At 60.4% G+C, this 56864-nt stretch carries 51 protein-coding genes (1 of these 51 running past the window's edge); 24 read left to right on the forward strand and 27 right to left on the reverse strand.

The window, feature by feature from the left end; genetic code table 11:
* Window positions 1-112: 112 nt before the first annotated feature.
* The 3 genes from WDZ78_RS10425 to purD form a co-directional block, all read right to left on the reverse strand.
* The gene (locus WDZ78_RS10425; protein ID WP_425672974.1) at window positions 113-1936 is read right to left on the reverse strand and encodes a methyl-accepting chemotaxis protein; all 1824 of its coding nucleotides are present in this window, start codon (window positions 1934-1936) and stop codon (window positions 113-115) included.
* Between the two features lie 326 nt (window positions 1937-2262).
* Window positions 2263-2772 (reverse strand): plant virulence effector HPE1-like domain-containing protein, encoded by a 510-nt coding sequence (locus WDZ78_RS10430; RefSeq protein WP_026363674.1) that lies wholly within the window; start codon window positions 2770-2772, stop codon window positions 2263-2265.
* Between the two features lie 157 nt (window positions 2773-2929).
* Window positions 2930-4201 carry a phosphoribosylamine--glycine ligase gene (gene purD / locus WDZ78_RS10435; protein WP_425672976.1) on the reverse strand — a complete coding sequence of 424 codons (1272 nt, stop codon included), beginning with the start codon at window positions 4199-4201 and terminating at the stop codon, window positions 2930-2932.
* Window positions 4202-4402: 201 nt separating this feature from the next.
* On the opposite strand from purD, the gene WDZ78_RS10440 reads away from it, so the two are divergent.
* The 4 genes from WDZ78_RS10440 (at window position 4403) to ubiA (ending at window position 10412) form a co-directional block, all read left to right on the forward strand.
* Window positions 4403-6727, forward strand: coding sequence for a Tex family protein (locus WDZ78_RS10440; protein ID WP_425672977.1), 2325 nt, complete (start codon window positions 4403-4405; stop codon window positions 6725-6727).
* Between the two features lie 168 nt (window positions 6728-6895).
* Window positions 6896-8152, forward strand: coding sequence for an SAM-dependent methyltransferase (locus WDZ78_RS10445; RefSeq protein ID WP_020010498.1), 1257 nt, complete (start codon window positions 6896-6898; stop codon window positions 8150-8152).
* A 284-nt stretch (window positions 8153-8436) separates the two neighbouring features.
* Entirely contained in the window at window positions 8437-9237 is an 801-nt protein-coding gene (locus WDZ78_RS10450; protein WP_026363675.1) for a MipA/OmpV family protein, read from the forward strand.
* 221 nt (window positions 9238-9458) lie between these two features.
* Entirely contained in the window at window positions 9459-10412 is a 954-nt protein-coding gene (ubiA, locus tag WDZ78_RS10455) for a 4-hydroxybenzoate octaprenyltransferase (RefSeq protein ID WP_425672978.1), read from the forward strand.
* Window positions 10413-10488: 76 nt separating this feature from the next.
* Here the strand turns inward: ubiA and WDZ78_RS10460 are convergent, their stop codons facing one another.
* Entirely contained in the window at window positions 10489-11055 is a 567-nt protein-coding gene (locus WDZ78_RS10460) for a DUF6101 family protein (protein ID WP_003503226.1), read from the reverse strand.
* 368 nt (window positions 11056-11423) lie between these two features.
* On the opposite strand from WDZ78_RS10460, the gene WDZ78_RS10465 reads away from it, so the two are divergent.
* Window positions 11424-13862, forward strand: a complete 2439-nt coding sequence (locus WDZ78_RS10465; RefSeq protein WP_425672979.1) for a DUF1217 domain-containing protein — start codon at window positions 11424-11426, stop codon at window positions 13860-13862.
* 53 nt (window positions 13863-13915) lie between these two features.
* Here WDZ78_RS10465 and WDZ78_RS10470 read toward each other — a convergent pair whose 3' ends face one another.
* Window positions 13916-14866 carry a LysR substrate-binding domain-containing protein gene (locus WDZ78_RS10470; RefSeq protein ID WP_020010502.1) on the reverse strand — a complete coding sequence of 317 codons (951 nt, stop codon included), beginning with the start codon at window positions 14864-14866 and terminating at the stop codon, window positions 13916-13918.
* 204 nt (window positions 14867-15070) lie between these two features.
* Here WDZ78_RS10470 and WDZ78_RS10475 point away from each other — a divergent pair, with 204 nt between their 5' ends.
* A complete protein-coding gene (locus WDZ78_RS10475) occupies window positions 15071-15364 on the forward strand; it encodes a DUF1127 domain-containing protein (protein WP_060726037.1) in 294 nt (97 codons plus the stop codon).
* Window positions 15365-15527: 163 nt separating this feature from the next.
* On the opposite strand, the gene WDZ78_RS10480 is transcribed toward WDZ78_RS10475, so the two are convergent.
* The 7 genes from WDZ78_RS10480 to WDZ78_RS10510 form a co-directional block, all read right to left on the reverse strand.
* Window positions 15528-16901 carry a glutamate--cysteine ligase gene (locus WDZ78_RS10480; protein ID WP_425672980.1) on the reverse strand — a complete coding sequence of 458 codons (1374 nt, stop codon included), beginning with the start codon at window positions 16899-16901 and terminating at the stop codon, window positions 15528-15530.
* 118 nt (window positions 16902-17019) lie between these two features.
* A complete protein-coding gene (locus tag WDZ78_RS10485) occupies window positions 17020-17757 on the reverse strand; it encodes a 16S rRNA (uracil(1498)-N(3))-methyltransferase (protein ID WP_425672981.1) in 738 nt (245 codons plus the stop codon).
* A gap of 14 nt (window positions 17758-17771) precedes the next feature.
* Window positions 17772-19280, reverse strand: coding sequence for an inorganic phosphate transporter (locus WDZ78_RS10490; RefSeq protein ID WP_425672982.1), 1509 nt, complete (start codon window positions 19278-19280; stop codon window positions 17772-17774).
* Between the two features lie 161 nt (window positions 19281-19441).
* Window positions 19442-19882: an NUDIX hydrolase gene (locus WDZ78_RS10495; RefSeq protein ID WP_035212549.1), complete on the reverse strand. Its 441-nt coding sequence runs from the start codon at window positions 19880-19882 to the stop codon at window positions 19442-19444.
* A gap of 299 nt (window positions 19883-20181) precedes the next feature.
* Complete coding sequence (locus WDZ78_RS10500; protein ID WP_425672983.1) at window positions 20182-20928, reverse strand: HAD family hydrolase; 747 nt, start codon at window positions 20926-20928, stop codon at window positions 20182-20184.
* Entirely contained in the window at window positions 20925-22271 is a 1347-nt protein-coding gene (locus WDZ78_RS10505) for a glycosyltransferase family 4 protein (protein WP_162266766.1), read from the reverse strand. Before WDZ78_RS10505 ends, WDZ78_RS10500 begins: the two co-directional genes overlap by 4 nt.
* Window positions 22272-22374: 103 nt before the next feature.
* Complete coding sequence (locus WDZ78_RS10510; protein ID WP_020010510.1) at window positions 22375-23148, reverse strand: FadR/GntR family transcriptional regulator; 774 nt, start codon at window positions 23146-23148, stop codon at window positions 22375-22377.
* Between the two features lie 290 nt (window positions 23149-23438).
* On the opposite strand from WDZ78_RS10510, the gene WDZ78_RS10515 reads away from it, so the two are divergent.
* Window positions 23439-24713: a DUF3422 family protein gene (locus tag WDZ78_RS10515; RefSeq protein ID WP_020010512.1), complete on the forward strand. Its 1275-nt coding sequence runs from the start codon at window positions 23439-23441 to the stop codon at window positions 24711-24713.
* A gap of 79 nt (window positions 24714-24792) precedes the next feature.
* Here WDZ78_RS10515 and WDZ78_RS10520 read toward each other — a convergent pair whose 3' ends face one another.
* Window positions 24793-25692: a LysR family transcriptional regulator gene (locus WDZ78_RS10520; protein ID WP_425672984.1), complete on the reverse strand. Its 900-nt coding sequence runs from the start codon at window positions 25690-25692 to the stop codon at window positions 24793-24795.
* A gap of 110 nt (window positions 25693-25802) precedes the next feature.
* Here WDZ78_RS10520 and WDZ78_RS10525 point away from each other — a divergent pair, with 110 nt between their 5' ends.
* From WDZ78_RS10525 to glcF, 3 genes are all read left to right on the forward strand, one after another.
* Window positions 25803-27236, forward strand: coding sequence for an FAD-linked oxidase C-terminal domain-containing protein (locus WDZ78_RS10525; protein WP_425672985.1), 1434 nt, complete (start codon window positions 25803-25805; stop codon window positions 27234-27236).
* A gap of 238 nt (window positions 27237-27474) precedes the next feature.
* On the forward strand, window positions 27475-28689 hold the full coding sequence (gene glcE / locus WDZ78_RS10530; RefSeq protein WP_425672986.1) for a glycolate oxidase subunit GlcE: 1215 nt from the start codon (window positions 27475-27477) through the stop codon (window positions 28687-28689).
* 3 nt (window positions 28690-28692) lie between these two features.
* The gene (gene glcF, locus WDZ78_RS10535; RefSeq protein WP_020010516.1) at window positions 28693-29994 is read left to right on the forward strand and encodes a glycolate oxidase subunit GlcF; all 1302 of its coding nucleotides are present in this window, start codon (window positions 28693-28695) and stop codon (window positions 29992-29994) included.
* Window positions 29995-30193: 199 nt separating this feature from the next.
* Here the strand turns inward: glcF and WDZ78_RS10540 are convergent, their stop codons facing one another.
* Window positions 30194-30853, reverse strand: a complete 660-nt coding sequence (locus tag WDZ78_RS10540; protein WP_020010517.1) for an outer membrane beta-barrel protein — start codon at window positions 30851-30853, stop codon at window positions 30194-30196.
* 263 nt (window positions 30854-31116) lie between these two features.
* The gene (locus tag WDZ78_RS10545) at window positions 31117-31896 is read right to left on the reverse strand and encodes a L,D-transpeptidase (protein WP_020010518.1); all 780 of its coding nucleotides are present in this window, start codon (window positions 31894-31896) and stop codon (window positions 31117-31119) included.
* A 237-nt stretch (window positions 31897-32133) separates the two neighbouring features.
* On the opposite strand from WDZ78_RS10545, the gene WDZ78_RS10550 reads away from it, so the two are divergent.
* The gene (locus WDZ78_RS10550) at window positions 32134-32763 is read left to right on the forward strand and encodes a DNA-3-methyladenine glycosylase I (RefSeq protein ID WP_425672987.1); all 630 of its coding nucleotides are present in this window, start codon (window positions 32134-32136) and stop codon (window positions 32761-32763) included.
* The gene (locus tag WDZ78_RS10555) at window positions 32760-33206 is read left to right on the forward strand and encodes a hypothetical protein (protein ID WP_425672988.1); all 447 of its coding nucleotides are present in this window, start codon (window positions 32760-32762) and stop codon (window positions 33204-33206) included. The genes WDZ78_RS10550 and WDZ78_RS10555 overlap by 4 nt, the downstream gene beginning before the upstream one ends.
* Window positions 33207-33221: 15 nt before the next feature.
* Here the strand turns inward: WDZ78_RS10555 and WDZ78_RS10560 are convergent, their stop codons facing one another.
* Window positions 33222-34265: a YeiH family protein gene (locus tag WDZ78_RS10560; RefSeq protein ID WP_020010521.1), complete on the reverse strand. Its 1044-nt coding sequence runs from the start codon at window positions 34263-34265 to the stop codon at window positions 33222-33224.
* 81 nt (window positions 34266-34346) lie between these two features.
* Between WDZ78_RS10560 and WDZ78_RS10565 the strand changes: the two genes are divergently transcribed.
* Window positions 34347-35264, forward strand: coding sequence for a LysR substrate-binding domain-containing protein (locus WDZ78_RS10565; protein WP_026363679.1), 918 nt, complete (start codon window positions 34347-34349; stop codon window positions 35262-35264).
* Window positions 35265-35473: 209 nt separating this feature from the next.
* Here the strand turns inward: WDZ78_RS10565 and copM are convergent, their stop codons facing one another.
* Genes copM through relB form a run of 5 tightly spaced genes read right to left on the reverse strand, consistent with a single transcriptional unit; the run spans window position 35474 to window position 37600 of the window.
* On the reverse strand, window positions 35474-35851 hold the full coding sequence (copM, locus tag WDZ78_RS10570; RefSeq protein WP_425672989.1) for a CopM family metallochaperone: 378 nt from the start codon (window positions 35849-35851) through the stop codon (window positions 35474-35476).
* A gap of 57 nt (window positions 35852-35908) precedes the next feature.
* On the reverse strand, window positions 35909-36301 hold the full coding sequence (locus WDZ78_RS10575) for a hypothetical protein (protein WP_425672990.1): 393 nt from the start codon (window positions 36299-36301) through the stop codon (window positions 35909-35911).
* A 41-nt stretch (window positions 36302-36342) separates the two neighbouring features.
* Complete coding sequence (locus tag WDZ78_RS10580; RefSeq protein WP_020010525.1) at window positions 36343-37107, reverse strand: hypothetical protein; 765 nt, start codon at window positions 37105-37107, stop codon at window positions 36343-36345.
* 6 nt (window positions 37108-37113) lie between these two features.
* Window positions 37114-37383, reverse strand: coding sequence for a type II toxin-antitoxin system RelE family toxin (locus WDZ78_RS10585; protein WP_003503189.1), 270 nt, complete (start codon window positions 37381-37383; stop codon window positions 37114-37116).
* Window positions 37367-37600 carry a type II toxin-antitoxin system RelB family antitoxin gene (relB, locus tag WDZ78_RS10590; protein WP_003503188.1) on the reverse strand — a complete coding sequence of 78 codons (234 nt, stop codon included), beginning with the start codon at window positions 37598-37600 and terminating at the stop codon, window positions 37367-37369. The genes WDZ78_RS10585 and relB overlap by 17 nt, the downstream gene beginning before the upstream one ends.
* Before the next feature lie 157 nt (window positions 37601-37757).
* On the opposite strand from relB, the gene hisS reads away from it, so the two are divergent.
* The 4 genes from hisS to hisG are packed head-to-tail and all read left to right on the forward strand — an operon-like array spanning window position 37758 to window position 41484.
* Window positions 37758-39281, forward strand: coding sequence for a histidine--tRNA ligase (gene hisS / locus WDZ78_RS10595; protein ID WP_026363680.1), 1524 nt, complete (start codon window positions 37758-37760; stop codon window positions 39279-39281).
* A gap of 4 nt (window positions 39282-39285) precedes the next feature.
* Window positions 39286-39654 (forward strand): VOC family protein, encoded by a 369-nt coding sequence (locus WDZ78_RS10600; protein ID WP_020010527.1) that lies wholly within the window; start codon window positions 39286-39288, stop codon window positions 39652-39654.
* A gap of 16 nt (window positions 39655-39670) precedes the next feature.
* Window positions 39671-40795, forward strand: a complete 1125-nt coding sequence (locus WDZ78_RS10605; RefSeq protein WP_425672992.1) for an ATP phosphoribosyltransferase regulatory subunit — start codon at window positions 39671-39673, stop codon at window positions 40793-40795.
* On the forward strand, window positions 40792-41484 hold the full coding sequence (gene hisG, locus WDZ78_RS10610) for an ATP phosphoribosyltransferase (protein WP_020010529.1): 693 nt from the start codon (window positions 40792-40794) through the stop codon (window positions 41482-41484). The genes WDZ78_RS10605 and hisG overlap by 4 nt, the downstream gene beginning before the upstream one ends.
* A gap of 65 nt (window positions 41485-41549) precedes the next feature.
* Here hisG and WDZ78_RS10615 read toward each other — a convergent pair whose 3' ends face one another.
* The 4 genes from WDZ78_RS10615 to groES all read right to left on the reverse strand — a co-directional run bounded on the left by WDZ78_RS10615 (window position 41550) and on the right by groES (window position 45441).
* Window positions 41550-41996: a DoxX family protein gene (locus WDZ78_RS10615; RefSeq protein WP_111792425.1), complete on the reverse strand. Its 447-nt coding sequence runs from the start codon at window positions 41994-41996 to the stop codon at window positions 41550-41552.
* Between the two features lie 156 nt (window positions 41997-42152).
* Window positions 42153-42587, reverse strand: coding sequence for a hypothetical protein (locus WDZ78_RS10620; RefSeq protein ID WP_020010531.1), 435 nt, complete (start codon window positions 42585-42587; stop codon window positions 42153-42155).
* A gap of 848 nt (window positions 42588-43435) precedes the next feature.
* Window positions 43436-45070, reverse strand: coding sequence for a chaperonin GroEL (gene groL, locus WDZ78_RS10625; RefSeq protein WP_020010532.1), 1635 nt, complete (start codon window positions 45068-45070; stop codon window positions 43436-43438).
* A gap of 74 nt (window positions 45071-45144) precedes the next feature.
* Complete coding sequence (groES, locus tag WDZ78_RS10630) at window positions 45145-45441, reverse strand: co-chaperone GroES (protein WP_003494080.1); 297 nt, start codon at window positions 45439-45441, stop codon at window positions 45145-45147.
* Window positions 45442-45810: 369 nt separating this feature from the next.
* Between groES and WDZ78_RS10635 the strand changes: the two genes are divergently transcribed.
* From WDZ78_RS10635 to WDZ78_RS10650, 4 genes are all read left to right on the forward strand, one after another.
* Window positions 45811-46659, forward strand: a complete 849-nt coding sequence (locus WDZ78_RS10635; protein WP_425672993.1) for a TIGR01459 family HAD-type hydrolase — start codon at window positions 45811-45813, stop codon at window positions 46657-46659.
* A 47-nt stretch (window positions 46660-46706) separates the two neighbouring features.
* Window positions 46707-47687, forward strand: a complete 981-nt coding sequence (locus tag WDZ78_RS10640; RefSeq protein WP_425672994.1) for a bifunctional riboflavin kinase/FAD synthetase — start codon at window positions 46707-46709, stop codon at window positions 47685-47687.
* Window positions 47688-47968: 281 nt separating this feature from the next.
* Window positions 47969-50872, forward strand: a complete 2904-nt coding sequence (ileS, locus tag WDZ78_RS10645; RefSeq protein ID WP_425672995.1) for an isoleucine--tRNA ligase — start codon at window positions 47969-47971, stop codon at window positions 50870-50872.
* 142 nt (window positions 50873-51014) lie between these two features.
* Window positions 51015-51656 carry a hypothetical protein gene (locus WDZ78_RS10650; protein WP_425672996.1) on the forward strand — a complete coding sequence of 214 codons (642 nt, stop codon included), beginning with the start codon at window positions 51015-51017 and terminating at the stop codon, window positions 51654-51656.
* 50 nt (window positions 51657-51706) lie between these two features.
* Here WDZ78_RS10650 and WDZ78_RS10655 read toward each other — a convergent pair whose 3' ends face one another.
* Window positions 51707-52165: a nucleoside deaminase gene (locus WDZ78_RS10655; protein WP_425672997.1), complete on the reverse strand. Its 459-nt coding sequence runs from the start codon at window positions 52163-52165 to the stop codon at window positions 51707-51709.
* Window positions 52166-52236: 71 nt separating this feature from the next.
* Here WDZ78_RS10655 and WDZ78_RS10660 point away from each other — a divergent pair, with 71 nt between their 5' ends.
* The 3 genes from WDZ78_RS10660 to WDZ78_RS10670 all read left to right on the forward strand — a co-directional run bounded on the left by WDZ78_RS10660 (window position 52237) and on the right by WDZ78_RS10670 (window position 55847).
* Window positions 52237-54195, forward strand: coding sequence for a pseudouridine synthase (locus tag WDZ78_RS10660; RefSeq protein ID WP_425672998.1), 1959 nt, complete (start codon window positions 52237-52239; stop codon window positions 54193-54195).
* The gene (gene rsmD, locus WDZ78_RS10665) at window positions 54176-54733 is read left to right on the forward strand and encodes a 16S rRNA (guanine(966)-N(2))-methyltransferase RsmD (RefSeq protein ID WP_003503166.1); all 558 of its coding nucleotides are present in this window, start codon (window positions 54176-54178) and stop codon (window positions 54731-54733) included. The genes WDZ78_RS10660 and rsmD overlap by 20 nt, the downstream gene beginning before the upstream one ends.
* Window positions 54734-54920: 187 nt before the next feature.
* Window positions 54921-55847, forward strand: coding sequence for a patatin-like phospholipase family protein (locus WDZ78_RS10670; protein WP_020010539.1), 927 nt, complete (start codon window positions 54921-54923; stop codon window positions 55845-55847).
* Between the two features lie 202 nt (window positions 55848-56049).
* On the opposite strand, the gene WDZ78_RS10675 is transcribed toward WDZ78_RS10670, so the two are convergent.
* Window positions 56050-56864, reverse strand: the 3' portion of a protein-coding gene (locus WDZ78_RS10675) for a monovalent cation:proton antiporter-2 (CPA2) family protein (RefSeq protein WP_425672999.1). It continues 1015 nt past the right edge of the window; only the last 815 of its 1830 coding nucleotides appear in the window; its start codon lies beyond the right edge, outside the window — the gene reads right to left on this strand; the stop codon is at window positions 56050-56052.

The following is a 56864-nucleotide window of genomic DNA, read 5'->3' on the forward strand; positions in this document are numbered from 1 at the left end:
TCGCCCTTGAGGCGAGGATGACGCCGAATGCGTGGGGAACCTGTTGGAGAGCACATAAAAATGTCGGGTCTGTGCCCGGCATTTTTGTTTCAATCGCATGAGACCGTTCGTTTCACCCCGCCATGCGCATCTGCTGCGCCATGCCATGAAGCTGATGGCCGGAGGAGACGCGGAAGCCGCGGATGAGGTTCAGCAGCTCTTCGGTATCCACCGCCAGCGCTTCCGCCGAAGCCGTGGTTTCTTCCGCCATGGCGGCATTGTGTTGGGTGGCGACGTCGAGCTGGTTGAGCGAGGAAGAGATCGAGCGAAGCGTCGTATCCTGCTCGGCGGCCGAGTGGGCGATCTTGCTGACGATCTCGTTGGCGGATTTGATCTGGTCGGAGATGCGTTTCAGCGCGTCGCCGGCCTCGCCGACGAGCCGCACGCCATTTTCCACCTGGGCGGAAGAGCGGGCGATCTGGTCCTTGATCTCCTTGGCGGCGGCGGCGGATTTCTGCGCCAGTTCGCGCACTTCCTGCGCCACCACGGCAAAGCCCTTGCCGGCCTCACCTGCGCGTGCCGCTTCCACGCCGGCATTCAGCGCCAGAAGATTGGTCTGGAAGGCGATGTCGTCGATCACGCCGATGATGTTCGAAATCTGGTCGGAAGACTGCTCGATACCGCTCATCGCGGTAATCGCCTCTTCCACCACCCGGTCGCTGCGCATGGCTTCGGAGCTGACGGTGGTGACGCGCTTGGCGGCGTCGGCCGCCCCTTCCGCCGTCTGGCGCACCGCAACGGTCAGCTCGTCGAGCGCTGCGGAGGTTTCTTCCAGATTGGCGGCCTGCCGTTCGGTGCGCTGTGAAAGCTCGTTTGAAGCCTTGCGGATTTCCTCCTTGGAGCCGCCAATATCGATGCTCTTCGAATTCACCTTGGCCATGGCGGCGTCAAGATGGATCAGGGCTTCGTTGAAATTGTCACGCAGCGCCGCATAGCGATTGCCGAGATCGCCGCAACGCACGGTCAGATCGCCGCCGGCGAGCTTCTCGAGGGACTCGCCGATGGTGGCGACGACGCGTGCCTGCAATTCGGCCTCGTCGCGCTGCATGTCGAGATTGTTCTGGCGCTCGGCATTGAGCTGCCGCTGCTGCTCTTCCTCCCGGCGCTGCATGGCGTGGCGCTCGCGCACCTTGTCCTGAAGCGAGGCGGTGGCCTTCGCCATCATGCCCACCTCGTTGGTGAGGCCGGTATGGGGAATGGCGAGCGAGACATTTTCATTGGCCACTTCGCCAAGCGCGCGGTGAATATCGCCGAGCGGCTTCGAGATACCTCGGATAACGTAGAAAGCGGCGGCAAGCGCCAGCACGAAGATCAACGCGCCGATCGACAGCGCCTTCATCACATCGCCGCGAACCTGCGCGTTCAAATCATCGATGTAAACGCCGGTCACGACCACCACCTGCCAGGGTTCAAAGGCAAGGGCATAGGAGCTCTTCGCGTAATCATTGCCTTCCATGCCGGGCTTCGGGCCGTAGAAATCCGTCTGGCCGCCGCCATTGCGGCCAAGCCGCACCAGCTCGTCACGATAGGCGAAACCCTTGCTGTCAGGCTTGCCCTTGAAGCTTTCGCCGACGCGCTTGGCATCGGGATGGAATTTCATCGTCACGTCGTAGTCATAACCGAAGAGATAGCCGTCGGGAGTGAAGCGCATGGCGCTGACAGTCGCGTAAGCCTGTTTCATGGCCTCGTCGCGCGAAAGCGTTCCGGCCTTTTCCTTGTCGTTGAAGGATTGCAGGATGGAGATCGCCGATTGCACCTGCGTCCGCAGCATGCCGTAGCGTTCCTCATAGATGGCGTCGGTGGCGGATTTCAGCTGGTAAAACGTCGCCACGGCGAAGGCGGCCATCAGGGCCACCACGAGAACGATCAACTGACGGGAAATGGAAAGGTTCTTCATGGGCGCTCACAAGCGTTTGGAATCGCGCGCCTGAAAATGCCGCGCGGTACCGATGTTTCAGAGAAGGGAGAGGCGCATGATGCGCGATAAAAGGCCAGAAAAGCGCGTCTCCGCGCCGTGGCCTCATCCTGTGCTGCATCGCACTATAGACCCACTTAGCGGCTAAAAATTTGAATAAATATTTAATTAGCGAAAGCTTTATCAGGCCCGACAGGCAGAATAAGCGGGGGAAAAAGCAATATTCCCCGCATGGTTGCGGCCCCATTTCGGGAATGCAGCGATGACGCGATTATTTGACCTTCGTCATGAAATGCGTCATCGGCCGGTCAATTGCCGCGCAATTTGAAATCCGGGAACTGGGGGGCACCGATTACCGAGGCGCTGGCCGGTTCGGCTGCGTTTTCGGTGGAAAGTTCCTTGACGGCTGCCGTGGTCGTCGTCACGTCGATACCGGCCGGTGTCGAAACCATCTCAGCCGGATGTGCCGCGGGCTCTGCCTCGTCATAGGTCGCGATGGCCGTGCTGGAGGTTTCCGCCATCCATGCGGGATTGGTGCTGACGAAGGTGACGGGCGCACCGCCAAGCCAGGCTTCGGTGCGCACCAGGGTACGCTTGCCGTCCACTTCGCGCATTTCCGTGTGCTGCGTGCCCGGCTCAATGGAAGGAATGGCATAATCCTGCGTTACGGCTTTGCCTTTCACGGGCTGGCAGCCCGCGCAATCGCGACGAACGAAGCTGCCATTGGCCACGTGCACGCCGTTTATATATTCGATGGAAGATGCCATCGCCGACCCGCCGGTCAGCGCGATAACAGCTGTCAGAAAAAGACGACGCATCGAAAAACCCCCGAAATGAAGGCGCGTCCTCGTGATCGAGACACAGTGCGCCATTCAATATTCCGGCAAGTATTATCGATGTTTCGTTTCCATCGGGTCAGCAAACTTGGTAAAAATTGAACGAAATAGTCGCGTCCAACCCCGTTTTCCTTAAGGATCAGGCCTTTTCGCGTGCGACGGCCTGCCAGCCGATATCGCGGCGGCAAAAGCCGTTTTCCCATTCCACCTTGTCCGCCAGCGCATAGGCGCGGGCCTGCGCTTCCGTCACCGTCTTTCCAAGGGCGGTGACGTTCAGCACGCGTCCACCCGTTGCCACTAGACCGCCGTCCTTCAGCGCGGTTCCGGCATGGAAGACCTTCGCCTCTTCGCTCGCCTCGGGAATATGGGCGATCGGCGTATTCTTGTCGTAAGCGCCGGGATAACCCTTCGAGGCGAGAACGACAGTCAGCGCTGCGTCGTCGCGCCATTCGGCCTCAACCTTGTCCAGCGTGCCAGTGGCGGTGGCGTAGAGGATCGGCAGCAGATCGCTTTTCAGGCGCATCATCAGCACCTGGCATTCGGGATCGCCGAAACGGACGTTATATTCGATAAGTTCCGGGCCTTTGGCGGTAATCATCAGGCCTGCGAAAAACACGCCGGAGAAGGGATTGCCGTCCTTGGCCATGCCCGAGATGGTCGGCTCGATGATCTCCTTCATGGTGCGCTCCACCATGGCCGGTGTCATGACCGGGGCGGGAGAATAAGCACCCATGCCGCCGGTATTCGGGCCGGTATCGCCATCGCCGACACGCTTGTGATCCTGTGCGGTGGCGAGCGCGAGAGCGGTCTTCCCGTCGGAAAGGCAGAAGAAGCTCGCTTCTTCGCCGTCGAGGAAGGCCTCCACCACCACTTCGGCGCCAGCTGCGCCGAAGGCGCCGTCGAAACAGTCGTCAATCGCGGCAAGCGCTTCCGCTTCGGTCATGGCCACGGTCACGCCCTTGCCGGCGGCAAGCCCGTCCGCCTTGATGACAATCGGCGCACCCTGTGCACGAACATAGTCCTTCGCCGGTTCTGCGGTCTTGAAGCGCTGGTAAGCGCCGGTCGGAATATCGTAGCGAGCGCAGAGATCCTTGGTGAAGCCCTTGGAGCCTTCAAGCTGGGCTGCCGCTTTCGACGGTCCGAAAGTGGCGATGCCGGCGGCACGCAGATCATCCGCCAGACCCGCAACCAGCGGCGCTTCCGGGCCGACGACAACGAAGTCGACTGCCTTTTCTTTCGTAAAGGCGATGACGGCCGTGTGGTCTTCCACATCAAGCGGCACAAGTGTCGCGTGGTCGGCGATGCCGGGATTGCCTGGAGCGGCATAAAGCTCATCGAGCAGGGGAGACTGGGCGATTTTCCACGCCAGCGCATGTTCGCGTCCGCCGGAACCGATCAACAGAACTTTCATGGTCAACACCCCTGCAAATTCGCCAGTAACCTTGTTTGAGCGGCGTTAAGGGCAGGGGGGCGAAAGGTCAAGGAGAAAGCGCCGCAAATGCCCGTCTTTCCCTTGAAGTGAGCCTTTCCTGTGGAATCGTTCCCGCCTCTTGTTGTCACGCCACAATCAGACATTATGTTCGCCGCTCCAGATGTGACATCAGAGAACCTCATGACCGCAGATAATGCCCGCCTCACCACGCTCATCGCCTCCGAAATCAACGCCCGCGCCGATCAGGTGAAGGCGGCGGTGGCCCTGCTGGACGAGGGCGCGACCGTTCCCTTCATCGCCCGTTACCGCAAGGAAGTGACCGGAGGACTTGATGATACCCAGCTACGCACGCTTTCGGAACGTCTCGTCTATCTGCGCGAACTGAATGCGCGCCGCGCCTCCATCGTCGATTCCATCACCGGTCAGGGCAAGATGACCGACGAGCTGATGGTCAAGATCATGCAGGCCGTGACCAAGGCGGAGCTGGAAGACCTCTACCTGCCCTATAAGCCGAAACGCCGCACCCGAGCGGAAATCGCCCGCGAACGTGGTCTAGGCCCGCTTGCCGAAGCGATCTGGGAAAACCGCACTGCCGATCCGGCAAAGCTTGCTCAATCCTATGTGCAGGGCGAGGTGGCCGATGTGAAGGCGGCGCTTGAGGGCGCACGCGACATCGTGGCTGAAACCATGACGGAAAATGCCGATCTGCTTGGCCGCCTGCGTGATTACATGCGCCAGAACGCCACGTTCCGCGCCAAGGTCGTGGACGGCAAACAGGCGGCGGGCGAAAAATTCTCCGACTATTTCGATCATTTCGAGCGCTGGGCAACGGTGCCCGGTCACCGCGCGCTGGCCATGCTGCGCGGCTGGAACGAAGAAATTCTGACGCTGACGATCGATGTCGATGCGGATGATCCCTCACCGGTGAAACCCGCGCAGCGCACCATCGCCGCCGCCTTCGATATCCGCAATGTTGGCCCCGCCGATCAATGGCTGATGGAGGTCGCTGGCTGGACCTGGCGGGTGAAGCTTTCCATGTCGCTCTCCCTCGATCTGATGCGCGAACTGCGTGAGCGGGCGGAAGAGGAGGCGATCAATGTCTTCGCCCGCAATCTGAAGGACCTGCTGCTGGCAGCGCCCGCCGGCTCCCGCGCCACCATGGGACTTGATCCCGGTATCCGTACCGGCGTGAAGGTCGCGATCGTGGATGGAACCGGCAAGCTCCTGGACACCAGCACGGTCTATCCCTTCCCGCCGAAGAACGATGTGCGCGGCACGCAGGCGGAACTCGCTTTGCTTATCCGCAAGCACAATGTCGAGCTGATCGCCATCGGCAACGGCACGGGCAGCCGCGAGACGGAAAAGCTGGTGGCCGACCTTCTGGCGCAGATGCCGGCTTCTGCTTCCGGTGCAAAGCCCACCAAGGTCATCGTTTCGGAAGCGGGCGCATCCGTTTATTCCGCTTCGGAACGGGCGGCAGCGGAGTTCCCCAATCTCGACGTTTCGTTGCGCGGCGCCGTTTCCATCGCCCGCCGTCTTCAGGACCCGCTGGCGGAACTGGTGAAGATCGAACCGAAATCCATCGGCGTCGGGCAATATCAGCACGATGTCGATCAGGGCCGTCTCAGCCGTTCGCTCGACGCGGTCGTTGAAGATGCGGTGAACGCCGTCGGCGTCGATCTCAACACGGCCTCGTCGCCGCTTCTGGCGCGGGTTTCCGGCCTCGGCACATCGATTGCCGATGCCATCGTTGCGCATCGTGACCAGACCGGCCCCTTTGCCAGCCGCAAGGAATTGCTGAAAGTGCCGCGCCTCGGCCAGCGCACTTTCGAGCAATGCGCGGGCTTCCTGCGCATCCCGAACGGCAAGGAGCCGCTGGATGCCTCCTCCGTTCATCCGGAAGCCTATGGCGTGGCGAAAAAGATCGTTGCCGCCTGCGGCCGCGATCTGCGTTCGCTGATGGGCGACAGCGCCGCGCTGAAGGCGCTTGATCCGAAGACGTTCATCGACGAGCAATTCGGTCTGCCGACCGTAAAAGACATCATCGCCGAACTGGAAAAGCCCGGCCGCGACCCGCGCCCGAGCTTCAAGACCGCGACCTTTGCCGAGGGTGTGGACGAGATCACCGATCTGAAACCGGGCATGCTGCTCGAAGGCACCGTCACCAATGTCGCCGCGTTTGGCGCTTTCGTTGACATTGGCGTGCATCAGGACGGGCTTGTGCATGTGTCGCAGCTTGCCGATCGTTTCGTGAAGGACCCGCATGAGGTCGTCAAGGCGGGCGATGTCGTCAAGGTGCGAGTCGTGGAAGTGGACGTGAAGCGCAAGCGCATCGGCCTCACCATGCGTAAGGATGGCGGCGAGGCAGCGCCGCAGCCGATGCGTGAAAAGGGCAACGCCAGCGCCATGCGCCACGCGACATCAAAACCGAAAGAGCGCAACGAGGGGTCGCAAACCGGTGGTGCGCTTGCCGCCGCGCTGGCTGAAGCCATGAAGCGGCGCTGACCCTGGGTTGAAATGATTTTTTACCAAAAAGCCTCGCCACATACCCCGGCGGGGCTTTTTCCTTGATGAAATCGTTCAATTTTTTTGAAATAAGACTATCTTGAAACTTGTGCCGAAAGGAATACGGTCTGCAAAATTGATAAGTGAGACTTAGCAATTGGGGGTGCCATGGCGTCGTCTCTGCATGTTCTTCTCGATAAGATAATCAAGATCGGTGATCTCACCGTCAACAGCCCGGGCGGCAGCCGTACTTTCGGCAATGGCACGGGAAAAAAGGTGGTTCTGGACTTCACCGATGAAGCCGCCATGCAGGAGATCGCCGCCGATCCGGCGCTGAAGCTCGCTGAAATGTACATGGAAGGCCGGGTGAAGGTTGCCGAAGGCGACATCTACGATTTCCTCGCACTGGTCAAGGGCAATACGCTGAGCGAGGCGCTGTCCTTCGGCATGGTCTGGCGCGGCATGGCGCGCATCATCGCCGCCCGCATCAAGATGCATCTGCCGGTCAATCACAACAAGAGCAACGTCGCCCATCATTACGATCTGAGCGCCAAGCTGTTCGATCTCTTCCTCGATGAGGACTGGCAATATTCCTGCGCCTATTTCAACCCGCCTGGCATCAGCCTCTATGAAGCGCAGGTCGCCAAGAAACGGCATATTGCCGCCAAGCTGATGACCGAGCCGGGCCAGAGCGTGCTGGAAATCGGCTCCGGCTGGGGCGGCATGGCGATGTATATCGCGGAAAGCGCCGGTGCAGATGTCACCGGCATCACGCTCAGCGAGGAACAGCTGCGCGTTTCCCGCGATCGTGCGGCAAAACGCGGGCTTGCCGGTAATGTCCGTTTCGAATTGCAGGACTACCGCTATCTGCCGGCTTCGAAGAAATACGACCGCATCGTCTCCGTGGGCATGTTCGAACATGTCGGGCCGACCCACTATCGAGACTATTTCGACAAGGTGGCGGAGGTGCTTGATGACAAGGGCGTGATGGTGCTGCATTCCATCGGCCAGCCCTATCCGGCGCTGGCGACCAATCCCTTCATCGAAAAATATATTTTCCCGGGTGGGTATATCCCTTCGCTCGCCGAAGTGCTGCCGGCGATCCAGAAATCCGGGCTGCTGGTGAAGGATATCGAAATCCTGCCCATGCACTATGCGCACACACTGCGGCATTGGCGCGAGCGTTTCGTGGCGCGCAAGGCGGAAGCGGTCGCGCTTTACGACGAACGTTTCTTCCGCATGTGGGAGTTTTATCTGGCGGGGTCGGAAATGGCCTTTACCCACGAAAATTTCCATATTTTCCAGATTCAGCTCGCCAAGGACCGCGACGCCGTTCCGCATAATCGCGACTACATTGCGCAGAACGAGGCGAAGCTGCTGGAGTTCGAGAAGACGCGCGCACCGCTGGAGAAGGTGACATTCTGACGACGGCGTGGGTAACGGGCGACCGAATTGTGGAGATTGTTGACAAACATCTCCGCAATCTCGGCGTCATCCTCGGGCTTGTCCCGAGGATCTATCCACGTTGCTTAAAGTCTGTCGGATGCAGATGCTCGGGACAGGCCCGAGCATGACGGCGGTGAGGTTTTAGGCCTTGTCGCCACCCTCCCCAGGAAGCACATTTCTTCCCGCTCTGGTTAATGGAATGGAAAGACAATCCCTCTAATTCTACGGGCACCTTGTCTGTATTGCGTTTCTGGGGTTCTTTCATGTTCAAGCCATCAGCGGCCGCCGCCGCCTGTGTCCTGTCGCTTTTTTCCGTGGGCAATGCCCATGCGGAGGGCTGGTTTTCCGGCGACTGGTATCTGAAGCTCGGTGGTGCGGGTTTCACCGCGCCGAAATATCAGGGCGACAACAAGAACGAATTCGGCTTTTCGCCCATCATTTCGCTTGGCCGTCAGGGGCAGGGTGCACGTTTCACCTCGCGCAACGACAGTGCCTCGATTTCGCTTCTGGACAATGGCCCGATCAGCATGGGTCTGGCCGGTAAGCTGGTTTCCCCGCGTGACGAGGGCGATTCCGCCGATCTCAAGGGCATGACCCGCATCAAGCGTGGTGGTGAGCTTGGTGGTTTCGCCGAGGCTTATCCGACCGACTGGCTGCGCGTTCGCGGCGAAGTCCGTCAGGGCATTCGCAGCCATAGCGGTGTGGTCGGCGATGTCGCTGTCGATGCCTTCACCGATATCGCCCCCGGCATCCAGATTTCCGCAGGCCCGCGCGCCACATGGGTGAGCAGCAAGTACAATGAGCGTTATTATGGTGTAAGCGCCGCCCAGACGGCGGCCGGTGCGCCATCGCCCTATAGCACGGGCGGCGGCCTGCATTCGGCCGGCATCGGCGCCGCCATCACCTGGAAAGTCACCGAGAACGCCGAAGTCGGGTCTTTTGCGGAATATCGCCGCCTCACCGGTGACGCCGCCGATAGCTCGCTGGTGCGCGAGCGCGGCTCGAAAAACCAGTTCATCGTCGGTGTTCAGGCAAGCTATAAATTCAATTTTTCGCTGCCCTGAGACAAGAAACCGAATGTCTGAGGTTGATGGCCCGCAGGAAACCGTTGCGGGCCTTGATGTTTCTGCCAATCCGCGTTCGGCGTCGTCCTCGGACTTGACCCGAGGATGACGCCGGTGAGGTTTTCGCTTTGCCGGTAGCGTGTTGCAATCCGCCAAAAACCGCACATCTTTGCACTTTGAAATCCATTCCGATTTTCCCACCGATGCTGTAGAACATCCCTATGGTTCACCATAGCGATTTGTCAGACCGCGTCTCCGACGCGCCATCCAATAACTGGGTCTATCGGATTTTGCCGAGGTCCCTCTGGCCCTATGCGCAGCTTGCAAGATGGGATCGCCCCATCGGCTGGCAATTGTTGATGTGGCCGTGTTTCTGGTCCGCGGCCCTTGCGGCCAATGTGGCGGTGGCAAGCGGCGGCTTTTCCTGGGCGATGCTGATCTGGCATCTGGCGCTGTTCTTCATCGGGTCGGTGGCGATGCGCGGTGCGGGCTGCACCTATAATGATCTGGCCGACCACAAGATCGACATGGCCGTGGCGCGCACCCGTTCGCGGCCCCTGCCTTCCGGCCGCGTGAGCCGGATGCAGGCCAAGGTCTTCATCGTCCTGCAGGCGCTTGCCGGGCTCGTCGTGCTTTTGCAGTTCAACAGTTTCGCAATCGCGACCGGCATATTCTCGCTGGTTTTCGTGGCGATTTATCCTTTCGCCAAGCGCTTCACCAACTGGCCGCAATTTTTCCTCGGCCTTGCCTTTTCCTGGGGCGCGCTGATGGGCTGGGCGGGACAGTTCGGATCGCTCGCCTGGCCGGCTGTCCTGCTTTATGTCGGCTCCATCGCCTGGACGATCGGTTATGATACAATCTACGCCCATCAGGACAAGGAAGACGACACCGCGGTGGGCATCGGTTCGACCGCATTGCTGTTTGGAGAGAACACACATCGCTGGCTGGTTTTTCTTTATGGCACAGCCCTTGTCATGATGTTCCTGTCGTTCTGGGTCGCGGGCGTTAACATTCTTGCCTATAGCGGTCTTGCCGCTGCCGCGCTCATGCTGTTCCGCCAGGTCTGGGTGCTTGATATTGATGACGTTGACCAGTGCCTCGTCCTGTTCAAATCCAACAACCGCGTCGGCGTGCTGATTTTCGCAGGCCTGATCCTGCCGCTCCTGCTGGCGTAAACCGCGAGAACACGGAATGGAAAAAGCCCGGTTGCGTCATCCGCACCGGGCTTCTTGATTTGTCTGGCTGAGCCTGTCAGCTGCGGGCGATGATTTCCTTGCCCTCGATCTTCATGCTCATGCCGAGCGAGCCGGTGGAGCGGCGAACGAGGAAGCGGGGACGGCGTTCCGCGAAATAGGAATGGCGGCGGCGCGGACGGGTATTCTGGGTGCGCACCTTGCCGAGATGTTCTTCCAGCGGACGGGCGACGCCATCGGCTTCCACCATCAGCATGGGAATACGGTAGGCTTCAGACCAGCTGCGCCAGTCGGCGGCGATATCGCAGAGATCGTGAGCGACGAGAAGCGGAACGCAGAGATCCGGATCATCATGGTGCAGTTCCAGGGTCACCGTCACCTGCCCATCGCCATGGTCGATGGCGCGGGCGGCAACACCCTTGAAAGCGCGGGCAGGCAGGGCGAAGGACAGAGGCAGGCCGGAAGAGGACAGAACCTTTCTCAGAACGGCGCCCCGTTCGTCGAGAGTGACGGCGACATCGGTCGCGCCATTGCCTTTTCCATAGGTGACCTGTTGCGGAAAACGTGCCGGGTCGAGTCTGAGAGTGGCGACGGCCCAGTCGGGCTTCAGAACGGTCTTGGTCATGTTTATTCTACCCTTGTTTTACCTGAGAGCCGGTTTCCGGTCTTCTCATCGGGACTTTTCGTCCTCTGATGTCGGGAGAATATCCGCCGCATGTTCGAGACTGCTTAAAAATCGCGGTTAAGAAAACTTTGCATTCCCAAATGGTTAGCAAAACACACTGTGGCATGGTTTCGTTTAGGTAAAGCAGATCGGGACAATGCGGTTTTTATCCCGATCGGAATTGTGCTCTTTCAAGCTACGGGCAAGGCGCGTCATGCATAGTCATGCCAAGGCTTGCCGTGCGTCCGGATGGGCGCGCGATGGGTGGTTCAAAACCGGAGCTTTTGGTGTCCCCCGAGGGGATGCGCTGTGCTCCAGGGGGCATACGGATGGTATCGACTTATCTCAGCTACGAACTCATCAACCGCGATATGAAGGCAAGCATCTCGCGCGTGTCGCAGCAGGGGCTCGTGGAGCGGCAGACGAAATATTACAAGGAAAACATCGGCAATGTGAAAAGCGTCGATGAATTCCTCGATAACTACCAGCTCTATTCCTATGCCATGGATGCCTTCGGTCTGGGCGAGATGACCTATGCCAAGGCCTTTATGAAAAAGGTGCTCGACAGCGACTTGAACGACCAAAACAGCTTCGCCAACAAGCTGACCGACGAGCGTTATCGGGAATTTGCCGCCGCCTTCAATTTCAGCTCTTCGACAAAGACCGTGCAGACGGACGCGCAGCTCGACAAGATGATCGGGCTTTATGATACGTCGATCACCAATCTGAACAGCAGCCTCGCGGAAGAGACACGTTATTACAAGGCAATCATCGGCACCGTGACAAATGCCGACCAGCTGCTGCGCAACGACCGCACCCGCGCCTATATCTTCCAGGTCTTCGGCATCGATGAGAAGACCTATTCCTATGCCCATATCAAGGGATTGATGACGAGCGACGTCAGCGATCCCAATAGCTACATCAACCAGAAATACGGCGCGGCCTATAATGACGCGGTCGAAAAACTGACGATGAAGGGTAATATCGAACTGCATGCGCAGGTCACCGCCCGGATTACGGCCATCGATACTGAACTTGCGGGCACGGGTCTGACAAACGAGGAGCGCACGAAACTCGAGGCGGAAAAGGTGACCCGCCAGGACCAGCTGACCCAGCTTGAGGCCGTTTTGCCACCAAAGGATGAGTGGGAGGCGAAGCTTGCGGCGATCAAGGCGGAACAGACGACGCTGTCGAACACCGTCACCCAATATAACAAGATGGCGCAGATCGCTAACGCCTTCGAGTTCAAGAATGACGGCACGGTAACTGCCGGCGGGGCACAGACGGCGGACAATCTGAAAGCCATCACGGACTCCTATATCGGCAGCGCAGCCCGTGTGACGCCGACCGTCGCGACGCTGAACCGCGACTACTTCGAATCGAAGATCGGTTCCATCACGACGGTAGAGGAACTGATGTCGGATGCGCGGCTTGTCAATTACATCAGAACGGCCTTCGACCTGAACGACCTGACCATCGTGCCGGCAACGATCAAGAACATCCTCACAAGCGATCTCAGCGATCCGAACAATTACATCGCGACCATGGGCAAGAACGACAAACGTTACCTCGCCCTGAAAAACGCGTTCAATTTCCTGCCCGACGGGACGCTCGCGGCCGGCACGACGCCGCAGACGACGACACAGACCGCGACGACCACCAGCGGTTACATGACCCATTACAATGATGCGGACGAGGCCGCTGACGCAAAGGCGCTCACGCTGTTCAAGAGCAGCATTGGCCAGGTCACAAGCGTCAATGATTTCCTCGGAACCAATGCAGTCTATACCTATGCGCTGAAGGCCGTCGGCCTCGATCCCGCCAAGGTGAACATCTCCGATATCCAGAGAGTGCTGACCAGCGACCTTCAGGATAAGAAGAGTTACGTTTATACGCTGAAGGACGATCGGTATGTGAAGCTTGCCGAGCTCTTCAACTTCACCAAGGACGGTTCGGTCGGTGCACCCATTCTGGCGCAGTCCGAAATCGAGCTGCAGACCATGTCGGCCGACTACATCAAGAAGAAATCGGCTTTCGGTACTGCTAAGGACAAGGAAGCCGCCACGGCCGAGGCGAAATATTTCTCGGGCGAAATGCAGAAGATCAAGACGCTCAGTGAATTTCTGGCCAATGACCGCCTGACCAAATTCGCGATGGAATCGCTCGGCATTGACCCCACGAGCGTGACGAAAGAACAGCTGCAGAAGATATTCACGTCAAATCTTGATGACAAGGACAGCTACGTCAACAAGGAGATGGATCCGGTCTTCCGTCGCCTCGTCACCGCCTTCAATTTCGACACGGACGGCAAGCTCCTTCATGAAGACCGCAGCCTGATCCAGACCCGGCGCGGACTTTATGAAACGCTCGACAATTATCTGACCCAGACGCTGGAAACGCAGGCGGGTGAAGAAAACGCCGGTGTGCGACTGGCGCTCTATTTCAAGCGCATGGCGGCCGGGACGACGTCCTATTATTCGATCCTTGCCGATACCGCGATCCAGAACTTCATCAAGACCACCTTCGGCATTCCCGATGAGCTCGGCAATGCGGGCGTCGATACCCAGGTGGCGATGATGAAGAAATATTTCGACATCAAGGATTTTCAGGACCCGGATAAGGTCAAGAAGCTGATCGCCCGTTTCACCATCATGTACGACAACCAGCAGAACGTCGCCGATCCCATCATGACCCTGTTCAATGGCAGCGGCTCGGTGGGTATCAGCGGTGACACGTTGCTGGCGGTCGCGACGCTACGGGCACGATAGCTCGAAAAGAGGAAGGCCGGACATGTCCGGCCTTTCCGATACCCACTATCCCTTCACCACCCCGGCAGCATATGCCCGGCGCGCAGGCGCGGCATCTTGGGGTAGGTCTTCACATCATTGTCCATCTCGTCGGCAACGCTCATCGGCGAGATATTGTCGAGGCAGGCGGTGATGTGGTCGGTGATCGCGTTCACCAGCGAAGGCGAGAGGCCCGGTCGTTTCATCAGGCCGATCTGCACCGGCGGCAGCGGCGGGAAACCATCGGCGGCAGTTAGAACCTTCATGCCGGTGCGCAGCGCCGATTCCGGCAGCACCGAAACGGCCATGCCCGCCAGCACGGCGGCGGCGACCACGGTGGAAGACCAGCTGGTAAACAGTACCTGATAGTCCCGCCCATCGGCATCGAGGGCCGAACAGGCGAGCTGACGCCAGTGGCAGTCGCGCCGGCCCACGGCGAGCGGCACCGGCGCGTCATCCTTCAGCGGATGGTTGGCGGAGGCCACCCAGCAGAGCGGTTCAGTGCGCACCACATCCGAAGAGCGCGCGCGTGGATTATGGGTGACGAGGGCAATATCCAGTTCCCCGCGCGCCATTTTTTCGGCCAGGCTGACCGAGGGTTCGCAGACGATATAGAGCTCGACATTGGGGTGAGTCTTGGCAAAACGCCCGATGATCTCAGGCATGTAGCGGTCGGCATAGTCATCAGGTGTGCCGATGCGCAGCGTGCCTTCCAGCCGATTATCGTCGAAGGCGGCGATTGCCTCATTATTGAGGCGGATGATGCGGCGGGCGTAATTCATCAGTTTTTCGCCCTCCGCCGTCAGGCGGTTGCCGCGCCCGTCCTTGGCGAAAAGCTGCTTGCCGATGCGTTCCTCAAGCCGGCGCATCTGCATGGAGACGGCGGATTGCGTCTTGAAGACGCGATCTGCGGCCTTGGTGAAGCTGCCCGTATCAACGATGGCGATGAAGGTGTGCAGCTGGTCTATGTCGAGAGGTGCGGACATGGATGGTCATCCATCAGAATGATTGATGTCTCACATTAGAAACATTCGTTGGACTGATCAATAGTCTTGCGACATTTTGACACCAAGCAAATCAGTATCAACCCTGGGGCCGACGAGATGTCGGGCCCTCAACCCGAGGCAGCTTCTCGCGCGTGGTGCGCCGGGAGCGGTGCCGCATCGTGCCGTTACGGAAGGATAAGTGTCATGCGCACGGCAGAACGGAGAATGGAACTGGAACTCGCAACCGGCAGGGAAAGCGATGCGCTTCGTCGCCTCGTTGTCGGTGTTGCTTCGACCGTGAAAACCTTTCTGCAGCGCATCTATAACCGTATCTGCGCCAATGAGCTGACGGAACTCGATGACCGCCTGCTTGCGGATGTCGGCCTGGTGCGATCGGATGTGACGAACGCGCTCAATACCGGCCTTTTCGATGACCCGACCGCCCATCTGACCCGGGCCGCACAGCTACGCGCGGCCACGCGGTTTGAGACGCTCTAAGTTTGCTCGCGCAACTCCGGCAGACCTCCAGCTGCCGGAACTGCTCCGAGCTGAAAAGTTTTCCCCGCAGGGTGATTTGCCAATAGCCCTGCCTTTGCCCGGTGTCAGGCCCCTCGGCCGCGCCGGGCTTTTTTAATGGCCGCGCAGTTTTAGCGGCAATGCCTCAATATTGATATTCCTCGAATACCGGCAGCACCGAACCGCCCCAGCGGCCATTGTAAAGCGCAAGCAGGTCTTCGGCGAGGGTGGTCTTCTTGGCCAGAACCTCATCCAGCGAAGACAGGAACACGGTCTCATCCTGGCCTTCGCCATTCAGGCGCTTGCGGTTTTTCAGCCCGGTGCGGGAAATGTCGAGCACCTCGCGGGCGATGCCGAGCAGCGGCTTGCCGGCGATCTCGGCGGCCAGACCCTTGGTGGGTACGGCGTCGCGAAGGGCGATGACCTCATCGAAATTCCAGCCGGCCGTCAGTGCATCGGCGGCATCCAGCGCTTCCTGATCATAGAGAAGTCCGACCCAGAACGCCGGCAGGGCGCAGATGCGTCTCCACGGGCCGCCATCCGCGCCGCGCATTTCCAGAAAACGCTTCAGGCGCACATCCGGGAACAGGGTGGAAAGATGGTTCGTCCAGTCGCCCATTGTCGGCTGCCACTCGGCGATTTCGCCCTTCAGCGCGCCATTCATGAACTGACGGAAGGTGACATGGGTGCAATCGTGATATTTGCCGTCGCGCACGATGAAATACATCGGCACATCAAGCGCCCATTCCACATAATCCTTGAAGCCGAAATCCTGGTTGAAGGTGAAGGGCAGCACGCCCGAGCGGCGATTGTCGGTGTCGCGCCAGATATCGCCGCGCCAGGAGAGCAGACCGTTCGGCTTGCCTTCGGTGAAGGGCGAAGAGGCAAAGAGCGCGGTTGCCAGAGACTGCAGCTTCATGGAAACGCGCATCTTCTGGCGCATGTCGGCTTCAGAGGAGAAATCGAGATTAACCTGAATGGTGCAGGTGCGGTACATCATGTCGAGACCCTTGGTCCCGACCTTCGGCATATAGCGCGTCATGATCGCGTAACGCGATTTCGGCATATGCGGTGTTTCGTCATAGCTCCACAACGGGCTGCCGCCGATGCCAAGGAAACGAATGCCCATCGGCTCGGCCACTTCGCGCACGGTCGCCAGATGCTGGTTGGATTCCTTGCAGGTCTGATGCAGGTTTTCGAGCGGCGCGCCTGACAGTTCGAACTGGCCGCCCGGCTCAATGGAGATGGCTCCCATGCCGTGCCGTTCGCCAAGGCCGATGATGTTCTCGCCGTCCATGATCGGCTCCCAGCCGAGCTTTTCCTGCATGCCCTTCAAAAGGGCCGAAATGCTGGCTTCGCCGAAATAGGGAACGGGACTGTTATCCTTGCGGAAAAACGCGAATTTTTCGTGTTCGGTGCCGATGCGGAAATCGGCTTCAGCTTTGCAACCGCCCGCCAGATAATCTGTAAGCTCCGTGACGGAGGAGAGGGGTGTCTGGTCGGTCGTGTCGCGTGCCATGGCTTACCTTGTTATGACGTCTCTGTTGCGGCGAGGCATATGATTGGCAGATAGGGCCGGATCGTATCCGGAGGCAAATGAATTTCTTTTAAAGATGCATGAAGCGCAATGGTGCCTCTCAGTTCCAGTCGCCGATAACAGCCTGAATGACCGCAAGTGCGGCGACGGCGGCCGTGTCGGCCCTCAGGATTCGCGGGCCCAGCGGAATGGGGGTGACGAAGGAAAGGCCGCGCAGAAGCTCCCGCTCCTCTTCGGAAAAACCGCCTTCCGGGCCGACCAGCAGGGCAATTTTGCGTTCCGTGACGGATTGCAGGATGGGCAACGGATTTTGCCCCGCATCGCCTTCGTCACAATAGATGATGCGCCGGTCGTGAGGCCAGGTCTCAAGCATGTCCTTCAGTTTCACCGGTTCGGCCACGTCGGGCAGGGACAGTATGCCGCACTGCTCGGCCGCCTCGATGGCGTTGGCGCGCAGTTTTTCGGTGTTGTGAATCTTGCCCTGAACATGCTGCGTCATTACCGGCTGCAACAGGCCGGCGCCCATCTCCACCGCCTTCTGCACCAGATAATCCATGCGCCCGACTTTCAGCGGTGCGAAAAGATAATGCAGGTCCGGTGCGTCCGGCTGCGGACGTGTCTGCTCGAGGGGAACGAGCACGATCTTCTTGCGGCTCGGAAAGGAAAGTCTCGTTTTCCATTCGCCGTCACGCCCGTTGAACAGCAGGATTTCCGCGCCGTTGGTCATGCGCAGCACATTGGCGAGATAGTTGAACTGTTCGGTTGTTGCCTCCTGCGCGACGCCTTCGGCAAGATTGGCTTCGATGTACAGGCGTTGCATCCGGAAATTAGCGCGCATGGGATTTTTCGGTTTCAGAGAAAGAGGAAGGACATGAGCCAATAGAGCAGCGCTGCAAGCGTTGCACTTAAGGGAACGGTGACCAGCCAGGCGGCGATGATCGTCATGAAGTGGGAGCGCCGGACAAGATAACGGCGGCGCACCTCGGAGGGATTGTCGGCATATTTTTGGGCGCGGCGGATTGTCTGGCCGGCTCCCGCCTGAACGAGCTCCTGCCGCCGCCGTGACGATTGCGTATACCATTCACGGAAGAAGCCAACGCCGAACACCGCGCCGATGGCGGTGTGGGTGGTGCTGACCGGCAGGCCGAAGCGCGATGCAACGAGGACAGTGAGCGCCGTGGCCACGGAAACGCAAAACGCGCGCATCGGATTGAGCTTGGTGATCTGTTCACCGACGAGGCGGATGAGGCGCGGGCCATAAAGAAGAATACCGCAGGAAAGCCCGAAGGCGCCGACCAGCATCACCCACAGCGGTGCGCGGGCGGAGGTGCTCACCGCCTCATCATGCAGGGCGCGCACGATGGCCACGACAGGGCCGATGGCGTTCGAAACGTCATTTGCCCCATGCGCGAAGGACATCAAGGCGGCGGCGAGAACGAGCGGCCATTGGAACAGGATTCGAAGCGACTGGTTGCGGTTCTCCAGCCCTTCCGATTGTTTGTGGATGATCGGCACACAAAGCCGCCACGCCACAAGCCCGGTCACCAGCCCTATGAGGCTGGCATGGCCAAGCGACACATGCATGAGCTGCCGCAATCCGACCCAGATGAGATAGGCCATGAAGACGCCCGCCATCAGGCCGATGAGAACCGGAACCCACAGCCGGGCCGAGCCGATCTTGTCCTCGCGGTAAATGATGAATTCCTTGATGAAAGCAAGGATGGCGACGGCGATGAAGGCGCTGATGAAGGGTGCGAGTACCCATGCGAAGGCGATGCTGCCGAGCGAAAGCCAGTCGACCGCTTTCGCCCCGTAGGCGGCCATTCCGGCGCCCGCAACCCCGCCCACCACCGTATGGGTGGTGGAGATCGGCGCTCTTGTCCAGGTCGAGATATTGACGAGAAGGCCGGCGGCGAGAAGCGCCGACAGCATCGCCCAGGAAAAGGCGGTCCTGTCGGGAATGGTCTCGATGTTGATGATGCCGCTGGAAATGGTCTCCACGACATTGCCGCCGGTGATCAATGCCCCGGCGATCTCACAGATGGCGGCGACGATGAGCGCAACGGCAAGCGGCATGGCCTTGGCGCCGACCGCCGGGCCGACATTGTTCGTCACGTCATTCGCGCCGATATTGATGGCCATATAAGCGCCGATGGCGACGGCGGCGATGATGATAACGGCACCCGCAGTGCCCGTGACGAAAGCGCCCGCGAAGACCGCAGCGAGGACAACGAACATGAACCCCGCGCCAAGGCCGGCAAGCTGCTGCGTGACGTGCAACGTCGCCTCTTCGACACGGGTGAACTTGTCGAGATCCTTGTCGAGCGTCGGCTTCATGTTCGATGGCGGCTTCGTTGCCATTCACACCTCGTTTGCCAGCATTCCCTTTCGTCCGGCAGCGTCGCAGGTTGAAGGCAATTTACAGAAAGACTGTTACATCTCGCACATCTTTCCAAAAGGAAAGACGATAAAAGCCATGTTGGAAAAACAAACTGCACATTGCCACATCACGGGCGGGCGCGCTATTTCGAATGCGCCATCCGCTTGTCGAAAGCGAGCATAAGCGCCTTCAGTTCCGGCTCGTTGACGCGCTTGCCAGCTTCTTGCGGACTGACCCATTCCAAACGTCTCGATTCCTTCTCGGGAAAGCTTTCCTGCATTTCCGAAACTTCGAGCAGATGCACCTGCACCCTGCATGGCACGTTGACGCCGCTGTTCAGTTTTTTCTCGTAGTCGTAATAACCGAAGGGCGCCTTTTCCACCGTGCCTTTGACACCGGCTTCCTCATACGCTTCCTGCTCGGCCACCGCATGGGCCTTCTTGTTGGCCATCGGCCAGCCCTTGGGAATGACCCATCGGCCCGTATCCCTGCTGGTCAGCAGCAAGACTTCCGGCCCCGGATTTTTTTTCGACAATCGATAGCACAGCGCCGCATATTGCTGTCGCGGCGGTCTGCGCAACATCAAGCCAACATCTGTCGCCAATCGATTCAAAATCTTCAATCCGAATAAATCCTCTTTGCCGGGTAGTGATAATTGCTAATATAGAGATGCCGTAGATTCCGCCAATCCCCCTTTACCCATAACCCACTACTGTCTTCATGCTGATGAAGCCTTTGGGCGCAGGGGATGTGGTGGATTTGCGAACAAAGTTCTGACCGGGCGGTTCCCCGCGGCCGGACAGCCGATGCGGTAATACTCTCTCTGCGTGCCTTCAAGCCATTCAGAATGCAAAGCCGCTATGAATTGTGGCCGGGGCTGCTTTAATCAGGGGTTATCCCCCAGTACCGGAGGCCCTCGACCACACCGTCCGCTTCTCTCGCAGTCGCGTGAAAAAAGCGAGTATCCTGATGCGCCAGCGAGACAAGCTCTGGCAGGGCATTGCCGACGATCACGCCGCGAATATTCTTCAACTCGAACATCGCCCGATCATTGCCAGTATCGCCCGCAACCGCTGATTCGTCGAGGCCGATGCGTAATTGTCCACATAACCATGCAAGCGCTGCGCCCTTGTCGGCGGCTTTCGGCAAGATGTCGAGGTCGCGATCGCTGGAATAGACGATACGGGCGTCGATATCGGCCGCCACGAGCGCTGCTTCGATCTCCCCGAGCGCCGCATCGTTGGCGCCATGCAGGAACCAGCTCGATTTCAAGCCGTGCTGGTAACGCTCCTCCTGCATCGTTACACCGGGAATTCCGGCCATGACGTGCGCAATCTTCTGCGGGTCGAAACCGGTGCCGAGCGACTGTGTGTAGGCGCTTTCCAATTCGCTCCGCTTTTTGGCGTGCAGCATCGTGCCGACGCCGCCGATGATATAGTCGGGCTGCGGCAGAGGCACCTCGTCCAGAAGGGCAAGCTGGTCGTCGATCAGCCTGCCGCTGTTGAAAACGAGGAGGGGACGCCGCGCCTCGGGCAATGCGTGCCAGAAATCGCGAAACCGCCGTGTGGCGTCATTGTCGCCGACAACGGTTCCGTCGAGATCGGTGGAAAAAAGACGAAGCGTTTTCAATCGCCGTCGTTCCATGGTTCTGCCCAGTCGGCTTCTTCCAGAACCGGCATCATGGTCCTGCCTTCCACAAGGGCGAGCAGCTGCTGGGCAATGCCGGTCCAGGTGAACAGGCTGCGCGCCTTGTGTGCCCCCATGCGGGAAAGCCGCCCGTAAAGCCGCTCGTGCTTGAACGGCTTCATCATGGTGATGCCGAGGTCTTCCTTGTCGAAAGGATCGGCAAACAGCGCATGACGGCCATAGCTCACGGCCCGGAACAACCCTCCATGGATGGTGACGACGGTTGGCGTGCCGCTCGCCATCGCCTCGATCGCGGTCATGCCGAACGGCTCATAGCGACTGGAAAGCACGAAAAGATCGGCAGCGCGATAGATATCCGGCAGGTCCTCGTCCGCGACATACCCGGAAAACGCGACCTTGTCTTCCAGGCCGAGCGCTTTCACCCGCTCCTTCAGCTGGTTGAGGATCGTGGTTTCCTGTTCGTCCATATTCTCACCGCCAACGGCGAGATGTAGACGGGCTTCCGGTTCGCGCTCCGCAAGAACGGAGAAGCCGTCTATCAGCAGATCATAACCCTTGTTCGTCGCGAGCCGCCCGAGCGCCAGCACCACCTTGCCCTCGAAGCCGAAACGCTGCCGGATCATCTGCCGCGTCGCATCCGAAACCGGGAAGAAACGGTTGTCGTCATAACCCGGCGGGATCATGTGGATATGCTTGCGTTTTTGCCCGTAATCCTCGATCAGGACATCCAGCTGTACCGGAGTGGTGGCGATAACCATGTCGCAGCTGCGATAGATGATCAGTTCGTGCTGGATGCGCTCCCTGAAGTTGAACTCCAGTTCGAACGTATCGGCCTTTTCCGGATAGTCCGTCTCCATCTGGCGCTTCTTCCAGATGCCGAGCGAATGCGGCGTGTGCAGATGCGGGATTTTGAGCGCTTCGGAGAGCCTCTGGCCTGCCACGCCGGCGTCCCAGTAATGGCTGTTGATGAAAGAATAATTCAGGTCGTTCTTCTTGATGAAACGCAGCGCGTTTTCGCACCATTCCATCAGGTGACGGTGGAGATATTCCTTGGGAATGAAATCGCGCCCGCCGCAGGGAATGCGCACCACACGGACGCGCTCGTCAACCTCATCGAATTCCGGCTGGTCTTCGAAACGGCGGGTATAAAGATCGACAGTGTAACCGAGCTGGCCGAGTTTGCGTGCAAGCTCAAGCACATAAACCACCTGTCCCCCGGTATCGGCCGCGCCCAGTGGCGGGTGCGCGGCGACATAGCCATGTGTCGATATGAGAGCTATCCGCGGATAGCGTTCAGTTTCGCTCGTGGTTGTCATGGGTCCCATCTTGGTAAATTTTTCCAATTAACCCGATAAAAAGACCGAAGAGCACAAAAGGTTCCATCAAAAATCGAATAAAATGGATGGCGCATTTCGCAAGACGGTGTTTTCAGCCGCTGCGCTGCTGCTGTCGCAAACGGGAAATCCGGTCCCATTCCTGCGCCTGATGCGCCTTGGATGTCGTCTCGACGATGAAGTCGATATGGGCCTCCGCCGCCGCTCTTGCCGCTGCCGGATCGCCGGCGGCGATGGCGTCGTGGATGGCGATATGCTGCCTCAATACCTCGTCATGGGCGCCTGCGACGGTGAAGATGAGATGGCGATTGTAAAAGATGTCGTCGCTCAGAAGCCGGTAGCAGGAGCGTAGCGTGTGCATCAGCACGATATTATGCGCTGCCTCACCAATGGCATTGTGAAACTCCACATCGCCCGAAAGCTCCTCTTCGAAGCGGCCCGCCTCATGCGCTTCACGCATCCTGTCGACGATGGCGGCAAGGTTGCGCCGGTCCGGCTCTGTCGCCCGCTGTGCGGCAAGTTCGGCGGTCATTCCTTCGATATAACGGCGATATTCGAGGAAATCCCGCGTCGCCCTGCTGTGGCGGGTGATCAGTGCGCTGAGCGGGTCTGAGAAGACCGCGCCGACAATATCGGCGACATAGGTGCCGCCGCCATGTCTGCTCACGAGAAGGCCGCGGGTCTCAAGCTCCTTCAGCGCTTCCCGCAGGATCGGGCGTGATACGTCCAGCTTCTGCGCCAGTTCCCGTTCGCCCGGCAGCCGGTCGCCATCCCGCAAGATGCCGTCGAGGATCAGTTCCTCAAACCGCAGCACGACCTCCTGCGATGTGCGGCTGTGCTCGATGCGCGCAAAAAGCGTTTCGTCCATCGCAGAAGTCTCCGGCGAGATGCCGCCCCGTATTTGATGCCGGGCAAAGTACCAGCGAAGCGTCGCACTGGTCAAATATTCTATCCAGTTCTTCGCGTGCCTTTCCTGCCTGCGGCAACACGGCATCTGCCCTTTGAAACTGGCTTTTGTTAAAGCAGCAGCTGGACAGGGTGATGATGGCGGATTCTTCCGCCAGATGGATCAAAACAATTACATTGGCTTCGATTGCGGTGTTTTCATTGCGATCGATGGCTTAGAAATCCGGGACAAGAAGCGGGGACGATATCGCAATGGCCAAGGGTAGATTTGCATTCGCAAGCGCGCCGGAAAGGTCGCTGGCACTGGGCGAGGTGCATGCGCGGCCGACCGTGCTGCTCGCCCCATCGCGCATCATCGTGCAGCTTGCCTTCATGATGGATGGCGGTTCGGCCGTGCATCACTCGGTCATCGCGGAAATGTCGCGCAGCCGTGGTGTCGCGCCGCCGGAACGTGACGCCCGCCACCATGCCATGCCCTGGGGGCAGGGGACATTGCGCTGGGAGCGGCACACGGAATTCTCGACCTGGTTCTGGGACGGCCCGGCGCCGGAAAAATTCGGCGGCGAGATCGCCGGCGATCCCTTCGGTGACGGTTTTTCGCCGCCCGGCTCACTGATTTCAGGCGTGCGGCTGGAAATTCGTCCTGAGAACGGCGTCACCTCCCAGGCGGAAGCCATGTTCGAACCGACCAGCCTCTGTCACAGCGATGTGCGCGACGGGCAGGCCGCTATCCTCACCGATTTCCGCCAGGATCGCGACGGGCTGACGCAGATATTGGTGATCGACCGGGGCCTCACCGATTACAGCCGCGGCGCGCTGGTGCAGCGGTTGCTGGATATCGAGACCTATCGCACGCTCGCCATGCTCGGCCTGCCGATGGCGCAGACGCTGTCGCCGGAAATCCGCCGCATCGAGGACGGTCTGACCGGCATCACCCAGCGCATGAAAAACGGTGCGCGCGACGAGGCCGATGCGCTGCTGGCGGAGATGACCCGGCTTGCGGCGGAACTCGAAGCCAATGCCGCGCTCAGCCTCTACCGTTTCGGCGCCAGCCGCGCCTATGACGGCATCGTGCGCGAACGCATCCGGGCGCTCGCTGAAACCCCGGTACAGGGCCATGAGACCATGGGCAGCTTTCTGGAACGGCGTATGGCGCCCGCCATGCGCACCTGCCAGTCGGTGGAGGAGCGGCAGGCCAACCTGTCGCGCAAGCTCTATCGCGCCACGGCGTTGGTTCGAAGCTGGATCGATGTGGAACTGGAACGGCAGAATACGGTGTTGCTCAACACCATGAACAAACGCGCCGCCATGCAGCTTCGCCTGCAGCAGACGGTCGAAGGCCTCTCGGTCGCCGCCATTTCCTATTATGTTGTCGGCCTCGTCGGTTATCTCACCAAGGCGATCAGCCATGACGTTCTGCCGGTCGATCCGGCCGTCGTCACCGGTATCTCCGTTCCCTTCGCCGTGCTTGGTGTGTGGTGGGTCGTGCGCCGCATCCGCCGCTCCCATGCCGAGGGCGGGCATTAAGGGATCTCCAACTTCCCTCATTCCTGTGACGAGCGCAGGCGTGAGGGAGGAGAGGCGGTGCTGATACGGCGTCGCCGCCTCAGCCCTGCTCCCAATAGGGTGAAGGCCCATAAAGCCCGGCCAGATAATCGATGAACAGCCGCACCTTCGCAGGCAGGAACTGCCGGCTCGGATAAACCGCCGAGAGCGTGACGTTTCGCGATCCCTCATATTCAGGCAGGACCTGCACCAGCTTGCCGCTACGCAGTTCATGGCCGATATCCCAGGTGGAGCGCAGCGCAATGCCGAGCCCTGATATCACCGCCTCGCGGATCACTTCGCTCGAATTGGTGACCAGCATGCCCTCCGGCCGGATGCTGAGCGCGCCGCCCGGTCCCTCCAGTCGCCACACGTCGTTATTGTGCGCCGGCAGGCAGCGGTGTTTCTTCATATCCTCAATAGTCGCCGGCATGCCGTGGGCCGCTGCATAATCCGCCGAGGCGCAGAGCACGCGGCGCACCGGCGCCAGCCTGCGGGCCACGAGGCTGGAGGAGTTGAGATCGGCAATACGGATAGCCAGATCGTAACCGCCCTCGATGATATCGATGAACTCGTCGCTGAGCACCAGATTGACCGAGAGGTCCGGATGCCGCTCCATGAATGTCTTCAGATGCGGCGCGATATGCATGCGCCCGAAGGAGGTGGGTGCGGAAACCTTCAGTGTGCCGTTGACGGTGTTGGCGCGGCCGGAGACGAAATCCTCCGCCTCTTCAAGCCCTTCCAGCACGGCCAGCACCCGCTCGTAAAAACCCTGTCCCGCTTCGGTCAAAGAAATCTGCCGCGTGGTGCGCTGGAAAAGTCGTGCGCCGAGTTTTTCTTCCAGCCGCTTGATGCGCTTGGAAATGACGGCGGGCGAATAACCAAGCTCCTTGGCGGCAAGCGACATGCTGCCGGAGGCGGCAACGCTTGCGAAGACTTCCAGGTCTCCCAGATTTGTCATAGTTGCCCTTGATTGTTTCCGGAATGGAAAAAATCCATATCATTTGATTGCGCTGTTTCAAAGTGGTAAAGAAACAATACCAGTTGGTGAAATGGCATGGAGGAGGGGCGGTGACACAGCCGATCAAGTTTCTGGAGCCGCGCGCGAAGGTGGTCGCAGATCGCGACCGCATCATAGCGGATCTCAAGGATATTCTGCCGGCGGACTGTCTTGTGCATGAGCCGCGCGAACTCGTGCCTTTCGAAACCGACGCCTTCGTCTCTTATCGTCGGCTGCCGCTTGCCGTGGCGCTGCCCAAGACGACCGAGGACGTGGCGGTGGTGATGAAATATTGTCACCGCTATGGCATTCCGGTTGTGCCGCGCGGCGCCGGCACCTCGCTTTCCGGCGGCGCGATCCCGCAGGAGGATGCGGTGGTGATCGGCCTTTCGAAGATGAGCGCGATCCTTGAGCTTGATTTTTACAATCGCACGGCGCGGGTGCAGGCCGGCGTCACCAATCTCTCCATTTCCGATGCGGCCGGCGCTGAGGGCTTCTTTTATGCGCCGGACCCAAGCTCGCAGCTTGCTTGCACCATTGGCGGCAATATCGGCATGAATTCCGGCGGCGCGCATTGCCTGAAATATGGCGTCACAACCAATAATCTGCTCGGCGTGAAAATGGTGCTGGTGGATGGCACTGTTCTCGAACTGGGCGGCAAATATCTCGATGCCGGCGGTTACGATCTGCTCGCCCTCGTCTGCGGCTCGGAAGGCCAGCTCGGCATCGTCACCGAGGCGACGGTACGGCTGATCGCCAAGCCGGAAGGCGCGCGCCCGGTGCTGTTCGGTTTCGAAACCTCGGAAGAAGCGGGTTCATGCGTGGCCGATATCATCGGTGCGGGCATCATCCCTGTTGCCATCGAGTTCATGGACAAGCCGGCCATCGAGATTTGCGAGGCCTTCGCCAAAGCGGGCTATCCGCTGGATGTCGGCGCGCTTCTGATCGTGGAGGTCGAAGGCTCCGAGGCGGAAATGGACGCCATGCTTGCCGATATCGTCGCGATTGCTCGAAAACATGGCGTGAAGACCGTGAAGGAATGCCAGTCGGCCATGGAGGCGGCTGCGATCTGGAAAGGCCGCAAATCCGCCTTCGGCGCAACGGGACGCATCGCGGATTATATCTGCATGGATGGCACGGTGCCACTTTCCCAGCTTTCTTATGTGCTGAAAAAGACAAGCGAGATCACTGACCGTCTCGGCCTGCGCGTCGCAAACGTCTTTCATGCCGGTGATGGCAACATGCATCCGCTCATTCTGTTCAACGCCAATGATCCTGAAGACGCGGCCCGCGCGGAAGAGGCAGGCAATGAAATATTGAAGCTCTGTGTGGATGCGGGTGGCTGTTTGACCGGCGAGCATGGTGTGGGCATCGAAAAGCGTGACCTGATGCGCCATCAATATGGCGAGGCCGATCTTGCCCAGCAGATGGCGGTGCGTGCTGCCTTTGACGAGGGCTGGCTGATGAACCCTTCCAAGGTGTTTCCGCTGGAGGGGAGGGAGTGATGGGTTTGAGTTTTATGACGTTGACGGGTGTGGTTTACCCCCCTCTGCCCTGCCGGGCATCTCCCCCTCAAGGGGGGAGATCGACTCGCAGCAAGGTCTCGTCTTTCTTATCGGTCGAGATAGAGCGACGCAGGTGCGCCTTGTCGATCTCCCCCCTTGAGGGGGAGATGCCCGGCAGGGCAGAGGGGGGTATCCCTTGCGCAAACTTCGCTGTCCCATGCCCGGAGCCCGCAACCCCATGCTGACGCCTTACGCAGAAACCCAGGTTGCCGATATCATCCGCGACCACGCGACCCGAAAAAGCCCGCTGAAAATCTTCGGTGGCAATACCCGCTCGGGTTTCGGCAACGCGGTAGTGGCAGATGAGACGCTTTCCTCCCGCGCAATGGCCGGTATCGTCTCCTACGTCCCCGCCGAAATGGTCATGACCGTCAGGGCAGGCACCCCGCTCGCCACCATCGAAGCCGCCCTTGCACAAAACCGGCAGATGATGGCCTTCGAGCCGATGGACCACCGCCCGATCATGGGCACAGAAGGTGAGCCGACCATTGGCGGCGTCTTTGCCGCCAATGTTTCCGGCCCCCGCCGTTATGTGGCGGGTGCCGCCCGCGACAGCCTCCTCGGCATCCGTTTCGTCAATGGCAGCGGCGAGATAATCAAGGCCGGCGGACGGGTGATGAAGAATGTCACCGGGCTCGACCTGTCGAAGTTCCTTGCCGGATCTTTCGGCACGCTCGGTTTTCTCACGGAGGTGACTTTCCGCGTATTGCCGAAACCGCCTGCAGAAAAAACCGTGATCGTGTCCGGTCTCGACGATGAGGCGGCGACACGCATCATGGCGGCGGCGATGGCGCTCAGTGTCGAGGTCTCCGGAGCGGCGCATCTGCCGGAAAGCGTGCGTTCCCGCTTCATCGACGGCAACCTGCCGGAAGGTCCGGCGACAATTCTGCGGCTGGAAGGGCTTCCCGCCTCGGTGGAAGCGCGCGCCCGCAAACTCCTCTCCGTCATGGACCGGGTCGGGCCATGGGCGCTGCTGGAGGGCGAGGAAAGCGGGCTTTTATGGCGGCAGGTGCGTGATGTCGCGCCCTATGCCGGGCAGGGTGCAAAGCCGCTCTGGAAAGTCTCGGTCGCACCTGCGGAGGGGCACCGGCTTGTCGCGGCGCTGCGCATGGAAGCGGGCGTCGACGCCTTTTACGACTGGCAGGGCGGTCTTGTCTGGATGCAGATGGAGGCGGACCCGGAGGCGGATTTGCTGCGCGGCGCGATCCTGGCGCTGGGCGGCGGTCATGCCACGCTGGTGAGGGCAGGCGATGCCGTGCGCGCCACCGTGGCGGCCTTCGAACCGCGCCCGGCGGCGGAAGCGCTGCTGTCGGCGCGTATCAGGGAAAAACTCGATCCGGCGGGCATCTTTAATCCCGGCAAGATGGCCGTAACGATGGAAAGGGCGGTCTGAACCATGCAAACATCCTTCACGCCGCAGCAGCTGGCCGATCCGCATGTGGCGGAATCCGAAAAAATCCTGCGCAAATGTGTGCATTGCGGTTTCTGCACTGCCACCTGTCCCACCTATGTGACACTCGGCAACGAGCTGGACAGCCCGCGCGGCCGTATTTACCTCATCAAGGACATGCTGGAAAACAGCCGCCCGGCCGACCGTGAGGTCGTCACCCATATCGACCGCTGTCTTTCCTGTCTTGCCTGCACCACCACCTGTCCCTCCGGCGTGGATTACATGCATCTTGTCGATCATGCCCGCGCCCACATCGAACAGACGTACAAGCGGCCTTTCATGGATCGGCTGATCCGCAATCTTCTGGTCGCGGTTCTGCCGCATCCCGCCCGTTTCCGGCTGGCGCTGCATCTGGCAAGGCTGGCGCGGCCTTTCGCGGGCCTGCTTGCAAAGGCTCCGGCGCTGAAGCCGCTGCAATCCATGCTCGCTCTCGCCCCCACTGCCGTGCCTCCTGCCTCCGCCTCCAGCCGTCCGGGAGAAAGACCGGCCGAGGGCGAAAAGCGCGGGCGCGTCGCCATCCTCACCGGCTGCGCCCAGCCGGTGCTCGACCCCGGTATCAACGAGGCAACGTTGCGGCTTCTTGCGCGGCTCGGCATCGAGGTTGTGGTGCCGAAAGGCGAGGGCTGCTGCGGCTCGCTGGTGCATCATATGGGCCGGGAGGAAGAGGCGCTCGCTCAGGCAAGGCGCAATGTCGATGTCTGGACCCGGGAGATGGAAAGTGGCGGCCTTGACGCCATCATCATCACCGCGTCGGGCTGCGGCACCACCATCAAGGATTACGGCCACATGCTGCGGCTTGATCCGGCCTATGCCGAAAAAGCTGCGCGGGTTTCGGCGCTGGCGAAGGACATCACCGAATATCTCGCCGGTCTCGATCTGCCGCAAAGGCAGAGCCAGGGGCTGACGGTTGCCTATCATTCCGCCTGCTCGATGCAGCACGGCCAGAAGATAACGCTCGCACCGAAGCAGCTGCTGAAGGCGGCGGGTTTCATAGTGCGTGATCCGGCGGAGGGGCATCTCTGCTGCGGCTCGGCCGGAACCTACAACATCCTGCAGCCGGAGATTTCCAGCAAGCTGAAGGCCCGCAAGGTGAAAAACATCGAGGCCACACGGGCGGATGTCATCGCCACCGGCAATATCGGCTGCATCACGCAGATCGGGACCGGTACTGACATGCCGATCCTGCATACGGTGGAGCTGCTGGACTGGGCTTATGGCGGGCCGAAACCGGCGAGGCTTTCGGTTTAGCGCGATGCGCCCATGAGGTGCGACAGAGCGTCAATGCACGACGCAAACATTGGACGCGGTGTATCTTCACTCTCCTCATCCCCGTGCTTTTCACAGGGGGGCCAGCCAGCCCAAGTCCATGGGCTTAAAGGTCTCCCCCCGCCGCGCAGACGCGCGTCGGCTGGTTTCCTGTGACAGGCACGGGAATGAGAGAAGAGAGCTAGAACTTATACGCCACGCCGAAATTCACCGCATTGGTAATGATATCGGTCTTCAACGAGCCGCCATTGTCGATATCGACGTCGACGAAGGAATAAGTGCCCTTATATTCCACGAAGGTCGACCAGTTGTCGGTGATGCGGTAGCTGAGGCCGGCCTGCGCCTGCAGGGTTGCGCCGCCGAACTGGTATTCGAAGGTCTTGCCCGAGGGACGATATACTTCCACATGCGGCACGTTGATGCCGACGCCGGCGCCGACGTAAGGGGTGATCGGCAAGGATTCCAGCGGAAAGCGATAGAGCGCGTTCAGCGTCAAAAGGTTCAGGCCGTCGGTGAATTCGAAGTGCGACCAGCCGGAACGGGCAAGCGTCTGATCGTCAGCATAGACCTTGTCATGGGTGAAATCGAGCGAAATACCGAAATTCCGGAGCTGGCCCTCATCGAACCAGTAGGTGCCGCGCACGCCCCAATAGGGCGGGTTGGAAAAGGACTTTCCTTCCCATCCGGCCCGGAAATCCGGCCCGTCGGAAACCTTCACGTCGCTGTGCGGCGCGCTTTGCCAGCCGCCATAACCGGAAATTTCAAATTCGCCCGCGATCGCGGCAGAGAAGGAAACGCCGCTGAAGAGCAGGGCGCAAACAAATGAAGTATGGCGCGGCATGAAGTGAATCCAGATTGATATCAGTAATTCACCAAAGCGTTTTTTGATAACATTTGAATGACAGAAACGAAAAACGGGCGGTCGATTGACCACCCGTTTTAAGGCCGTTCCGTCATCCCCTGAGAGAGGTCCGGCGCCTGGCGTCCCCCGCCAAGTCTCAATTCCATTGAAGTGAGCCGGATTGTACCGCTGCAAGGCGGCAATTCAAGCGGATACGCCGCCATTCCGGCCCTTGAGCGGCCGGAATGGCGGAACCGTTGCCATCATATCACTATGACCCTGGTTCCCACATTCACGCGCTCGTAAAGATCGGTGACATCCTCGTTGCGCATGCGGATGCAGCCGGAGGAATTGTTGCTGCCGATCGTCCAGGGCTGGTTGGTGCCGTGGATTCGGTAAAGCGTCGAGCCGAGATACATGGCGCGCGCGCCCATCGGGTTGGCCGGGCCGCCTTCCATGAAGGCCGGCAGGTAATGTCCCTTGGCCGCCTCGCGGGTGATCATTTCCTTCGGCGGGGTCCAGCTCGGCCATTCCGCCTTGCGGGTCACCTTGTGGGTTCCGGCCCATTCGAAACCGGGCTTGCCGACGCCGACGCCGTAACGCCGGGCCTTGCCATCGGCGAGCACGAGATAGAGGAAGCGGTTCGGCGTATCGATGACGATGGTGCCGGGCTTCTCAGCGGTGTCATAGTTCACGATCTGCGGCAGGAATTGCGGCGCGATCTGGGTGCGCACCGGCGCGTTGGGGCGTACGGCGGCATTCTGCACCCGCGCCGGGCGCTGCGATGTGACGCCGGAGCTGGGTCGCTGCGGCATGGCGGCCGCCTGGCGTTGCTGGAACAGCGGCTGGCGTGCGGCAGGCGCGCGCGGATAGACCACGGGCCGGACATTGCCGCGGCCACCGAGCTGGGTTACCCAGGGGGCTGACAGGTCCGGGCTGACGACGACGGGCGGACGCTCGCGATAACGTTCATTGGCCATGGCGGCCGGGGCGGCAAAGGTGGAAACGAGGCTCAGCGCCAGAAAAACGGACTTCATCGGCATCGGGTGGACTCTCTCTGCGGGATGTCGCAACTATGGATTTGCGGGACTGTTCGCCCGCTTTGCCGGACACGTTCGCACCTTGACGCCAGCGAATCGTAAATGGCTGTTCATTAAAAAGCGCTTGATTAGGGAAAGCTGGATTTAAGGTTAGCGCCCGGTTTTGAAACGTGGTGAATGAGTGGTAAGCGCGCAGGTTCACACCACTTGCGGGCGGCAGCGAAAGGGATTGTCGGCACAATGAGCGAAGCGGGACTTGAAACGGGCGCGGATGGCCTTGTGCGGTGTTTCTGGCAGCAGGGGCTGGAAGATTACAGCCGTTATCACGACGAGGAATGGGGTTATCCCGTCACCGATGATCGCCGCCTGTTCGAGAAGATCTGCCTGGAAGGTTTTCAGTCCGGCCTTTCCTGGCTGACGGTTCTGCGCAAGCGCGAGGCTTTCCGTCTTGCCTTCGCCAATTTCGAATTCGAAAAGGTGGCTGAGTTCGGCGAGACCGATATTGAGCGCTGCCTTGCCGACAAGGGCATCATCCGCCATCGCGGCAAGATCGTTTCGACCATCAACAATGCCCGCCGCGCCGTGGCGCTGCGCGATGAATTCGGTTCGCTCGCGCGTTATTTCTGGGGTTTCGAACCCGCCGCCGCAGAAAGGCCGCAAAGGCTCGACTATGCGACGTTAAGGGCCAATCCCACCAGCGCCGCCTCCACGCGTCTTTCCAAGGATCTGAAGAAGCGGGGCTGGACTTTCGTCGGCCCGACGACCGTCTATGCATTCATGCAGGCCATGGGTATGGTCAACGATCATATCGAAGGCTGTCATTGCCGCCAGCCGATAGAGGTCATGCGGCGGGAGTTTGTACGTCCATGAAGGTAACCTCCCTTCTCCTGGCTCTCACCATGGCCGCGGCCGCCGTGCCGCATTCCTCCTTCGCCGAAGAAGGCCGCAATGTAGACGGCATCTGGCTCGATGACGGCGAGAGGCTGAAGGAAGTGACGCTGCCGCCAGCCGGCCCGCTGAAGCTTGACGGCTGGACGCGGCGCGGGCGCGGCGATGTCTATCGCCTGAAAGTGAAGGCCGGGCAGACGGTGAAGATCGAGCTTGCCGCCTCCAGCGAATTCGTCCTGATGGCGGTCTTCGATTTTTCGACACCGGATGAGGACGCGATCTTCTTCAGCGATTCCGAAGGCAAGGTCGCAACGCTGACGCCGAAGGCGGATACGGAATGGCTGATCCGCCCGACGCTTATTCTGGGATCGCCGCGCCGTGGGCTGGGCGCGCACTACACCTTGACGGTCAGCACCGGAAAATAACGGCCCGCCTTTTGCTCAGGCCGCCTGGGTCAGCACAATCAGGCCGAAACTCAGAACACAAAGCAGCACGAGCGACAGGCTGGCGGCGATGATGACCTTGCCGCCGGCATGACGCAGGCTGCGGATATCGACCGAAAGGCCCAAAGCCGCCATCGACATGATGGTGAGGATGTTGGAGAGCGAGGCGACGGGGCCGATCAGAGCCTCGGGAATGAGTCCGAAGGACCGGGCCATGATCATCAGCACGAAGCCGATGATGAACCACGGAACCATCTGCTGCAGCTTCAGGCGTCCCTTGCCGGAGCGACCGTGGATGACGGAGAGGGCAGCGATCACAGGCCCCAGCATCAAAACGCGGATAAGCTTGACGATGGTGCCGGTCTGCACGGCAATCGCGCCGAGCGGGGCGGTGGCCGCCAGAACCTGCGGCACCGCATAGACCGTCAGGCCGGCGAAAATACCGTATTGGGTGGCATCGAGACCGAGGAGCTGCGGCAGGAACGGCATCAGCAGAACGGCGGCGACGCCGAGAACAGCGGTAAAGGCGATCGAGGCCGCAACATCTTCCGGCTTGGCGCCAATGGCGGGGGCTGCGGCGGCAATGGCGGAATTGCCGCAGATGGAGTTGCCGCAGGCAATCAGCGTTGCGAGCTTGGGCGGCAGGCCGAGCATTCGCCCGGCGGCATAGCTCACAACCAGCGAGAGCGCGACAATCAGCGCAATGCCGCCGATCAGCAAACCGCCTGCGCCTTTGAGAATGGAAAGGCTGAGGGATGCGCCAAGAAGCGCCACCGCGATTTCGAGCAGCGTCTTGGCGCTGAACTTTATGCCGGCCGAAGCGACGGCAGGCAGAGACACCAGCGAACGCAGCAGCGTTCCGATCAGAATGGCGAGCACGAGATCGCCAAGCCATGCGTGGCCCGCCAACCGCACCTGAAAGCGCTCCGCCAGAATGGCGGCGCAGCTGACCGCCGCGCAGATGAGAATCCCCGGCAGAAGCGGGGTTAGCCAGCGAAGCGAAAACTGAAAGGGATGAGCGAGGGTGCGATGTTGTGCCATGGCCAGACAATGCCGCAGCCGCCTGTTTTATTCTATCAAATAATATGGCATATATTATTCGATAAAATCGAATGAATGATCATGACCTTTGAACAACTTCGCATCTTCATCGCCGTTGCCGAACGCGAGCACCTCACAAGGGCCGCAGAAGCCATCGGTTTGACCGCCTCCGCCGTCAGCTCCGCCATCAAGAATCTCGAAGCATTTTATAATGTCGAGCTGTTCCATCGCGTCGGCCGCAACATTGAATTGACCGAAAGCGGTCGGGTTTTTCTGGGTGAAGCCAAGGCGACGCTGGCGCGTGTGCGCAATGCGGAATTGATTCTCTCCGAAATGGGTGGGCTGACACGCGGCGAAATCACCGTCTGCGCCAGCCAGACCATTGCAAGCTACTGGCTACCGCCGATCCTGATGCAGTTCAAGAAGCTTTATCCCGGCGTGACCGTGCGGCTCGATATCGGCAATACCAAGACGGTGACGCAGGCGGTGCTTGATGGTCTGGCGGAGGTCGGTTTCATTGAAGGCAGGATTGATGAGCCCGCACTAATGGTACAGCCCGTCGTGTCCGACAAGCTGCTGGTCGTCACCGGTTCCGCCCACCCCTTCGCCGATGGCCGTTACCTTACCGCGCTCGATATGCTCTATGGAACTTCCTGGGTGTTGCGCGAGCAGGGCTCCGGCACCCGCTCCGCCTTCGAGGCGGCCGTACGGCAGATGGGGGTGGACCCCGCTGAACTGTCCGTCATGCTGGAACTGCCGTCCAATGAGGCGGTGGTGATGGCGGCACGCTCCGGCGGCGCGGCTACGGCGGTCTCGGCCTCGGTGGCATCCCTGTTCCTGCGGCAAGGGTTGCTCGTCCGCGCCGGCATCGATCTGCCTGCCCGCAACTTCGCTTTGCTGCGCCACAAGGAACGTCACACCAGCCGGGCCGCGATGGAACTGGAACGCCTCAGCCGGGCGGCGTCGGAGGATTACAAGGCCGGCCTTGCGGGATTGTAGCAGAGTGGCGAGTGGCACCGTTGGCATGGGAAGGCCGCCGCCTTCTTCTTCTCCCCGCGGGGGAGAAGTCCGCGGCAGCGGGATGAGGCGGCGACGGTCGAAATATTCGGAGAGCTTGCCCCTCATCCGACCCTTCGGGCCACCTTCTCCCCGGCGGGGAGAAGAAAAGGGGAGCGCCGCAACCGGCGTTCCGCCTTCGTCGGCATCAATCATTTGCCCTTCGACTTCAACCAGGCCTTCATCATGGCGATTTCGCCTTCCTGCGCCTTGATGACCTCTTCGGCCAGCTTGCGGATTTCCGGGTCCTTGCCGTATTCCAGCTGGACCTTGGCCATATCGATTGCGCCCTGATGGTGCGGGATCATGCCGCGCACGAAATCGACATCGGCATCACCGCTATAATCGATGGCCATATCGCCATGCATTTTCTTGCTGGCTTCCATGAAGGCCTTGGTGGAAGCGCTGTCGCTCATGGTGCCTTTTGACATGTCATGTCCGGCATGGCCGCCCGCATCATCCTGTGCAAAAACGGGCATGGCGAGAGAGGCTGCGAAAGCGACGGCGAGCGTCATGGTCTTGATAGACATGGATTATCCTTCCTGTGTCTGACGGATTTTTCGATGGTGGTCTGAAAAAATCTGCGGTCAGGCGCGGGGAGGCGGCAGCGGCGGGGCGAAAGCCTTGCCGTCGAAGGCAATGCCGCGTTGCGGCTTCGGATAGGCAAACGTCATGCGTCCGCTATCGGCGAAGATGGTTCGTGGAACCACGATCAGGCAGGCGGCGCAGGAACCGGGATGGGCGGCATTGTCACCATGCGGACAGCAACCGCCCGTTTTCGCTTTATGGGCCGCATTCTCCGCGTGTTTTTGAGAGCCGTGGTCCCGATCATCTGCATGATGCGAATGGGCATCGTCGTGTTTCATCGGCGATTGTGAGGAAGCCGCCATGCCCGTCGGCATGCTCATCGCCATCTGCGCCGGCATTGCGCCGTAAAGCAGGCAGGCAAGGAACATCAATGTGCGGACCACCTGGGACATGGTGTGAATTTACCGCTGGAATTATGGAATAAGCATGACGATCAGGTCAGTTCACGCGCGATGACGTGATGCACGATGCGGTAATCCCTGCTTTCCTCGCCAAACGGGGCAAGCGGCCATTCCCATGCGGCGGCGGGGGCAGGAGGAACGATGCCATGCAGCAGGTCTTCGTGCTGGTGCAGGTTGCCGTCTTTGCCGATGACGTCGAAGGAGGTGTCGGTTATCAGGCAGGCCTTGCAGGGCAGGCCAGCCAGCGCTTCCAGATGGGTGTGAATGAGCTTCGGCAGAAGATCGTCCGGGGCATCTGCGATCTTTTCCCGCTCCAGCCGGTGGCGTGCGCCGGTGCCGATCTGTGACAAGAGATTGGCCGATATCACGAGATCGAGATAGGGCACCCGCCGCAGGAAATCGAGCGGTTCCGCCTGCCGGCCGGCGAGAACATCGTCAAAACCGGAAAGATCGCGGTTGGCGATGCGGACATTCTTTTTGGCATTGAGGCGCAGCTTCGCCTGCACGCTGGCGAGATGCACCAGATCGACCAGAACGACCGTATCGAACATCGCCACCAGCGCATCATAGGGCACATCGCGCAACAGGCCCGAGCCCAGCACGACCGCCGTTCGCCGCTGCTTCAGCTTTCTGGCCGATTGCAGCACGAATTGCCGGCTGTTGTTTTCATGCTCCGCCCAGGCTTTGGCGCAGCGGTTGGCGCGCGCCCAGAGGTTGACGGAATAGCGTATATGCGGCCGGAATTCTTTCGGCGTGACCGCGCGTGTGGCGGCATATTGCAGGGCTTCGAGGATCATGAATGCCTATCGGTAAATTTCACGGCGATGGCCGATTTCGACCACCAGCACGACGAGCTTGTGATCCTGTATATCGCAGATGATGCGGTAATCGCCCACCCGGTAGCGCCAGAAATTTCCGAGTTCGGAGCCTTGCAGGGCGGCGCCGGTCCTTCGAGGGTTGCCATCTCTGGCAATGCGGTCCGTCAGAAAAGAAACGATGCGATTGGCATCGCTTTTCGTCAAAGCGCCCAGTTGCTTGACGGCAGCGCGCTGAAACTCAATTTTCCAGATCAAGATCACGCATCACTTCTTCCAGAGTATAGGTGCGTTCTTTATTGGCGATGCGCTGCCGCGTCGCTTCCTCCGCAAGATAGAGATCTTCCATATCCTCGATATGTTTCTCGATCGCCTCGCGGATGTAATAGGCGGATGTGCGGCCGGTGCGCTCGGACAGCGCTTTCAGCCGCTCATAGGTCTCATCAGGCAGGCGTATGGCCGTTTGTTTGCTCATGGGTCGCGTCCTTCTCGATCCGGATTGGGATACATGTATCCCATATAGCACCGCTTGGCTGCAACGGCCAGCAAAACCGGAGCCTTTGCGGCTTGCCGCACCGGGCTTCATCCTCTAATACACCGGCTTGATTTCAGGAAAATATCGGATCGGCATCATGAGCGAAAAAGCAAAAAAGCCTCAGAAACTGAAAGCCCGCCTGCCGCGCGGCTTCGTGGATCGAACGGCTGCCGATATTCATGCCGTGAATGAGATGATCGAGAAGATCCGTAAGGTCTATGAGCTCTACGGCTTCGATCCGGTGGAAACCCCGCTGTTCGAATATACCGATGCGCTCGGCAAATTCCTGCCCGATAGCGACCGTCCGAACGAAGGCGTGTTTTCGCTGCAGGATGACGACGATCAGTGGATGAGCCTGCGCTACGATCTGACCGCGCCGCTCGCCCGTCATGTCGCGGAAAACTTCAACGAAATCCAGCTGCCATACCGCACCTATCGCGCTGGCTACGTGTTCCGCAATGAAAAGCCCGGCCCCGGCCGCTTCCGGCAGTTCATGCAGTTCGATGCCGATACGGTGGGCGCCGCCGGCGTGCAGGCCGATGCCGAAATGTGCATGATGATGGCCGATACGCTGGAAGCGCTCGGCATCAAGCGCGGCGATTACGTCATTCGCGTCAACAACCGCAAGGTGCTTGATGGCGTCATGGAAGCCATCGGCCTCGGCGGCGAGGAAAATGCCGGCCGTCGTCTGAACGTGCTGCGCGCCATAGACAAGCTCGACAAGTTCGGCCCTGAAGGCGTGAAGCTGTTGCTCGGTCCCGGTCGCAAGGACGAGTCCGGTGATTTCACCAAGGGCGCGGGCCTTGGCGAGGAGCAGATTGAAAAGGTCCTGTTTTTCGTCGGTATCAAGGACTATGCGGCAAGCGCCGATGATCTCGCAAAACTGGTTGCGGGCACGTCGAAAGGCGCGGAAGGCGTTGATGAACTGAACATCATCGGCGCTCTGGTCTCCGGTGCCGGTTACGATGCGACGCGCATCAAGATCGACCCCTCCGTCGTTCGCGGCCTCGAATATTATACCGGCCCGGTCTATGAGGCCGAGCTGTCCTTCGATGTCACCAATGAAAAGGGCGAAAAGGTCGTGTTCGGCTCTGTTGGCGGCGGCGGCCGTTATGATGGTCTCGTTTCGCGCTTCATGGGTCAGCCGGTGCCGGCGACGGGTTTCTCCATCGGCGTTTCGCGCCTGATGACCGCGTTGAAGAACCTCGGCAAGCTCGGTCAGGTCAAGCCGCTCGCTCCCGTTCTCATCACCGTCATGGATGGCGATGTGGAGAGCATGGGCCGTTACCAGCGCTTCACGCAGGCGCTGCGCGCCGAAGGCATCCGCGCTGAAATGTATCAGGGCAACTGGAAGAAATTCGGCAACCAGCTGAAATATGCCGACCGTCTCGGCTCCCCCATCGCCATCATCCAGGGCGGTGACGAGCGCGCCGAAGGCGTGGTCCAGATCAAGGATCTGATCGAAGGCAAGCGCCTTTCCGGTGAGATCGAGGACAATGCCAGCTGGCGCGAGGCGCGTGTGGCGCAGGTCAGCGTGCCGGAGGCCGAGCTGGTGGCGAAGGTCCGCGAGATTCTGGAGCATCAGGCAGAGGACGTTCGCCGCGCCGCCGAAGGGCGCTGAAGCCATGGCGATCCTTGCGCTCGACCATGTTCAACTGGCGATGCCGGCGGGCCGCGAAGATGAGGCGCGTGCCTTTTATGGCGGCCTGCTCGGCTTTGCGGAGGAGATCAAGCCCGCCAATCTGGCCGCGCGCGGCGGGTGCTGGTTCAGCCGGGGTTCGATAAAACTGCATCTCGGCGTCGAGCAGGATTTCCGCCCGGCGCGCAAAGCCCATCCGGCCTTTCTGGTCGATGATATGGCAACCTTGCGAAAAACACTTGAAACAGCAGGCCGCCATGTGGTTGAGGATGAGCCGCTCGAAGGGTATCACCGGTTTTATGTCCATGATCCCTTCGGAAACCGCATCGAGATGATGCAGCCGCTCGAACCGTGACGAAAAGTACCGTTCCATGCCCCTGATCGACATGCCGGAATTTTCCGGAGAGCTATTGGAAGAATTCGCCGCGCGCCGCACCAGCCGCGTGAACACGCCCGTCATCCAGCCCGCCGAACCGTTTCTGGACATGGCGGGTGAGGATTTGCGCCGCCGTATCTTCATGACGGAGAGCGAGACGGGGACGAGCCTTTGCCTTCGCCCCGAATTTACCATCCCGGTTTGCCTGCGCCATATCGAAACGGCGACCGGCACGCCGAAGCGTTATTCCTATCTGGGCGAAGTCTTCCGTCAGCGCCGCGAAGGTGCCAACGAGTTTTATCAGGCCGGCATCGAGGATCTCGGCGATACCGATATCGCCGCTGCCGACGCCCGCGCCGTCATCGATGCGACCGGTATTTTGCAGCGCCTGCTGCCGGGCCGGGCGCTTGCCGTCACGCTGGGCGATCAGCAGGTGTTCGAGGCGGTGGTTGCCGCCCTTGGCCTGCCGCTTGGCTGGCAGAAGCGGCTGGTGCAGGCCTTCGGCGATATGGCGCAGCTCGACGCGCTGCTGGAAAGCCTCGTGCATCCCAAGCCGATGACCGGCCTCGACGCTCGGGTCGCCGGCCTTTTGGCGACGGGCGACGAGGCGGTGCTGGTCGATTATCTCGATACGGTGATGCAGGAAACTGGCTATTCCACCAATGCCAGCCGCTCGCCGCAGGAAATCGCCCGCCGTCTGCGGGAGAAGCTGGCGCTCGCGGCCACGCGGCTGCCGGACGAAAGCTTTGCGCTGCTCAAGCAGTTCCTGGCCCTGAAGGCACCCCTGCCGCAGGCCTCGCAGGTCCTTGCCGATTTTGCCGCAAAGGCGAAGCTGAAACTGGATGGTGCGCTTTCCGCTTTCGACAAACGTGTCGCAGCCCTTGCCAACGCCGGTGTCGATCTTGAAACCGTCACCTATGGCGCGGCTTTCGGTCGTCCGCTTGATTATTATACCGGCCTTGTTTTCGAGGTGGTGGAAGCGGGCGGAGACAGCGTTCTTGCCGGCGGCGGCCGTTTCGACCGGCTGCTGACCCTGCTCGGCGCACAGGAAAAAATACCGGCTGTGGGCTTTTCGCTCTGGCTGGATCGCATCGAAACGGTGCGTGGGAGCAAGCCATGATCACCATCGCATTGCCCTCCAAGGGCCGGATGAAGGAAGACGCCTCCGCCGTTCTGGAACGCGCCGGGCTGAAAGTCGCGGCTGTCGGCAACGACCGTTCCTATCGCGGCCGCATCGAAGGGCGGGACGATATCGAGATCGCATATCTGTCGGCCTCCGAGATCGCCCGTGAGATCGGCGCGGGCACGGTGGATTTCGGCGTGACGGGAGAGGACCTGGTGCGCGAGGGGCTGACCAATGCCGATGCGCAGGTGGAATTCTGCGCCCGCCTCGGTTTCGGCCATGCCGACGTTGTGGTCGCCGTGCCGGAAATCTGGCTGGATGTGGACAGCATGGCCGATCTCGGCGATGTCGCTTCGGAATTCCGCGCCCGTCATGGCCGCAGGCTCGCCATCGCCACCAAATATTGGCGACTGACGCAGCAGTTCTTTTCGCGCCAGCACGGCATCCAGCTTTACCGTATCGTCGAAAGCCTTGGCGCGACCGAAGGTGCGCCGGCGGCGGGGCAGGCGGATATCATCGTCGATATCACCTCAACGGGTTCGACGCTGAAAGCCAACCATCTGAAAATCCTCTCCGACGGCATCATCGTCCGCTCGGAAGCCTGCTTTGTCCGCGCCCGCAAGCCGGAGCACGAGGGTGATGCGAGGGTTGAGGAGATCGCCTCGCGCATAAGGGCGGCGGTCTGACGACGTAAGAACAAAAAAGCCGCCGGATCGCTCCGGCGGCTTTTTTGTTGGTCGATCTGTCTGGCTCAGGCGTGGGCCACAGCCGCGCCGCGCTTTGCGTCGACGGAGTAGGCGCCAGCGCCGAAGGCGGCAAGCAGGATGTAAGCGCCTGCAAGGGTGATGTTCTTCACCATCATGATGCCGTTCAGCGTGTTGATCCAGCCAAGAGCCGGCTCAGGCCAGCCGGGAACAGCAACGGTGCCGCTGTGGAACACCAGACCGGTGAAGACGCAGAAGACGGCAAGCGCCCAGGCGGCGATCCTGGTCTGGAAACCGGCGAGAATGGCAAGACCGGCAACGAGTTCGAACAGGCCTGCGACATAGGCAAGCGCGGTCGCGGCGGGCAGGCCGGCGCCGGTGATCATGCCGGCCGTGCCAGCCGGATCGACGAGCTTGCTGAAGCCCGAAGTGATGAAGATGAAGGAAAGCAGAATGCGGGCGATAAGAACGAGAACGTTCTGGCTGCTGGACATGGATATCTCCGGTAATTGATCGGCGTGTTGCCGGTTAAGCTGCAGGGCAATGTCTGGAGACATCAATGTCGGAAAATCACTCATCCATAAAGATGAACAACAGAAGACAAATTGTCTTCATTTTGTGAACGATGGATAGCGTCGCTGTGAAGGGCCTCAGGCGGCGAAGCGAATATCCTCAAGGCGCGGAAACAGGAAAAGCCCCGATATGCGTCCCTGCTGGCCGTCTTCGAAGCCGGAAGATTCACCCATGCAGATGACCGGCTGCCGCATTGCCGGCAAAATGGAGAGGCCGGTTGAAAAACAGAAACGTGAGGGCGCGGTTGAGACCTGCTCGAAAAGTTCCAGCACGCGGGCGTGGTCAGCGCGGTCGTAACAGCGGACAAGGCTCAGCAAACCGCACTCACCCGGCGGCAGGCCGTGCATGAATGATGCGTGTTCGCCGAGCCGGATGACGCCGCTCGAAAGATCGCTGCTCCACTCCTCCGAAATGAAGAAATGCGACATGGTCCGGGGATCGGGCGCGGTCGTCACCGCCGTTGGCAGTGCATCGTTGCGTCTTGATATTTCAAACAAATCGCGCCCCCGCATGAACACGTGCCAGCGCCGCCATTTCTAGCGCCGCTGCCAGGTTGAACCTTTACCGCCACCCGCAGTCGAACGTGTTTGCCAAGCATCGAAACCCCTTCAATGCTCGCCGCCCAGTCGCGAAACCCTTACGGGGGCTGACTTATAGTTTATTTTCCCCTACCTACAACAACCAGCCAGTGAGAAAATCAAAAATATGATGTATTTCTTCTTCAAAATCGCGAGACTTGCGAAAAAGCACAACTAGATAGCGCACTTATAAGCCGGTCCGAGTGAAAATCAGGCCCGTATGGGGTAGTGATTCGCTCTTGAATGTGCTCCATTATTGCATAGGGCTGCAAAAAATAGCCGGATAAAATCACGCCTGTTCCAAAACGGGACAATACACGAACCTTTCCGCTTTCGGCCTTCAGAATTATGCAACTTGTTGATTTCATGAGGCATCTCTCGCGAGAGCGCCGACGTCATCGTCGAGCCTGTCCCACTGCCGTCCGATCTAAATTCCGGACGGCCGGCAGCCTTTTTAAAGACAGTAGTGGAGGGTCAACCTCCCCTCGACGTCATCCTCGGCCCTGTGCCGAGGATCTAATCACGTCGAATAAAATCAATCGGTCGCAGATCCTCGGGACAGGCCCGAGGACGATGTCGGCGTGATTGGCTTTGGCAACGGCATACCCGAAAATAATAGAACCAATGACACATGACTTCTTCGAGAAATTTAAACCGGACAGCAGTGGCCTATCCCAAGGATGAGGCCGATAAGATGTGCCGCCTTCCGTCAATTGCGCAGGGACGGCAAAGAAAAAGGGCGGTCCGAAGACCGCCCTTTCTTATTCCAGTGACAGGACTGATTAGAAGTCCATGCCGCCCATGCCGCCGCCGGGCATCTGCGGCATTGCCGATTCCTTCTTCGGAAGTTCGGCGATCATGGCTTCGGTGGTGATCAGCAGCGAAGCAACCGAAGCTGCGTTCTGCAGAGCCGTGCGAACAACCTTGACCGGGTCGACGATGCCGAGCTGGATCAGGTCGCCATATTCGCCGGTCTGGGCGTTGTAGCCGTAGTTGTCTTCGTTCTTGTCGAGGATCTTGCCGACAACGATGGAAGCTTCGTCACCAGCGTTTTCTGCGATCTGGCGAACCAGGGCCTGCAGAGCCTTACGCACGATGTTGATGCCAGCTTCCTGGTCGTCGTTTGCACCCTTGGCGGTGATCTTCGTGGAGGAACGCAGCAGGGCAACGCCGCCGCCCGGTACGATACCTTCCTGAACAGCAGCGCGCGTCGCGTTGAGAGCGTCGTCGATGCGGTCCTTCTTTTCCTTCACTTCAACTTCCGTCGAACCGCCAACGCGGATAACGGCAACGCCGCCAGCGAGCTTGGCAAGACGTTCCTGCAGCTTTTCGCGGTCGTAGTCGGAAGTGGTTTCTTCGATCTGCGCCTTGATCTGGGCAACACGGCCTTCGATGTCGGACTTCTGGCCAGCACCATCAACGATCGTGGTGTTTTCCTTGGAGATCGAAACCTTCTTCGACTTGCCGAGCATGTCGAGGGTAACGCTTTCGAGCTTGATGCCGAGATCTTCGGAAATGACGGTACCACCGGTCAGGATGGCGATGTCTTCCAGCATGGCCTTGCGGCGGTCGCCGAAGCCAGGAGCCTTGACGGCAGCGATCTTGAGGCCGCCACGCAGCTTGTTGACGACGAGCGTTGCAAGGGCCTCGCCTTCGACGTCTTCAGCGATGATGACGAGCGGCTTGCCGGTCTGAACGACAGCTTCGAGAACAGGCAGCATGGCCTGGAGGTTCGAAAGCTTCTTTTCGTGCAGAAGGATGTAAGCGTCTTCGAGGTCCGCAACCATCTTTTCCGGGTTGGTCACGAAGTAGGGCGACAGGTAGCCGCGGTCGAACTGCATGCCTTCGACGACTTCGAGTTCGGTTTCAGCGGTCTTGGCTTCTTCAACGGTGATGACGCCTTCGTTGCCGACGCGCTGCATTGCTTCAGCAATGTCGAGACCGATCTGACGTTCGCCGTTTGCAGAGATCGTGCCGACCTGCGCAACTTCTTCCGAAGTGTTGATCTTCTTGGCCTTGGCCTGAAGGTCCTTGACGACTTCAGCAACGGCCAGATCGATGCCGCGCTTCAGGTCCATCGGGTTCATGCCGGCAGCAACTGCCTTTGCACCTTCGCGAACGATGGCCTGGGCCAGAACCGTTGCGGTGGTGGTGCCGTCACCGGCGATGTCGTTGGTCTTGGAGGCAACTTCGCGAACGAGCTGTGCGCCCATGTTCTCGAACTTGTCTTCCAGTTCGATTTCCTTGGCGACGGAAACGCCGTCCTTGGTGATGCGCGGAGCGCCGAAGGACTTGTCGATAACGACGTTACGACCCTTCGGGCCGAGGGTGACCTTCACTGCATCAGCGAGAATGTCGACGCCCTTGAGCATCTTTTCGCGCGCTGTGCGGCCGAATTTGACTTCTTTGGCTGCCATTTTCAAAACTCCTGGTTTCGAACGGCCGGACCGGGTCCGGCTTGAAATTTACGGAAACGATGGGTCCGGCGAAATCAGCCGATGATACCCATGATGTCGGCTTCCTTCATGATCAGAAGGTCTTCGCCGTCGAGCTTGACTTCAGTGCCCGACCACTTGCCGAACAGGACGCGATCGCCAACCTTGACGTCGAGAGCGACGACCTTGCCGGCCTCGTCACGTGCGCCGGAACCGACGGCGACGATTTCGCCTTCCTGCGGCTTTTCCTTGGCGGTATCGGGAATGATGATGCCGCCCTTGGTCTTTGCTTCGGATTCAACGCGACGAACGACGACGCGATCATGAAGCGGGCGGAAATTGGTGCTTGTCATTGCCTAATCCCTCGATCAAATGACTGCGCGAGCTTTTGGAACTCGCCTGATGGGTGTTAGCACTCTCCTTAATCGAGTGCCAGCGGAACCGAGATAAGGAGGGCTTCTGCTGGAGTCAAGAACGCCCTGTCTGAAAAATTTCATGGCTTATGGTTATCAGCGTTCCATGACAGAAATTTCCCATGCGCGGATGCGCGCCACGACGATATTCTTTTCGCGCGATGCGCGTCGCATCCATCTACGGGACATTTGTGTTCATGCTGCGTCAGGCGGGGCCGAAGACCGGTCACGCACCGCTTTTTTCCTTGCCATCGGCGTCCCGCTTTGCGATGTGACGCTCACCCCCTTCTCGCATCCGGAAAGCATCTCATGGCCCATCGCATTCTCACTCTCGGCGAAATCACTGATGGGTTCGACGTTATTCTCTCGGATGTCTGGGGCGTGCTGCACAATGGGGTGAGCGCCTTTCCGGATGCGGCGGTTGCGCTGCGGGAAGCGCGCAAGGCTGGCAAGACGGTGGTGCTCATCACCAATTCGCCGCGTCCCGCCCCCGGGGTCATCGCACAGCTTCGTGTTCTCGGCGTGCCCGATGAGGCCTATGACCGTATCATCACCTCGGGCGACGTTACCCGTGGCCTGATCGCGGAAGGCCCGAAAAAAGTCTTCCTGCTCGGCCCGGAGCGGGACATGCCGCTGCTGGAAGGTCTCGATGTCGAATGTGTCGGCGAGGCGGAAACGGAATCCGTGGTCTGCACCGGCTTTTTCGATGACGAGACGGAAACGCCCGAGGACTATACCGAAATGCTCAAGGGCTTCATTGCCCGCAATGCGCCGATGATCTGCGCCAACCCCGATCTGGTGGTGGAACGCGGCGAGCGTATCATTCCCTGCGCCGGCGCCATGGCCGCCTATTACGAACAGCTCGGCGGTGAAGTCCGCATCGCCGGCAAACCGCATGCGCCGATCTACGAAGCCTGCCTTGCGGCTGCGAAAGAAGTGCGCGGCGCCTTCGCCAAGGATCGCGTGCTCGCCATCGGCGACGGCATGCCGACGGATGTAAAGGGCGCGATTGCGAGCGGTCTCAACCTTCTTTATATCAGCGGCGGCATTCACGCCGCCGAATATACGCTGAACGGCCAGACGGACGAGGCGCTTCTCAACGCCTATCTCAAGGGGCAGGGTGCTGCTCCCGGCTGGTGGATGCCCCGTCTCGCCTGAGGATATCTCGCCTGAGGAATAGCTGGCGCAGGAATGGATCGATTGCCATGACCGTCTTTCACCGCAATGAAAAAAAGGAGCCGCTGCCGGAAGCTCTTCGTGGCGGCGTCATCGCCATCGGCAATTTCGACGGCGTGCATCGCGGCCACCGGGCTGTGCTGGATCGTGCTCTGGAACTGGCGGAAGCGCGTGGCGTTCCCGCGCTGGTGCTGACCTTCGAGCCGCATCCCCGTTCCGTCTTCCGTCCCGACACGCCGGTCTTTCGCCTCACGCCCGCGCCTTTGAAGGCGCGCATCCTTGAGGCCATCGGTTTCCGCTCGGTCATCGAATATCCCTTCGACCGGGAATTTTCGCAGCGCTCGGCGGAGGAATTCGTCCAATCCATCCTGGTCGACTGGCTTCATGCCAGCGCCGTCGTCACCGGCTTCGATTTCCATTTCGGCAAGGGCCGCGAAGGCGGCCCCGCATTCCTGATGGCGGCCGGTAAACGCCATGGTTTTGACGTGACGCTGGTGGATGCGTTTCGCGACGAGGGTGCGGATGTCGTCTCCTCCAGCCGTATCCGCTCGCTTCTGTGCGAGGGTGATGTGGCGGGCGCCGCCGGCCTGCTCGGATACCGCTTCACGGTGGAAAGCGAGGTCATCGGCGGCCAGAAGCTGGGGCGCACGCTGGGTTACCCGACAGCCAACATGGCGCTCGCCCCGGAAACGGAACTGAAGGCCGGCATTTATGCCGTGCGCTTCCGCCGCCCAGATGGTTCTATCCACGATAGCGTGGCGAGCTTCGGTTATCGCCCGACCGTCACCGAAAACGGCGCGGCGCTGCTCGAAACATTCGTCTTCGATTTTTCCGGCGATCTCTACGGTGAGGTCTGTTCGGTTTCCTTCTTCGGGCACCTGCGCGATGAACTGAAATTCGATGGTCTCGATCCGCTCGTCGCCCAGATCAGGCGCGATGAAGAAGAGGCGAGAGCGATGTTATCGGGCGTGCGCCCGCTCAGCGCGTTGGATGCGAAGATTGCGTTTTGATCTGATGAGACCTGTCAGCCCATATTCCGGGCTATATCGCCGTCGCTTTTCTCTTCCTTTTTGCCGGAAAACCGCATAAACAACCGGCCATGTCCCAATACCGGTTGAAGTTTACAGTTCAGATTGGCCGAATTATTGGCCCGGCCTTCCGCCCGCTCTGACGAGCCGGAAGGTCCGGGATTTTGGCGCTTGTCATGGCATTTGTCATGGCGCTTTCCGTATTTGCCCCTCTTTGAAATTGAGACGGCGCGACCGACACGGCGCGCAACAACGGTACAATTATGAGCGACACCGCAGAAAAACTGGACTACTCCGCCACCCTCTATCTGCCGCAGACGGATTTTCCGATGCGCGCCGGCCTGCCGCAAAAAGAGCCGGAAACGGTGAAGCGCTGGCAGGAAATGGGCCTTTACAAGAAGCTGCGCGCTTCCGCCGCCGGCCGCGAGAAATTCGTGCTGCATGACGGCCCGCCCTATGCCAACGGCAACATCCACATCGGCCATGCGCTGAACAAGATCCTGAAGGACGTCATCACCCGCTCGTTCCAGATGCGCGGTTACGACGCCAATTACGTTCCGGGCTGGGATTGCCACGGCCTGCCGATCGAATGGAAGATCGAGGAAGCCTATCGCGCCAGGGGCAAGAACAAGGACGAGGTTCCGGTCAACGAATTCCGCAAGGAATGCCGTGACTTCGCGGCCGGCTGGATCAAGGTTCAGTCAGAAGAGTTCAAGCGCCTCGGCATCGAGGGCGACTTTGAAAACCCCTACACCACGATGAACTTCCACGCCGAAGCCCGCATCGCCGGCGAACTCCTGAAGATCGCCCGCACCGGCCAGCTCTATCGCGGCTCCAAGCCTATCATGTGGTCGGTGGTCGAGCGCACGGCGCTGGCGGAAGCCGAAGTCGAATATGCCGATGTCGAGAGTGACATGATCTGGGTGAAATTCCCGGTGAAGGACGCTGCGCCCGCGCTTGCCGGCGTCTCCGTCGTCATCTGGACGACCACGCCGTGGACCATCCCCGGCAACCGCGCCATCGCGTTTTCGTCGCGGGTCGAATACGGCCTTTTCGAAGTCGAAAGCGCGCAGAATGATTTCGGCCCGCAGCCGGGTGAAAAGCTGATCTTCGCCAGGAAGCTCGCCGATGAGGCCGCAGCCAAGGCGAAGTTGACCTTTAAGCTCGTTCGCGATGTGACAAGCGAAGAACTGGCCGCCATCACCTGCGCCCATCCGCTGGCATCGCTCGGTTACGATTTCGCGGTTCCGCTGCTCGAAGGCGATCACGTTACCGACGATGCCGGTACGGGCTTCGTGCATACAGCGCCGAGCCATGGCCGCGAAGACTTTGACGTCTGGACCGCGCATCAGCGTGAGCTGGAAGCGCGCGGCGTGTCGCCGGCCATCCCGTTCCCGGTCGGCGACGACGGCTTCTACACCGAGGACGCCCCCGGTTTCGGCCCGTCCGCCGAAGGTGGCGCTGCCCGCGTCATGGACGACAACGGCAAGAAGGGCGATGCGAACGAGCGTGTCATCAAGGCGCTGATCGCGGAAAACAACCTGTTTGCCCGAGGCCGTCTGAAGCACAGCTATCCGCATAGCTGGCGCTCCAAAAAGCCGGTCATCTTCCGCAACACGCCGCAATGGTTCGTCTATATGGACAAGGAACTGGGCGACGGCACGACGCTGCGTTCGCGCTCGCTGAGCGCCATCGACGACACCCGCTTCGTCCCTGCCTCCGGCCAGAACCGCCTGCGCGCGATGATCGAAGGCCGGCCCGACTGGGTCCTGTCGCGCCAGCGCAGCTGGGGCGTGCCGATCGCCGTCTTCGCCGACGAGCATGGCGAAGTTCTGGTCGACGAGGCTGTCAACGCCCGTATCCTCGAGGCTTTCGAGGCTGAAGGTGCGGATGCCTGGTTTGCCGAAGGCGCCAAGGAACGTTTCCTCGGCAATGACCACGACCATGCCAAGTGGCAGCAGGTCATGGATATCCTCGACGTCTGGTTCGACAGCGGCTGCACTCACACCTTCACGCTGGAAGACCGCCCGGACATGAAGTGGCCGGCGGATGTCTATCTGGAAGGTTCCGACCAGCATCGCGGCTGGTTCCATTCGTCGCTGCTAGAAAGCTGTGCGACGCGCGGCCGTGCGCCCTATAACGCCGTTGTCACCCATGGTTTCACCATGGATGAGAAGGGCGAAAAGATGTCCAAGTCCAAGGGCAACGTGGTCTCCCCGCAGGAAGTCATGAAGGACGCCGGCGCCGATATCCTGCGTCTGTGGGTCATGACCACGGATTATTGGGAAGACCAGCGTCTCGGCAAGGCCATCATCCAGACCAATGTCGATGCCTATCGCAAGCTGCGCAACACCATTCGCTGGATGCTCGGCACGCTCGCCCATTATAAGGGCGAAGAGATCGCCTATGACGATCTGCCGGAGCTGGAAAAGCTGGTGCTGCATCGCCTGTCCGATCTGGATAAGGTCGTGCGCGAAGGTTATGACGGCTTCGAGTTCAAGAAGATCGCCCGCGCGCTGGTGGATTTCGCCAATGTCGAGCTTTCGGCCTTCTATTTCGATATCCGCAAGGACACGCTCTATTGCGACGCGCCGTCGTCGCTGAAGCGCCGTGCTTCCCTGTCGGTCATCGCCAAGCTGTTCGATTGTCTCGTTTCGTGGCTCGCGCCCATGCTGCCCTTCACCACCGAAGAAGCGTGGCTGTCGCGTTATCCGGATGCGGAATCGGTGCATCTCGTCCAGTTCCCGGAAATCCCGGCGGAATGGAAAAACGACGCGCTGGAAGCGAAGTGGGAGAAGATCCGCAAGGTTCGCACGGTCGTGACAGGTGCTCTGGAAGTCGAACGCCGCGAAAAGCGCATCGGCTCCTCGCTCGAAGCCGCACCCGTGGTGCACATTGCCGATGCCGATCTTCTGGCGGCGCTGAAGGGGCAGGATTTCGCCGAAATCTGCATCACCTCGGCCATCTCGGTGGTTGGTGACGAAGGCCCCGCCGATGGCTTCCGCCTGCCGGAAGTGGCAAAGGTCGTGGTCGAGCAGAAGCTGGCGGAGGGCGTAAAATGCGCTCGCTCCTGGCGCATCACCACCGATGTCGGTTCCGATCCGGACTATCCGGAGGTTTCCGCCCGCGATGCGGCCGCGCTGCGCGAGCTTGCAGCACTGGCATAATGAAAATGGCCGGATGAATTGCGCTTTGCCTCTTCATCCGGTACACCTGCCTGAAAATGGCCGGATTTGCACGGCAATGCGGGCTGCCGCCTGCCGAAAGACGATGTCTGGCGCAGTGGGACGGACGGCTGGAAGGGTTTCGATGAAGACGATGCAGGGTAATGCGCAGGGTTTGGGCATGTTTCGCACGGTTGCAGGCATCACGGCGATAGGCGTGTTGCTCGGCGCCTGCACGAGCCCGACCTACGGTACGGGCAAGACGGCGGCTGAACAGCTTGTCGACGACCTCGGCAACGCGACTTCGATCACCGGTGATCAGACCAAGCGCAATCTGAAATACAGCCCCCGCCCGGGCCTCGTCGTTCCCGCCCAGACCCGTGCCGAACAGCTGGCCACGCCGCAGCAGAACATGGCAAGCCGCGAAAACAACCCGCAATGGGTGGAATCGCCGGAAGAAACCCGCGAGCGCCTGCGCGACGAGGCGGATGCCAACAAGAACAACCCGCATTACCGCTCGCCGCTGCTTGCCGGTAACGGCACGGCTGGCCAGATGACCGAAAGCCAGAAATGGGAAGCCTTCCGCAAGGCCAAGGCCGATGCACAGGGCGGCTCGGTCGTTAATGCTCAGCGCAAGTTCCTCACCGATCCGCCGGCCGAATATCGCAGCGTGCCGCAGGATCAGCTGACCGATCTCGGTGAGCCGGAGCAGAAGAAGGAAAAGCGCCGCAAGAAAGAAGCGGCTGTCGCCGGCACCGGCAAGAGCTGGTGGAACCCCTTCCAGTAAAAACCAATGGCTGATGGCCTGCGGGAAAGCATGAGCCTCCCGCCGGTCGCTCAATCGTCGAGACGTTTCTCGCGAAAGAATTGCCGCAGGATGTCAGCGCTTTCGCTTTCCGCCAGTCCTGAATAAACATCAGGCGCATGGTGGCATGTAGGCTGTGTGAAGAAGCGCACACCATTATCCACCGCGCCGCCCTTCGGGTCTTCCGCGCCATAATAAAGCCGGCGGATACGGGCGAATGAAATCGCCGCAGCACACATGGTGCAGGGCTCCAGTGTCACGTAGAGATCAGCGCCGGGCAGTCGTTCCTGCTCCAGCGCTTCGCAGGCCATGCGGATCACGGCGATTTCGGCGTGCGCCGTCACATCGTTCAATTCACGGGTGCGGTTGCCGGAACGGGCGATGACGCGGCCGTCCAGAACCAGTACGGCGCCGATCGGAACCTCCTGCCGCTCGCCGGCGGCACGGGCTTCCGCCAGCGCCAGTTCCATGAAATGCGTCCTTTCGGCCATTGCGTTTCAATTTCCTCTTAACCCTTGTGCTTGGACCTGATAGGACAGCCCAAACAACAGGCAAACAGCAAATGACTTTTAAAGACAAGCCGAAGCGTGACGGCGGCAAGACAATTAGCCGCGACAAGAAGCCGAAAGGCCCCGGCAAGCCCGCCGCAGAGCGCGAAAAGAAACCGACCGAGGTAAAGGCCGCCCCGGCGCCGGAAACCGTTGGCGGCTCCAAGCCCGAGCGCATTTCCAAGATCATGGCGCGCGCAGGCGTGGCCTCGCGCCGCGATGTCGAGCGCATGATCATGGAAGGCCGCGTATCGCTGAACGGCGTCAAGCTGGATACGCCTGTCGTCAACGCCACGCTGTCGGACAAGATCGAAGTCGACGGCATGCCGATTCGCGGTGCAGAGCGCACGCGCCTGTGGCTCTACCACAAGCCCGCCGGTCTGGTGACGACCAATTCCGACCCGGAAGGCCGCCCGACCGTTTTCGACAATCTGCCGAGCGAACTGCCGCGCGTTCTGTCCATCGGCCGCCTCGATATCAATACCGAAGGCCTGCTGCTGCTTACCAATGATGGCGGCCTTTCCCGCGTGCTGGAACTGCCGACCACCGGCTGGCTGCGCCGTTACCGCGTGCGCGCCCATGGCGAGGTCGATCAGGCGGCACTCGACAAGCTGAAGGAAGGCATTGCCGTCGATGGCGTGCTTTATGGCGCAATCGACGCGACGCTCGACCGCACCCAGGGTCACAACGTCTGGATCAGCATGGGCCTGCGTGAAGGCAAGAACCGCGAAATCAAGAACGTGCTCGGCGCGCTCGGTCTCGAGGTCAACCGGCTGATCCGCGTTTCCTATGGTCCGTTCCAGCTCGGTGATCTCGCTGAAGGCAAGGTGCTGGAAGTGCGCGGCCGGATGCTGCGCGACCAGCTCGGCCCGCGTCTGATCGAACAGGCCGGCGCCAATTTCGACGCGCCGATCTACAATGCGCCCGTTGAAGACGAGGAAGACAACACGCCGAAGCGGGCGGTGAAGTCCGAATGGGCAAAGAGCGATGCGCCGGAAGGCAAGCCGCGTTTCGACAAGGCTGCCGGCAAGCCGGAAGACCGCCGCGAAAAGGCGCTCGGACGGCTGGATACCAAGCGCGGCGACAAGCCGGCCGGCAAGTTCGGCTCCAAGCCCGCCGGGAAATTTGGCGCAAAGGGCCGCAGTGAGGACGATGGCGACGACCGCCGCCCACGCCAGCCTGCCGGCACCAGCCGCACGGCCAATGTCTGGATGGCGCCCGGTGCAAGGCCCACCCGTGACGGCAAGGAGCGCAAGTCTTCCGCCCGCGCGGAAGCCGAAAACCTCTTCAAGAAGCCTTCCGCCCAGGACGAGGCGCGCCGCAACGTCGTGCGGCATGCGGATGCCGAGGGCGAGTGGATCCGCTCAGATTCTCCCCGCGAAGAAGAAGGTGGTCGCGGACGCGGCGACCGTCCGCGCGGCGAAAAGAGCTTTGGCGATCGTGGTGGACGCGGCGGAAAGCCGTTCGGCGACCGGCCATTCCGCGACAAGCCGCGTGAAGAGGGTGATCGCCCGCGCAGCGACCGTCCACGCGGTGAAAAGAGCTTCGGTGACCGCCCGGCACGCGGCGGCAAACCTTTCGGCGACCGTCCGTTCCGTGACAAGCCGCGTGAAGAGGGTGATCGTCCGCGCAGCGACCGCCCACGCGGCGAAAACAGTTTCGGCGATCGCACCGCCCGCGGTGAAAAACCTTTCGGTGACCGTCCGTTCCGCGACAGACCCCGTGAAGACGGTGAGCGCCCACGCGGCGAGCGCCCGGCGGGCGACAAGCCCCGGGGCGGCAAGCCGGGTGGCAAACCCGGATTCGGCAAACCGTCCTTCGGAAAATCGGGCGAGCGCGGCGAACGTTCGGGTTTCTCAGGCAAGAGCAAAGGCCCCGGTGGTCCCGGCGGCGGCAAGCCGGGCGGCAAAGGCCCGGGTGGCAAACCTTCTGGAGGCAGGGGAATGACACGTAATGCGGATCGTAGGCGGTGAGTTCCGCGGCCGGACATTGGCCGCGCCGAAATCGAATTCCATTCGTCCGACCATCGACAGGACGCGGGAAAGCCTCTTCAACATTTTAAGCCACGCCTATCCGGAAAGTCTGGACGGCACGCGCGTTCTGGACGTTTTCGCCGGAACGGGTGCGGTTGGCCTGGAGGCGCTTTCGCGCGGCTGTCGTGTGGCGCTCTTCGTCGAAAACGGCGTCGAGGGCAGGGGACTGCTCTGGGAAAATATCGATGCGCTGGGTCTGCATGGCCGCGCCCGCATTTTGCGGCGTGACGCCACCAAGCTCGGTGGTGTCAATAATATCGAGCCCTTCGATCTTCTCTTCGCCGACCCGCCCTATGGCCATGGCCATGGTGAGAAGGCTTTCTCGGCAGCCCATGGCGGCGGCTGGCTGACACCTGGCGCGCTCGCCATTCTGGAAGAGCGCGGCGATGTGGCGGTAAAGGTCGATCCGGTATTCAAGCCGCTCGAAAGCCGCATCTTCGGCGATACGAAAATGCATTTCTACCGCTACGAGCCCTAGAACCTTTCCAGGAAAAGTGGAGCCCGGTTTTCCGCCGGGAAATCCGACAGAACAAAGAGTTGGAGTGTTTTCGCGATTTAAAGAAAAGCGAAAACGCTCCGATAGGAACACCTCCCGTCACGCCATGGTCTTGTCTTCTTTGCCGAATAGGCAGAGTCTTTGCCGCGGAAAGAATTTGGGTGTGCGCATGGAGCAGGGTGTAAACGAAAGCGTCACGATCGTCCGCGCGGGGGAAGAGGTTCTCCAAGGTGACAGCACGGGTGGCCACGAGCCGACATTCGGACTGGCGCTCGGCGGCGGCGGCGCGCGGGGCATCTGCCACATCAATGTCATCGAGGCGCTGGACGAACTCGGCATCCGGCCCGTCGCGATTTCCGGTTCTTCCATCGGCTCCATCATCGGCGCGGGCATGGCGGCCGGCATGACCGGCCGCGAAATCCGCGAATACACGCTTGAACTCATGGGACGAAAGGGTTCGGTCGCCAACCGGCTCTGGAGCCTCGGCCCGGCGTCGATGCGCCACGCGGTGGATGGTTTTCGCCTTGGGCAGTTCAACCTCGAACTCATTCTGCACGCGCTGATGCCGCAGGCTCTGCCAAAGGATTTCTCGGAGCTTGCCATTCCGCTCAAAGTGATAACCACGGACTATTACGCGCAGACCGAAGTGGTGGTGGAACGCGGGGAGATCATCCAGGCGCTGGCGGCGTCTGCCGCCATTCCGGCACTGTTCATGCCCGTTCGTATCGATGGCCGCATCATGATCGATGGCGGCATCTTCAACCCCGTGCCCTATGAACATCTGCTGGATCGGGCCGATATCGTCATCGGTGTCGATGTCGTCGGCGGCCCCGAAGGTGACGGCACCACCATGCCCAACCGGCTGGACAGCCTGTTCGGCGCCAGCCAGCTGATGATGCAGGCGGCAATCGCCCTGAAACTGAGGTTACGCCCGCCGCATATTTTCCTGCGCCCGCCGGTGCACCGTTTCGGCGTGCTGGATTTCCTGAAGTCGGAGGAAGTGCTGAACGCGTCGGCCAGCATCAAGGACGATCTGAAACGGCAGGTCGACATGCAGGTGGAACTGTTTCATCGCGGGCAGGGTGTGGAAGCTTGAGGGGTACTCCTTGCGTATTCACCATGGAGCGAGCGCGTGCCGCTTGTTTCTTCTCCCCGCCGGGGAGAAGGTCGCGGCAGCAGGATGCGGGGGCAAGGGTAGAGATATTCTGAGAGGTTGCCCCCTCATCTGACCCTTCGGGCCGTCTCCTCCCCCGCGGGGAGAAGAAACAAGCGGCGCTCTCCCGGCCAGTGCCTTTGAATCATAGCGAAACTTCCGTCTCGCTCTCCTCCGAACCCTCTTCCTCCTCCCACTTTTCCGCCTTGGTCTTCGGCTTCATCAGCGGTTCCGGCTTCACCTCGCGCACCGGCTTGTTGTGCAGCATCTGCCGGCCGGCGGCGAGGCCTTCGACGGCCTGAAGCTCCAGCCGCTGCTCGTCGCGTTCGCGAATGTCGTCGGCAATCGCCAGCGCCCTTTCGCCGTCCATATCCAGCCCTTCCAGAATGCGCCTGCCGAACAGCAGGCCGGATTCCAGCGTTTCGCGGATTTCGTATTCCACGCCCTTTTTCCTGAGGTCGAGGGAATGCACGCGGTCATAGGAGCGGGCATAGATGCGCACGCTTGGAAATTCCGACTGGATCATGTCGATGATACGGTCGGTGACCTCCTTTTTATGGGTGCAGACCGCCACGAGATCGGCCCGCTCGATGCCGGCGGCGATCAGCACGTCCTTGCGGGTGCCGTCACCGAAGAAGATGCGAAAGCCGAAACGGGCGGCCTGGCGCACGCGGTCGGCCGAGCTGTCGATGACGGTCACGTCGCGCCCGCCGGCCAGAAGAATCTGCGAGGCGATCTGGCCGAAACGGGAAAAGCCGATCATCAGCACATCCGCGCCCGCGCCGTCGAAATCCTCTTCCAGCTTGTCCTCTTCCGCGTCCTCCGCCGTCAGCCGCCGCGAAATCACGGCCAGAAGCGGTGTGAGCGCCATGGAAAGCGTGACAACGGCAACGAGGATCGAGGCGGTCGCCTGCGGAAACAGCCCGGAGGCCGCCGCCGTGGTGAAAAGCACGAAACCGA

It is taken from the genome of Agrobacterium sp. M50-1 (genome assembly GCF_049843495.1).
GTDB classification, from domain to species: domain Bacteria; phylum Pseudomonadota; class Alphaproteobacteria; order Rhizobiales; family Rhizobiaceae; genus Agrobacterium; species Agrobacterium radiobacter.

What these genes read in the sequence shown, in the direction of transcription:
- WDZ78_RS10425 (WP_425672974.1), bottom strand. Translation starts at nt 1,936, where the DNA reads ATGAAGAACCTTTCCATTTCCCGTCAGTTGATCGTTCTCGTGGTGGCC.
- WDZ78_RS10430 (WP_026363674.1), bottom strand. Translation starts at nt 2,772, where the DNA reads ATGCGTCGTCTTTTTCTGACAGCTGTTATCGCGCTGACCGGCGGGTCG.
- purD (WP_425672976.1), bottom strand. Translation starts at nt 4,201, where the DNA reads ATGAAAGTTCTGTTGATCGGTTCCGGCGGACGCGAACATGCGCTGGCG.
- WDZ78_RS10440 (WP_425672977.1), top strand. Translation starts at nt 4,403, where the DNA reads ATGACCGCAGATAATGCCCGCCTCACCACGCTCATCGCCTCCGAAATC.
- WDZ78_RS10445 (WP_020010498.1), top strand. Translation starts at nt 6,896, where the DNA reads ATGGCGTCGTCTCTGCATGTTCTTCTCGATAAGATAATCAAGATCGGT.
- WDZ78_RS10450 (WP_026363675.1), top strand. Translation starts at nt 8,437, where the DNA reads ATGTTCAAGCCATCAGCGGCCGCCGCCGCCTGTGTCCTGTCGCTTTTT.
- ubiA (WP_425672978.1), top strand. Translation starts at nt 9,459, where the DNA reads ATGGTTCACCATAGCGATTTGTCAGACCGCGTCTCCGACGCGCCATCC.
- WDZ78_RS10460 (WP_003503226.1), bottom strand. Translation starts at nt 11,055, where the DNA reads ATGACCAAGACCGTTCTGAAGCCCGACTGGGCCGTCGCCACTCTCAGA.
- WDZ78_RS10465 (WP_425672979.1), top strand. Translation starts at nt 11,424, where the DNA reads ATGGTATCGACTTATCTCAGCTACGAACTCATCAACCGCGATATGAAG.
- WDZ78_RS10470 (WP_020010502.1), bottom strand. Translation starts at nt 14,866, where the DNA reads ATGTCCGCACCTCTCGACATAGACCAGCTGCACACCTTCATCGCCATC.
- WDZ78_RS10475 (WP_060726037.1), top strand. Translation starts at nt 15,071, where the DNA reads ATGCGCACGGCAGAACGGAGAATGGAACTGGAACTCGCAACCGGCAGG.
- WDZ78_RS10480 (WP_425672980.1), bottom strand. Translation starts at nt 16,901, where the DNA reads ATGGCACGCGACACGACCGACCAGACACCCCTCTCCTCCGTCACGGAG.
- WDZ78_RS10485 (WP_425672981.1), bottom strand. Translation starts at nt 17,757, where the DNA reads ATGCGCGCTAATTTCCGGATGCAACGCCTGTACATCGAAGCCAATCTT.
- WDZ78_RS10490 (WP_425672982.1), bottom strand. Translation starts at nt 19,280, where the DNA reads ATGGCAACGAAGCCGCCATCGAACATGAAGCCGACGCTCGACAAGGAT.
- WDZ78_RS10495 (WP_035212549.1), bottom strand. Translation starts at nt 19,882, where the DNA reads ATGTTGCGCAGACCGCCGCGACAGCAATATGCGGCGCTGTGCTATCGA.
- WDZ78_RS10505 (WP_162266766.1), bottom strand. Translation starts at nt 22,271, where the DNA reads ATGGGACCCATGACAACCACGAGCGAAACTGAACGCTATCCGCGGATA.
- WDZ78_RS10510 (WP_020010510.1), bottom strand. Translation starts at nt 23,148, where the DNA reads ATGGACGAAACGCTTTTTGCGCGCATCGAGCACAGCCGCACATCGCAG.
- WDZ78_RS10515 (WP_020010512.1), top strand. Translation starts at nt 23,439, where the DNA reads ATGGCCAAGGGTAGATTTGCATTCGCAAGCGCGCCGGAAAGGTCGCTG.
- WDZ78_RS10520 (WP_425672984.1), bottom strand. Translation starts at nt 25,692, where the DNA reads ATGACAAATCTGGGAGACCTGGAAGTCTTCGCAAGCGTTGCCGCCTCC.
- glcE (WP_425672986.1), top strand. Translation starts at nt 27,475, where the DNA reads ATGCTGACGCCTTACGCAGAAACCCAGGTTGCCGATATCATCCGCGAC.
- glcF (WP_020010516.1), top strand. Translation starts at nt 28,693, where the DNA reads ATGCAAACATCCTTCACGCCGCAGCAGCTGGCCGATCCGCATGTGGCG.
- WDZ78_RS10540 (WP_020010517.1), bottom strand. Translation starts at nt 30,853, where the DNA reads ATGCCGCGCCATACTTCATTTGTTTGCGCCCTGCTCTTCAGCGGCGTT.
- WDZ78_RS10545 (WP_020010518.1), bottom strand. Translation starts at nt 31,896, where the DNA reads ATGCCGATGAAGTCCGTTTTTCTGGCGCTGAGCCTCGTTTCCACCTTT.
- WDZ78_RS10550 (WP_425672987.1), top strand. Translation starts at nt 32,134, where the DNA reads ATGAGCGAAGCGGGACTTGAAACGGGCGCGGATGGCCTTGTGCGGTGT.
- WDZ78_RS10555 (WP_425672988.1), top strand. Translation starts at nt 32,760, where the DNA reads ATGAAGGTAACCTCCCTTCTCCTGGCTCTCACCATGGCCGCGGCCGCC.
- WDZ78_RS10560 (WP_020010521.1), bottom strand. Translation starts at nt 34,265, where the DNA reads ATGGCACAACATCGCACCCTCGCTCATCCCTTTCAGTTTTCGCTTCGC.
- WDZ78_RS10565 (WP_026363679.1), top strand. Translation starts at nt 34,347, where the DNA reads ATGACCTTTGAACAACTTCGCATCTTCATCGCCGTTGCCGAACGCGAG.
- copM (WP_425672989.1), bottom strand. Translation starts at nt 35,851, where the DNA reads ATGTCTATCAAGACCATGACGCTCGCCGTCGCTTTCGCAGCCTCTCTC.
- WDZ78_RS10575 (WP_425672990.1), bottom strand. Translation starts at nt 36,301, where the DNA reads ATGTCCCAGGTGGTCCGCACATTGATGTTCCTTGCCTGCCTGCTTTAC.
- WDZ78_RS10580 (WP_020010525.1), bottom strand. Translation starts at nt 37,107, where the DNA reads ATGATCCTCGAAGCCCTGCAATATGCCGCCACACGCGCGGTCACGCCG.
- relB (WP_003503188.1), bottom strand. Translation starts at nt 37,600, where the DNA reads ATGAGCAAACAAACGGCCATACGCCTGCCTGATGAGACCTATGAGCGG.
- hisS (WP_026363680.1), top strand. Translation starts at nt 37,758, where the DNA reads ATGAGCGAAAAAGCAAAAAAGCCTCAGAAACTGAAAGCCCGCCTGCCG.
- WDZ78_RS10600 (WP_020010527.1), top strand. Translation starts at nt 39,286, where the DNA reads ATGGCGATCCTTGCGCTCGACCATGTTCAACTGGCGATGCCGGCGGGC.
- WDZ78_RS10605 (WP_425672992.1), top strand. Translation starts at nt 39,671, where the DNA reads ATGCCCCTGATCGACATGCCGGAATTTTCCGGAGAGCTATTGGAAGAA.
- hisG (WP_020010529.1), top strand. Translation starts at nt 40,792, where the DNA reads ATGATCACCATCGCATTGCCCTCCAAGGGCCGGATGAAGGAAGACGCC.
- WDZ78_RS10615 (WP_111792425.1), bottom strand. Translation starts at nt 41,996, where the DNA reads ATGTCCAGCAGCCAGAACGTTCTCGTTCTTATCGCCCGCATTCTGCTT.
- WDZ78_RS10620 (WP_020010531.1), bottom strand. Translation starts at nt 42,587, where the DNA reads ATGCGGGGGCGCGATTTGTTTGAAATATCAAGACGCAACGATGCACTG.
- groL (WP_020010532.1), bottom strand. Translation starts at nt 45,070, where the DNA reads ATGGCAGCCAAAGAAGTCAAATTCGGCCGCACAGCGCGCGAAAAGATG.
- groES (WP_003494080.1), bottom strand. Translation starts at nt 45,441, where the DNA reads ATGACAAGCACCAATTTCCGCCCGCTTCATGATCGCGTCGTCGTTCGT.
- WDZ78_RS10635 (WP_425672993.1), top strand. Translation starts at nt 45,811, where the DNA reads ATGGCCCATCGCATTCTCACTCTCGGCGAAATCACTGATGGGTTCGAC.
- WDZ78_RS10640 (WP_425672994.1), top strand. Translation starts at nt 46,707, where the DNA reads ATGACCGTCTTTCACCGCAATGAAAAAAAGGAGCCGCTGCCGGAAGCT.
- ileS (WP_425672995.1), top strand. Translation starts at nt 47,969, where the DNA reads ATGAGCGACACCGCAGAAAAACTGGACTACTCCGCCACCCTCTATCTG.
- WDZ78_RS10650 (WP_425672996.1), top strand. Translation starts at nt 51,015, where the DNA reads ATGAAGACGATGCAGGGTAATGCGCAGGGTTTGGGCATGTTTCGCACG.
- WDZ78_RS10655 (WP_425672997.1), bottom strand. Translation starts at nt 52,165, where the DNA reads ATGGCCGAAAGGACGCATTTCATGGAACTGGCGCTGGCGGAAGCCCGT.
- WDZ78_RS10660 (WP_425672998.1), top strand. Translation starts at nt 52,237, where the DNA reads ATGACTTTTAAAGACAAGCCGAAGCGTGACGGCGGCAAGACAATTAGC.
- rsmD (WP_003503166.1), top strand. Translation starts at nt 54,176, where the DNA reads ATGCGGATCGTAGGCGGTGAGTTCCGCGGCCGGACATTGGCCGCGCCG.
- WDZ78_RS10670 (WP_020010539.1), top strand. Translation starts at nt 54,921, where the DNA reads ATGGAGCAGGGTGTAAACGAAAGCGTCACGATCGTCCGCGCGGGGGAA.